The organism is Duganella sp. GW821-FHT07F09 (assembly GCF_059418705.1).
This window is the reverse complement of the sequence record NZ_JBWKQJ010000018.1, coordinates 1-57,671: the sequence shown is the minus strand read 5'-3', so window position 1 is coordinate 57,671 and position 57,671 is coordinate 1. Positions and strand designations below refer to the sequence as shown.

At 65.6% G+C, this 57,671-nt stretch carries 50 protein-coding genes (1 of these 50 running past the window's edge); 22 read left to right on the top strand and 28 right to left on the bottom strand.

Annotated features, from left to right (window positions below; translation table 11 throughout):
• The 8 genes from AC07P1_RS31235 to phaC form a co-directional block, all read right to left on the bottom strand.
• Positions 1 to 986, bottom strand: the 5' portion of a protein-coding gene (locus AC07P1_RS31235; protein ID WP_494699491.1) for a TonB-dependent receptor. 1,432 nt of this gene lie to the left of the window's left edge; 986 of the gene's 2,418 nt are visible here — the first part of the coding sequence; its start codon is at positions 984 to 986; its stop codon lies beyond the left edge, outside the window.
• A 160-nt stretch (positions 987 to 1,146) separates the two neighbouring features.
• Positions 1,147 to 2,232: an ABC transporter ATP-binding protein gene (locus AC07P1_RS31230; protein WP_494699490.1), complete on the bottom strand. Its 1,086-nt coding sequence runs from the start codon at positions 2,230 to 2,232 to the stop codon at positions 1,147 to 1,149.
• Positions 2,233 to 2,247: 15 nt separating this feature from the next.
• Positions 2,248 to 3,219, bottom strand: coding sequence for a carbohydrate ABC transporter permease (locus AC07P1_RS31225; protein WP_494699489.1), 972 nt, complete (start codon positions 3,217 to 3,219; stop codon positions 2,248 to 2,250).
• Positions 3,219 to 4,115, bottom strand: coding sequence for a carbohydrate ABC transporter permease (locus tag AC07P1_RS31220; protein ID WP_494699488.1), 897 nt, complete (start codon positions 4,113 to 4,115; stop codon positions 3,219 to 3,221). Before AC07P1_RS31220 ends, AC07P1_RS31225 begins: the two co-directional genes overlap by 1 nt.
• Positions 4,116 to 4,118: 3 nt before the next feature.
• Positions 4,119 to 5,390: an ABC transporter substrate-binding protein gene (locus AC07P1_RS31215; protein ID WP_494699487.1), complete on the bottom strand. Its 1,272-nt coding sequence runs from the start codon at positions 5,388 to 5,390 to the stop codon at positions 4,119 to 4,121.
• Positions 5,391 to 5,438: 48 nt separating this feature from the next.
• Positions 5,439 to 6,821 carry a GH1 family beta-glucosidase gene (locus AC07P1_RS31210; protein ID WP_494699486.1) on the bottom strand — a complete coding sequence of 461 codons (1,383 nt, stop codon included), beginning with the start codon at positions 6,819 to 6,821 and terminating at the stop codon, positions 5,439 to 5,441.
• 326 nt (positions 6,822 to 7,147) lie between these two features.
• Positions 7,148 to 7,711, bottom strand: coding sequence for a polyhydroxyalkanoate synthesis repressor PhaR (gene phaR, locus AC07P1_RS31205; RefSeq protein ID WP_315221813.1), 564 nt, complete (start codon positions 7,709 to 7,711; stop codon positions 7,148 to 7,150).
• 199 nt (positions 7,712 to 7,910) lie between these two features.
• Entirely contained in the window at positions 7,911 to 9,647 is a 1,737-nt protein-coding gene (gene phaC / locus AC07P1_RS31200; protein WP_494699485.1) for a class I poly(R)-hydroxyalkanoic acid synthase, read from the bottom strand.
• A gap of 61 nt (positions 9,648 to 9,708) precedes the next feature.
• Here phaC and AC07P1_RS31195 point away from each other — a divergent pair, with 61 nt between their 5' ends.
• Positions 9,709 to 9,948 carry a hypothetical protein gene (locus AC07P1_RS31195; RefSeq protein WP_494699484.1) on the top strand — a complete coding sequence of 80 codons (240 nt, stop codon included), beginning with the start codon at positions 9,709 to 9,711 and terminating at the stop codon, positions 9,946 to 9,948.
• A 17-nt stretch (positions 9,949 to 9,965) separates the two neighbouring features.
• Here the strand turns inward: AC07P1_RS31195 and pgeF are convergent, their stop codons facing one another.
• A complete protein-coding gene (gene pgeF / locus AC07P1_RS31190) occupies positions 9,966 to 10,730 on the bottom strand; it encodes a peptidoglycan editing factor PgeF (protein WP_494699483.1) in 765 nt (254 codons plus the stop codon).
• Positions 10,731 to 10,753: 23 nt separating this feature from the next.
• On the bottom strand, positions 10,754 to 11,788 hold the full coding sequence (locus tag AC07P1_RS31185) for an RluA family pseudouridine synthase (RefSeq protein ID WP_494699482.1): 1,035 nt from the start codon (positions 11,786 to 11,788) through the stop codon (positions 10,754 to 10,756).
• A gap of 89 nt (positions 11,789 to 11,877) precedes the next feature.
• Here AC07P1_RS31185 and AC07P1_RS31180 point away from each other — a divergent pair, with 89 nt between their 5' ends.
• Complete coding sequence (locus AC07P1_RS31180; protein WP_315221803.1) at positions 11,878 to 12,678, top strand: outer membrane protein assembly factor BamD; 801 nt, start codon at positions 11,878 to 11,880, stop codon at positions 12,676 to 12,678.
• A 165-nt stretch (positions 12,679 to 12,843) separates the two neighbouring features.
• Here AC07P1_RS31180 and yaaA read toward each other — a convergent pair whose 3' ends face one another.
• Entirely contained in the window at positions 12,844 to 13,614 is a 771-nt protein-coding gene (gene yaaA / locus AC07P1_RS31175) for a peroxide stress protein YaaA (RefSeq protein ID WP_494699481.1), read from the bottom strand.
• 56 nt (positions 13,615 to 13,670) lie between these two features.
• On the opposite strand from yaaA, the gene AC07P1_RS31170 reads away from it, so the two are divergent.
• The 3 genes from AC07P1_RS31170 (at position 13,671) to AC07P1_RS31160 (ending at position 16,391) form a co-directional block, all read left to right on the top strand.
• The gene (locus tag AC07P1_RS31170) at positions 13,671 to 14,120 is read left to right on the top strand and encodes a putative toxin-antitoxin system toxin component, PIN family (protein WP_494699513.1); all 450 of its coding nucleotides are present in this window, start codon (positions 13,671 to 13,673) and stop codon (positions 14,118 to 14,120) included.
• A 68-nt stretch (positions 14,121 to 14,188) separates the two neighbouring features.
• Positions 14,189 to 15,391: a pyridoxal phosphate-dependent aminotransferase gene (locus AC07P1_RS31165; protein WP_494699480.1), complete on the top strand. Its 1,203-nt coding sequence runs from the start codon at positions 14,189 to 14,191 to the stop codon at positions 15,389 to 15,391.
• Between the two features lie 16 nt (positions 15,392 to 15,407).
• Entirely contained in the window at positions 15,408 to 16,391 is a 984-nt protein-coding gene (locus AC07P1_RS31160; protein WP_494699479.1) for an HD-GYP domain-containing protein, read from the top strand.
• 60 nt (positions 16,392 to 16,451) lie between these two features.
• Here the strand turns inward: AC07P1_RS31160 and AC07P1_RS31155 are convergent, their stop codons facing one another.
• The 17 genes from AC07P1_RS31155 to AC07P1_RS31075 all read right to left on the bottom strand — a co-directional run bounded on the left by AC07P1_RS31155 (position 16,452) and on the right by AC07P1_RS31075 (position 35,647).
• Positions 16,452 to 19,235, bottom strand: a complete 2,784-nt coding sequence (locus tag AC07P1_RS31155; RefSeq protein WP_494699478.1) for a beta strand repeat-containing protein — start codon at positions 19,233 to 19,235, stop codon at positions 16,452 to 16,454.
• A 126-nt stretch (positions 19,236 to 19,361) separates the two neighbouring features.
• Positions 19,362 to 22,130 (bottom strand): PEP-CTERM sorting domain-containing protein, encoded by a 2,769-nt coding sequence (locus AC07P1_RS31150; RefSeq protein ID WP_494699477.1) that lies wholly within the window; start codon positions 22,128 to 22,130, stop codon positions 19,362 to 19,364.
• Between the two features lie 97 nt (positions 22,131 to 22,227).
• The gene (locus tag AC07P1_RS31145; RefSeq protein WP_494699476.1) at positions 22,228 to 23,352 is read right to left on the bottom strand and encodes a tetratricopeptide repeat protein; all 1,125 of its coding nucleotides are present in this window, start codon (positions 23,350 to 23,352) and stop codon (positions 22,228 to 22,230) included.
• Complete coding sequence (locus AC07P1_RS31140) at positions 23,349 to 24,251, bottom strand: ExeA family protein (protein ID WP_494699475.1); 903 nt, start codon at positions 24,249 to 24,251, stop codon at positions 23,349 to 23,351. The genes AC07P1_RS31145 and AC07P1_RS31140 overlap by 4 nt, the downstream gene beginning before the upstream one ends.
• A gap of 2 nt (positions 24,252 to 24,253) precedes the next feature.
• Positions 24,254 to 26,044 (bottom strand): pilus (MSHA type) biogenesis protein MshL, encoded by a 1,791-nt coding sequence (gene mshL / locus AC07P1_RS31135; protein WP_494699474.1) that lies wholly within the window; start codon positions 26,042 to 26,044, stop codon positions 24,254 to 24,256.
• A gap of 10 nt (positions 26,045 to 26,054) precedes the next feature.
• Positions 26,055 to 26,432, bottom strand: coding sequence for an MSHA biogenesis protein MshK (locus AC07P1_RS31130; protein ID WP_494699473.1), 378 nt, complete (start codon positions 26,430 to 26,432; stop codon positions 26,055 to 26,057).
• Positions 26,429 to 27,181 carry a hypothetical protein gene (locus AC07P1_RS31125; protein WP_494699472.1) on the bottom strand — a complete coding sequence of 251 codons (753 nt, stop codon included), beginning with the start codon at positions 27,179 to 27,181 and terminating at the stop codon, positions 26,429 to 26,431. Before AC07P1_RS31125 ends, AC07P1_RS31130 begins: the two co-directional genes overlap by 4 nt.
• Positions 27,178 to 27,864 (bottom strand): MSHA biogenesis protein MshI, encoded by a 687-nt coding sequence (locus AC07P1_RS31120; RefSeq protein ID WP_494699471.1) that lies wholly within the window; start codon positions 27,862 to 27,864, stop codon positions 27,178 to 27,180. Before AC07P1_RS31120 ends, AC07P1_RS31125 begins: the two co-directional genes overlap by 4 nt.
• Positions 27,861 to 28,766, bottom strand: a complete 906-nt coding sequence (gene pilM, locus AC07P1_RS31115; protein WP_494699470.1) for a type IV pilus biogenesis protein PilM — start codon at positions 28,764 to 28,766, stop codon at positions 27,861 to 27,863. The genes AC07P1_RS31120 and pilM overlap by 4 nt, the downstream gene beginning before the upstream one ends.
• A gap of 175 nt (positions 28,767 to 28,941) precedes the next feature.
• Positions 28,942 to 29,412: a pilus assembly PilX family protein gene (locus AC07P1_RS31110; RefSeq protein ID WP_494699469.1), complete on the bottom strand. Its 471-nt coding sequence runs from the start codon at positions 29,410 to 29,412 to the stop codon at positions 28,942 to 28,944.
• On the bottom strand, positions 29,409 to 30,374 hold the full coding sequence (locus AC07P1_RS31105) for a prepilin-type N-terminal cleavage/methylation domain-containing protein (RefSeq protein WP_494699468.1): 966 nt from the start codon (positions 30,372 to 30,374) through the stop codon (positions 29,409 to 29,411). The genes AC07P1_RS31110 and AC07P1_RS31105 overlap by 4 nt, the downstream gene beginning before the upstream one ends.
• 5 nt (positions 30,375 to 30,379) lie before the next feature.
• Positions 30,380 to 31,009: a type IV pilus modification PilV family protein gene (locus AC07P1_RS31100; protein WP_494699467.1), complete on the bottom strand. Its 630-nt coding sequence runs from the start codon at positions 31,007 to 31,009 to the stop codon at positions 30,380 to 30,382.
• Positions 30,999 to 31,463, bottom strand: coding sequence for an MSHA biogenesis protein MshC (locus tag AC07P1_RS31095; RefSeq protein ID WP_494699466.1), 465 nt, complete (start codon positions 31,461 to 31,463; stop codon positions 30,999 to 31,001). The genes AC07P1_RS31100 and AC07P1_RS31095 overlap by 11 nt, the downstream gene beginning before the upstream one ends.
• A 124-nt stretch (positions 31,464 to 31,587) precedes the next feature.
• Complete coding sequence (locus AC07P1_RS31090) at positions 31,588 to 32,118, bottom strand: type II secretion system protein (protein ID WP_494699465.1); 531 nt, start codon at positions 32,116 to 32,118, stop codon at positions 31,588 to 31,590.
• Between the two features lie 52 nt (positions 32,119 to 32,170).
• Positions 32,171 to 32,668: a type II secretion system protein gene (locus AC07P1_RS31085; protein ID WP_494699464.1), complete on the bottom strand. Its 498-nt coding sequence runs from the start codon at positions 32,666 to 32,668 to the stop codon at positions 32,171 to 32,173.
• 41 nt (positions 32,669 to 32,709) lie between these two features.
• Positions 32,710 to 33,939, bottom strand: coding sequence for a type II secretion system F family protein (locus AC07P1_RS31080; RefSeq protein WP_494699463.1), 1,230 nt, complete (start codon positions 33,937 to 33,939; stop codon positions 32,710 to 32,712).
• A 1-nt stretch (position 33,940) separates the two neighbouring features.
• The gene (locus AC07P1_RS31075; RefSeq protein ID WP_494699462.1) at positions 33,941 to 35,647 is read right to left on the bottom strand and encodes a GspE/PulE family protein; all 1,707 of its coding nucleotides are present in this window, start codon (positions 35,645 to 35,647) and stop codon (positions 33,941 to 33,943) included.
• A gap of 378 nt (positions 35,648 to 36,025) precedes the next feature.
• Between AC07P1_RS31075 and AC07P1_RS31070 the strand changes: the two genes are divergently transcribed.
• From AC07P1_RS31070 to AC07P1_RS30990, 17 genes are all read left to right on the top strand, one after another.
• Positions 36,026 to 36,742 (top strand): ABC transporter ATP-binding protein, encoded by a 717-nt coding sequence (locus tag AC07P1_RS31070; RefSeq protein ID WP_494699461.1) that lies wholly within the window; start codon positions 36,026 to 36,028, stop codon positions 36,740 to 36,742.
• 5 nt (positions 36,743 to 36,747) lie between these two features.
• Positions 36,748 to 37,686, top strand: coding sequence for an ExeA family protein (locus AC07P1_RS31065; RefSeq protein ID WP_494699460.1), 939 nt, complete (start codon positions 36,748 to 36,750; stop codon positions 37,684 to 37,686).
• Positions 37,687 to 37,748: 62 nt separating this feature from the next.
• Positions 37,749 to 39,638: a pilus (MSHA type) biogenesis protein MshL gene (mshL, locus tag AC07P1_RS31060; RefSeq protein WP_494699459.1), complete on the top strand. Its 1,890-nt coding sequence runs from the start codon at positions 37,749 to 37,751 to the stop codon at positions 39,636 to 39,638.
• Positions 39,635 to 41,293: a tetratricopeptide repeat protein gene (locus AC07P1_RS31055; protein WP_494699458.1), complete on the top strand. Its 1,659-nt coding sequence runs from the start codon at positions 39,635 to 39,637 to the stop codon at positions 41,291 to 41,293. The genes mshL (AC07P1_RS31060) and AC07P1_RS31055 overlap by 4 nt, the downstream gene beginning before the upstream one ends.
• Before the next feature lie 21 nt (positions 41,294 to 41,314).
• Entirely contained in the window at positions 41,315 to 43,033 is a 1,719-nt protein-coding gene (locus tag AC07P1_RS31050; RefSeq protein ID WP_494699457.1) for a GspE/PulE family protein, read from the top strand.
• The gene (locus AC07P1_RS31045; protein ID WP_494699456.1) at positions 43,033 to 44,235 is read left to right on the top strand and encodes a type II secretion system F family protein; all 1,203 of its coding nucleotides are present in this window, start codon (positions 43,033 to 43,035) and stop codon (positions 44,233 to 44,235) included. The genes AC07P1_RS31050 and AC07P1_RS31045 overlap by 1 nt, the downstream gene beginning before the upstream one ends.
• 7 nt (positions 44,236 to 44,242) lie before the next feature.
• Positions 44,243 to 45,838 (top strand): hypothetical protein, encoded by a 1,596-nt coding sequence (locus tag AC07P1_RS31040; protein ID WP_494699455.1) that lies wholly within the window; start codon positions 44,243 to 44,245, stop codon positions 45,836 to 45,838.
• Positions 45,835 to 46,527 (top strand): hypothetical protein, encoded by a 693-nt coding sequence (locus AC07P1_RS31035; protein ID WP_494699454.1) that lies wholly within the window; start codon positions 45,835 to 45,837, stop codon positions 46,525 to 46,527. The genes AC07P1_RS31040 and AC07P1_RS31035 overlap by 4 nt, the downstream gene beginning before the upstream one ends.
• 53 nt (positions 46,528 to 46,580) lie before the next feature.
• Positions 46,581 to 47,069: a hypothetical protein gene (locus AC07P1_RS31030; protein WP_494699453.1), complete on the top strand. Its 489-nt coding sequence runs from the start codon at positions 46,581 to 46,583 to the stop codon at positions 47,067 to 47,069.
• Complete coding sequence (locus tag AC07P1_RS31025; protein ID WP_494699452.1) at positions 47,059 to 47,808, top strand: hypothetical protein; 750 nt, start codon at positions 47,059 to 47,061, stop codon at positions 47,806 to 47,808. Before AC07P1_RS31030 ends, AC07P1_RS31025 begins: the two co-directional genes overlap by 11 nt.
• A gap of 46 nt (positions 47,809 to 47,854) precedes the next feature.
• Positions 47,855 to 48,559 (top strand): type II secretion system protein, encoded by a 705-nt coding sequence (locus AC07P1_RS31020; protein WP_494699451.1) that lies wholly within the window; start codon positions 47,855 to 47,857, stop codon positions 48,557 to 48,559.
• 34 nt (positions 48,560 to 48,593) lie between these two features.
• Positions 48,594 to 49,361 carry an ABC transporter permease gene (locus AC07P1_RS31015; RefSeq protein ID WP_494699450.1) on the top strand — a complete coding sequence of 256 codons (768 nt, stop codon included), beginning with the start codon at positions 48,594 to 48,596 and terminating at the stop codon, positions 49,359 to 49,361.
• Positions 49,362 to 49,363: 2 nt separating this feature from the next.
• Entirely contained in the window at positions 49,364 to 50,104 is a 741-nt protein-coding gene (locus AC07P1_RS31010) for a hypothetical protein (RefSeq protein ID WP_494699449.1), read from the top strand.
• A gap of 67 nt (positions 50,105 to 50,171) precedes the next feature.
• On the top strand, positions 50,172 to 50,744 hold the full coding sequence (locus AC07P1_RS31005) for a prepilin-type N-terminal cleavage/methylation domain-containing protein (protein WP_494699448.1): 573 nt from the start codon (positions 50,172 to 50,174) through the stop codon (positions 50,742 to 50,744).
• A 245-nt stretch (positions 50,745 to 50,989) separates the two neighbouring features.
• Positions 50,990 to 55,540: a PAS domain-containing protein gene (locus AC07P1_RS31000; RefSeq protein ID WP_494699447.1), complete on the top strand. Its 4,551-nt coding sequence runs from the start codon at positions 50,990 to 50,992 to the stop codon at positions 55,538 to 55,540.
• Positions 55,537 to 56,454 (top strand): diguanylate cyclase domain-containing protein, encoded by a 918-nt coding sequence (locus tag AC07P1_RS30995; protein ID WP_494699446.1) that lies wholly within the window; start codon positions 55,537 to 55,539, stop codon positions 56,452 to 56,454. Before AC07P1_RS31000 ends, AC07P1_RS30995 begins: the two co-directional genes overlap by 4 nt.
• A 90-nt stretch (positions 56,455 to 56,544) precedes the next feature.
• On the top strand, positions 56,545 to 57,558 hold the full coding sequence (locus AC07P1_RS30990; RefSeq protein ID WP_494699445.1) for an OmpA family protein: 1,014 nt from the start codon (positions 56,545 to 56,547) through the stop codon (positions 57,556 to 57,558).
• Positions 57,559 to 57,671: the final 113 nt, after the last annotated feature.

Below are 57,671 nucleotides of genomic sequence, written 5' to 3'. Positions count from 1 at the left end.
GCGTCGGCGTCGCTGGCGTTGGTGCGCTTCAAACGGCTCCAGGAACCCAGGTACTGCGTCTCGATGCCGTCGAACGGCCGCCATTGCACCTTGGCCTTGCCGGTGATGATGGATTGATCAAGCGCGCCGGGGGTGTCGATCAGCGCCGAGCGCAGGTCCTGTCCGGGTGCCGGCTCGGCCGCAAGATAGATGTTGCCGGCGCCGGTGTCGCTGTAATAATCGGCGATGAAGGTGGCCTTCAGGTCCGGCGTGAAGCGCCACAGCAGCGAGGCGCGCGCGCCCTTCTGGTCGCCGGCGCCGTATTTGCGCGTGCCCGGCGCCACGTTGGAGCCCTTGCGGAAATCGACGTAGCCGTCGCGCCGGTCCTGGATGGCGGCGATGCGCAGCGCGATATCGTCGCTCAGCGGAATGTTGATCATGCCCTGGGTCTGGATGCGGTGATAGTCGCCCACCGTGATGCCGGCCGAGCCGAACATCTTGTTCGGGTTGGGCGCGCCGGAGATCAGGTTGACGGCGCCGGCGGTCGAATTGCGGCCATTGAGCGTGCCCTGCGGACCACGCGCCACCTCGACGTGGCTCAAGTCGTACATCAGCGCCGTCGCGCCCTGCGGACGCGCGACGTAAATGCCGTCGACGTAGAACGCCACCGCCGGGTCGCCCAGCTCCGTGTGGTTGGCCGAGCCGACGCCGCGCATGTACACGTGGACGCCGCCGGAGTCGCTGTGCGGCTCGACGACGAGGCTGGGCACCATCGCCGTCATCGACGCCAGGTCCTTGACCTGATTGTTGGCCAGCGTGTCCTGGGTGTAGGCGGTGATGGCCAACGGCGTGTCCTGCACCAGGGTGTCGCGGCGGGTCGCCGTGACAATGATTTTTTCGATGTCGCCGCCGTTGGCCGCAGCCACCTGCTGCGCCATCGCCGCGCCGCCCGTCAGCGCCAGTTGCGCTATTTGCGCGATGCTCAGCGCCAGTATCGTTTTCTTCATTTTGTCTTCCTCACTTCTTCCATCGGTTGAGTGGTCGTGCATCGCTCTGACGGCGAATACGCACGAGTGGAACCGGTTCCACCGCAGGACGCAGGGATGCGGCGGGCCTGCCGTGGCGGCCCTGATAACTACATCGCTGTGCTACGCGGCGATTGCCGTCTTAGAGCCGCTGCTCGCTGGCTCCGTCAAACAGGGAAAGTCGTTTGGTACGGATCGAGAAGTCGACGTCCTTGTCGCCATCGATTTGCTGTTGGTCCTGCACGATGCCGGCCACCTGGGTGCCGTGGAAGTCCAGCCACAACACGCGGTGCGCGCCCATGGCTTCCACCAGCGACACGGTGGCGCTGACAACTGTCCCGGCGCCGTCGCCGTTGCCGACATCGATGTCCTCCGGCCGCACGCCCAGCACGCAGTCGCGCGTGCCGACCGGCGGCTGGCTGAACGGATAGTCCGTCACATCGACGGCCAGGTGCTCGTTGCGGAACAAGGTGCGGCCGCCATGCTGTTCCAGCCGGCCCCGGAACAGGTTCATGCCGGGCGAACCGAGGAAGGTGGCGACGAACAGATTGGCCGGCTCGTTGTAGATGTTGGCGGGCGTGTCGAACTGCTGCACCACCCCGCCCTTCATCACGGCCATGCGCTGCGCCAGGGTCATCGCCTCGACCTGGTCGTGGGTGACGTAGATCATCGTCGCGCCCAGCTGCTTGTGCAGCTGTTTGAGTTCGCGCCGCAGCTCCGTGCGCAGCTTGGCGTCCAGATTGGACAAGGGCTCGTCGAACAGCATCACGTCGGCCTCGCGCACGATGGCGCGGCCGATGGCCACGCGCTGCCGCTGGCCGCCGGACAGGTTGGCCGGCTTGCGCTTGAGCAGAGGCCCGAGCTGCAGCATGTCGGAAGCGCGCGACACCCGCCGCGCGATCTCCGCCTTGGGCGTGCCGCTGATGCGCAGGCCGAACGACATGTTGTTCTCGACGTTCATGGTGGGATACAGCGCGTACGACTGGAACACCAGCGCGATGCCGCGATCCTTGGGATCGGCCCAGGTCATGTCCTTGCCACCGATTTCGATCTGGCCGGAGGTGGTGTCGATCAGGCCGGCAATGCTGTGCAACAGCGTCGATTTGCCGCAACCGGAAGGCCCGAGCAGCACCACGAACTCGCCGGCCTTGACGTCGAGATTGAGCGATTCAATGACCTTGGTGCCGCCCAGCTCAATTTGCAGATTGCGTATCGCTACATTAGACATATGTTCCCTTGGTTCTTAGCCCTTGACCGCGCCGGAGGCGATACCGCGCACAAACCAGCGGCCCGAAATAAAGTACAGCGCCAGCGGCACGACCGAAGTCAGTATGGTCGCCGCCATGTTGACGTTGTACAGCCGCTCGCCGGTGGTGGTGTTGATGATGTTATTGAGTTGGACCGTCATCGGCAGATGCTCGGAACCGGCGAACACCAGTCCAAGCAGGAAGTCGTTCCAGATGCCGGTGACCTGCATGATGACGGCCACCACGATCACCGGCGTCGACATCGGCAGCATCAGTTGCAGGAAGATGCGCCAGAAGCCGCCGCCGTCGATGCGCGCCGCCTTGAACAACTCCATCGGCAGCGCCGCGTAGTAATTACGGAACAGCAGCGTCATGACCGGCATGCCGAAGATCGTGTGGATCAAGACGATACCGGGCAAGGAGCTGAACAGATCGACCGCCGCCAGCACCCGCACCAGGGGATACACCATCACCTGCACCGGGATGAAGGCGCCCATCATCAGGATCGCGAACAGCACGCCGGCGCCGCGCGGCCGCCAGAACGACAGCGCATAGCCGTTGACGGCGCCGATCGCGATCGACAGGATGGTGCTCGGCACCACGATGGCGACCGAGTTCCAGAAGCCGCTGCGTATGCCCTCGCATTCCAGACCGGTGCAGGCGGACTGCCAGGCCTGCACCCACGGCTCCAGCGTGAGGTTGGCCGGCAGCGCGAACAGCGTGCCGAGTCGTATCTCCTCCATCGGCTTGACCGACGTCACCAGCATCACATATAGGGGCAGCAGGAAGAACAGCGCCGCCACGATCAAAAACGCGTAGACGCCGGCGCGCGCCGGGGTCCATGCCAGCTTCCTGCGCCTGGCCGCCACGGACGCGGGCGCCGTGGTGACGCCGCTGTCGTTGGCGGCGGCGCGGGACGCCTCGGCGACCGCGACGACGGCCTTCTCCTGTTTCGCGACGTATCCCATCACATCCCCTTGTCGGCGCGGCGGCTGCGCAGGTAATACAGCGGCGCGACAATGGCCAGCACCGTGGCCAACAGCACGATCGATGCGGCGGAAGCCAGGCCGATATTGGCGCGGCCGAACAGATAATCCATGATGAACTTGGCCGGCACCTCGCTGGCCGTGCCGGGACCGCCCTGCGTCATGGCGACAACCGAGTCGAACACCTTGACCACCATCACGAACAGCAGCACGAAAGCGGTCGACACCGATGGCCCGAGCATCGGCAGCACGATGCTCACGTACACGCGCCAGCGCGGAATGCCGTCGATGCGGGCGGCCTTCCACAATTCCTCGTCGATGCCGCGCAGCCCGGACAGCATCAGCGCCATCACCAGCCCGGAGGCTTGCCATACGGTGGCGATGACGATGGTGTAGATAGCCATGTCCTGGTCGACGATCCAGTCGAACTTCGCCTCCGTGAAGCCCAGCTTGCGCAGCACCTCCTGGATGCCCAGTTCGGGATTGAGTATCCACTGCCAGATCAGGCCCGTGGCCACGAACGACATTGCGTACGGATACAGGAAAATGGTGCGCAGCGCGCCCTCGGCCATCACCTTCTGGTCGATGAACACCGCCAGCAGGAAGCCGATGATCAGGCAGGCGGCGATGAACAGCACGCCGTAGACGGCGACGTTTTGCAGCGACAGCAGCCAGCGCTCGTTGTTAAACAGGCGGATGTACTGCGAGGCGCCGACGAAATCGCTGTTGGGGAAGGTGCGCGAGCTGCTGACCGACACACGGGCCGTCCACAGCATCGTGCCCAGATACGCCAGCAGCACCGTCAACGCCATCGGAACCAGCGCGATGTAGGCGGCGACCGAGACGCTTTGGCGTTTCTTCACGTGGGCAGCAGTCATGGCCTATTCGTCCTTCAACGCGCGGGCGAAGGCTTTTTGCGCATCGTCGGCCGACTGGTTCTTGTTCCAGTAATTGGTCAACACGTCCTGCAGCGCGCCGGTGGTGTCCGGCGTGGCCAGCATTTCGGAATTGGGCAGCTGGCGGCTCTTGTCGCGGATGATCGCCAGGCCCTGGCGCGCGCAGATGTCGAGCGACGATTCGTCGACGTCGCCACGGATCGGAATCGCGCCCTTGCGCGAGCTGAAGGCCACCTGCGCCGCCGGCGACGTGACCACGGTGGCCAGCAGCTTTTGCGCCTTGATGGTGGCGGCGTTGTTCGTCTTGGGGAAGACGAAGGCGTCGCCGGCGACGATGTAAGGCGCCTTGGGGCCGAAGCCCGGGAAGCAGCCGAAGTCCTTGCCCGCGACCTGCTTGGCCGACGAGAACTCACCCTTGGCCCAGTCTCCCATGATCTGCACGCCGGCCTTGCCGCTGACGACCATGGCGGTGGCGTCATTCCAGTTGCGGCCCGGGGAGCCGGCATCGACGAAGGCCTTGAGCTTCTTGAAATCGACCAGCACCTGCTTGAAGGCCGGCGACATGACGGCCTTCTGGTCGCGGTTGCGGTACACCTTCAGATACAGGTCGGCGCCGCCGACCATCGCGAAGATGGCGTCGAAGGTGATCTTCTCCTGCCACACCTGGCCGCCGAAGGCCAGCGGCACCAGGCCGGCGGCCTTCAGCTTGGCCAGTTGCGCGAGGAATTCGTCGTAGGTTTGCGGCTCGGCGGTGATACCGGCCTTTTTATAGGCGGCCTTGGAGTAGAAGAACCAGGCCGGCATATGGATGTCCACCGGCGCGGCGTAAAAATGGCCGTCGATCTTGATCGCGGCGAGGATGGACGCCGGCATGATCTGGTCCCACTTGCCGGCGATGGCCACGTCGTCGACGTTGCTCAGCAAGCCCTGCTCGACGAAATCGCGGAATTGCTTGGACGTGTTGAACTGCGCGGCCGTCGGCGCGTTGCCGCCGACGATGCGGTTGATGGTGGTGGCGCGCGCCTGCTCGGCCCCGGCGACCGCCTGGTCGATCCACTGGCCGCCGGCCTTGTTATAGGCGTCGGCGAACTGCTGGACGGCCTGCGATTCGCCGCCGGAGGTCCACCAGTGGATCACGGTGGCCTTGAGCGGCGCACCGGCCGCTGCAGCCGCCGGTGCGGATGCGCCCTGCGCGAACGCGCCGCATCCGGCCAGGGCAAGCGCGGTGGCGCCGGCCATTTTTATCGCCTTCTTCATTCTGTCTCCTGTGGGCGTCATGCGCCCATTTTCTTGGATGGCTGGGAGCTACGCGGTTGTCGCCGCCCTTCGGGCAAGGAATTGCGCCACCAGTTTCGCGCTGCGCTTCAGCGTGCGTTGCTGCGTGGCGTAATCCACGTGGATGATACCGAATCGGCGCTCATAACCGAAGGCCCATTCAAAATTGTCCATCAACGACCAGATAAAGTAACCACGGATATCGACACCAGCCTTCACCGCCTGGTCGACCGCCGCCAAGTGGCGGTTCAGGAACGAGATGCGGCCGCGGTCATCGACTTCGCCGTCCACCACTTTATCGTCCGAGGCCATGCCGTTCTCGGTGATGTAAATCGGTGGCAGGTTCGGATAGTCGCGGTGGAAGCCCTCCAGCAGGTGGCGCAGGCCATCCGGATGCACTTCCCAACCCATCTGCGTGCGTTCCACGCCCTCCAGGTCCACTTCCGTGTAACCGTGCTTGCCGTCGCTGACGACATTGGTGCGGAAGTAGTAATTAATGCCCAGGAAATCGAGCGGCGTACCGATGATGTCCATGTCGCCGCTCAGGGTCATCGGCTCGGCGCCCGGCCACAGCTCCCACAGCGCCGACGGATAGAATTTTTTCAGCAGCGGATCGAGTATCCAGTTGTTGTGCTGAAGTTCGAACAGCCAGGCCGCGCGCCGGTCGGCGGCGCTGTCGCCGGTGGTCGTGCCGCGACCGACGTTGGCGACGATGCCCACCTGCGCGCCCGGATCGTTGGCCCGCAGGTGCGCCACCGCCAGCCCGTGGCCGAGCAGCAGATGGTGCATCGCCTGCGTGGCGAACACCACGTCGGTCTTGCCGGGAGCGTGGTGGCCGGTGCCGTAGCCGTGCATCGCCGAGCACCATGGCTCGTTGAGCGTGGCCCAGGCGTCCACCAGCCCGGCCAGCTCGCGGCTGATCATGTCGGCGTATTCGGCGAAGCGGTAGGCGGTGTCGCGGTCGACCCAGCCGCCCTTGTCCTCCAGGTGCTGCGGCAGATCCCAGTGGTACAGGGTGACCCAGGTTTTCAGGCCTTTGGCGCGCAGCGCCGTCAGCAGGTCGCGGTAGAAGGCGATGCCTTTCTGGTTGGGCTGGCCGTCCTGCGTCATCACGCGCGGCCAGGAGATCGAGAGGCGGTAGGCGTCCACGTTCAGGCCGGCGAGCAGCTCGACGTCCGATTGCCAGCGATGATAGTGGTCGCAGGCGACATCGCCGGTGTCGCCTGCCAGCGTCTTGCCTGGTGTGGCGGAGAAGGTGTCCCAGATCGAGGGGATGCGGCCGTCTTCGGCGATGGCGCCTTCGATCTGGTAGGCGGCGGTGGCGGCGCCCAGCAGGAATTCGGGGCGCCACAGGACCGAGTCGGCCGGTGGGGAAAAACTCTCTTCCAGTGCGACGGATGCTTCCAATACCACGGCGACTCCCTTTGTTTTGATTATGAGTGGAAGCGCTTCCACAAGATGTTGTCGATAGTACTACCGATGAAATTCGGGTGTCAACGGGAATCTGGGATTTTTGTAGCTTTGCTACAGAAGGGAGTGCTGGAGGTGTTGGCGGAGCTTGGCGGATTACGCTGCGCTAATCCGCCCTACGTGTTTCCGAAGTGGACCATGAAACCACGGCCACATTAGCTTGCCCCACGTGGAGACACGTAGGGCGGATTAGGCGGAACGCCGTAATCGGCCGTGATCCGCCGATGAGGCTACGTATTCCCACCGCCCAGCGGGAATACGTAAGGCAATTACTTCTTGTCCGTCGGCGGAACGCCTGGAACGAACGGGAAAGTCCCAAAGATGGTCTTGCTCTGGTTTTGCATCTGCTCCTGCATCTGCACGAACAAGCTCTTGCTCTGGTCGATGTAGTTGTTCATCATGCCCTGCATCATCGGGCCCTGGACGTTCATGAACTGGGTCCACATCTCCGGGCTGAAAGGCTTGCCTTCCAGGCCGCCGACCGTGGTGCCGGTGAATTTGCGCTGGATGTCGGTGAACGCCTGGACGTTTTTCTCCAGGTAGGAACCCATCATGCCCTGCATCGCGTGGCCGTAGAAGCGGATGATCTGCGCCAGCACGTCGCTCGAGAACATCGGCGCGCCACTCGCCTCTTCCTCCAGAATGATCTGCAGCAGGATGCTGCGGCTCAAATCCTCGTTGCTCTTGGCGTCGACGACCGTGAATTCCTCGTTGTCCAGCACCAGCTGCTTGACATCCGTCAGCGTGATGTAGGAACTGGTCTGCGTGTCATACAGACGGCGATTCGGGTATTTCTTGATCAGGCGTTCAGCATTTTTTTTCGCACTACTCATCACAAGTCCGTTTATTGCGCCGCAGCGCGTCCTCTAACAATTCGAAAAAAAAGCGAACGTGAGGTCCGCTTTCCGACTAACCTACAACCCTATTATAGAGGGGAAAAAGCATATCCTGCACTAACTGGCATAACTTTTGGCTTTTATTGCAACGCAACTAATTTTATAAGCCGGAAAGCAAGCCTTCCCCCTCCAATACCTATCCCTTGACCTTGACGTAGCGCCCCGGCGCCGGCTCGATGGCCTTGTAATCCGCGTTGCCCGGCTTGGCCTTGGGCTTGACGTCCTTGCCGCCGTGCTCGGCGAGGAAGCCGGCCCACTCCGGCCACCAGCTGCCAGGCGTCTCGGTCGCGCCGGCCATCCACGCCTCCGGATCGAGCGGTTTGGCGACGGCGCGGCCGACCGGCTTGTCGTTGATCCAGTAGCTGCGCTTGTTCTTGGCCGGCGAATTGATCACGCCGGCGATGTGGCCCGAGGCGCCCAGCACGAAACGGTTGGCCTTGGGCTTGCCCGGGTTGAGCAGGTTCATCGACCCGAACGCCGACGTCCACGGCACGATGTGGTCCTCGCGCGAACCGTAGACGAACACGGGCGCGTCGATGGCGGACAGGTCGACCGTGGCGCCCCCCACCGTCAGCTTGCCGGGCTCGCGCAGCCGGTTCTCCAGGTACATATTGCGCAGGTAATAGCAGAACATCGGCCCCGGCAAATTGGTGCTGTCGGAGTTCCAGTACAGCAGGTCGAACGGCGGCGGCTCGTTGCCCTTCAGATAATTCGACTGCACATAATTCCACACCAGATCGTTTGGACGCAGGCTGGAGAAGGTACTGGCCAGGTCGCGGCCCAGCATCAAGCCGCCCTCCTTGATTTGCTGCTCGCGCATCGACACCTGGGTCTCGTCGATAAAGACGTCGAGCACGCCGGTGTCGCTGAAGTCCAGCAGCGACGTCAGCAGCGTCAGGCTGGCGGCCGGATTGTCGCCGCGCGCGGCCAGCACCGACAGCGCCGTCGACACCAGCGTGCCGCCGATGCAGAAACCGAACATGTTCAGCTTGTCTTGCCCGCTGACCTCGCGCGTCACGCGGATCGCCTCGATCACGCCCTTTTCGATGTAATCGTCCCAGGTGGTGCCTTCGATCGACTTGTCGGCGTTGACCCAGGAAATCATGAACACGGTGTTGCCCTGCTCGACCGCGTATCGCACCAGCGAGTTCTCCGGCTGCAGGTCGAGGATGTAGAACTTGTTGATGCACGGCGGCACCATCAGCAGCGGCCGCTGGTGCACGGTGGCCGTGGTCGGTGTGTACTGGATCAGCTGGAACAGCGGGTTCTCGTAGATCACCGTGCCGGGCGTCATCGCCAGGTTGCGGCCGACCTCGAACGCGGTTTCGTCGGACAGCGAAATATGGCCCTTGTTCATATCGGCCAGCATGTTGGCCAGGCCCTTGGTCAGGCTCTCGCCCTTGGTCTCGATCAGTTTCTCTTGCGCTTCCGGATTGGTGGCGAGGAAGTTGGCCGGCGACATGGCGTCGACGATCTGCTGCACGGCGAAGCGGATCTTTTGTTTCTGATGGCGGTTGGTCTCGACGGTGTCGACCATCGCGGTCAGGAACTTGGCGTTGAGCAGGTATGATGCCGCATTAAACGACGACATCGGATTGCCCTGCCAGGCAGGCGAGCTAAAACGGCGGTCTTGCAGCGCCGGGGTCTTGCCGGCCAAAAAGTCCTGCCACAACACGCCGAAGTCTTCCAGATATTGGTTCTTCAACTGTTCCATGGCCTGCGGTTGCACGGTGGCGCCGGCGTCCTGCATGATGGCGGCCAGCGGATTGGCGTCCGGGGCGGGAAGCTTGCTGAACCAGGATTGCCACTGGGCCGGGTCGCTCATCTGCGACATCCAGGCGTTGGCAATGGCTTGAGGATCGGGCACATTCATGTTTGATTCCCTAAAAATAGTTTAAATATCTTTACCTGGACTGCTCTATGCTGAACTCTTTATGCTGATCGTTGCGATTGCTTGGATTTACGTCGTGGGACTGATGGCGCTTACCGAGCCCACCGTCGTTGCGGGAATTGTAACGTTTTTGTTCTATTGCGTGCTGCCGCTGGGCACATTGATGTATATCGCCGGCACCGGCAAGCGCAAAGCGCGCCGCCGCGCCGAGGAGCAAGCGGCCAGGGACGCGCGCGCGGCCGACGAGGCCGGGGCCTCCCCGAGCGCCAGGGGCGAAGACTAAGTCCGCGCCGCGTCGCTTCATTTGAGCCAGATCAAAGAGGCTTGGCGGCCGGTCACGCCGTCGCGCCGATACGAGTAAAACCGCCCCGAATTGGAGACGGTGCAATACTCGCCGCCATGCACCTGCGCCACGCCGGCCCGGTGCAGCAGGTAACGCGCCAGCGCGTAGAGGTCGGCAAGATACTTGCCCGGTTTGTTGTCCACCGGGGAGAAGGCCGCCGTCACGTGGCGCACGCCGGAATCGTCCAGCGCGCCGTTGAGGAAGGCCTGCATCACGTCCGGCCCGACCTCGAACTGGTAGGGACCGATGGCCGGCCCCAGCCACGCCATCAAGTCGCCGGCGCCGGCCGCGCGCATCGACTCGACCGTGTTCTCCAGAACGCCGGAGGCCAGGCCGCGCCAGCCGCCGTGGGCGGCGCCGACGGTCTTGCCCTCGGTGTCGCACAGCAGCACCGGCAGGCAGTCGGCCGTCATGATGGCGCACACCTTGCCGCGCACGTTGCTGACGCTGGCGTCGGCCTCGGGCACCTGCTGCTGCGGCAAGCCCGCCAGGTCGACCACGGCGGTGCCGTGCACCTGCGACAACCAGGCCGGATCGGACGGCAACATCGCGCGCAGGATCTCGCGGTTGTGGGCCACGTTGTGCGGCTGGTCGCCCACGTGGGTGCCCAGGTTCAGGCCGCCCTGCCCCATGCCGTCGCCGTAAGGCGCGGGGCTGACGCCACCGCGCCGGGTGGTCGACAGGGTGCCGACATTGGCGGGCAGGCCCGGCCATTTCGGCATTAGCCATTGCTGATGGATAGCGTTCAAACTTGTTCCGGTTCCTCGATGCCGGCCTTGGCGATCAGCTCGGCAAAATCATCGGCAAGCGGCACCAGCCACTCGCACTGCTCGCCCGTGGCCGGGTGAACCAGTCCCAGGCGGCGGGCCTGCAAGGCCTGACGCGGGAAGACACTGGCCAGATGCTGCTTGCCATACATCACATCGCCAACCAGCGAAAAGCCGATCGACATCATGTGCACGCGAATCTGGTGCGTGCGGCCCGTCTCCAGGCGGCACTGCATCAAGCTGACGGGGCGACGGTCCAGATCGCCGCTGGCCAGCAACTCGTAGTGCGTGATGGCCGGCTTGGCGGAAAAGTTGTTCGAGACCGCCATCTTGATGCGGTCTTTCGGATGGCGCCCCATCGATGCGTCAATAGTACCGCTAACGCGCGGCGTGCCCCACACCAAAGCGAAATACTCGCGCTTGACGGTGCGCGCGGCCAGCTGGCGCACCAGATCGGTCTGCGCCGGCAGCGTCTTGCCGACCACCATCAGGCCGCTGGTGTCCTTGTCGAGCCGGTGGACGATGCCGGCGCGCGGCACGCCCGACAGCTGCGGGCAGTGGTGCAGCAGGCCGTTGAGCAGGGTGCCGGACCAGTTGCCGGCGCCCGGATGGACCACCAGCCCGGCCGGTTTATTGATGACGATCAGGTGCTCATCTTCATAAACGATGTTAAGTTCCATCGCTTCCGGCTTAAAAGCCTCGTCTTCCGGCGCCGGTTGGGGCAGAATGACGATCTTCTCATCGCCGTAGACCGTGTCCTTGGTGCTTTTGGCCACTTTGCCGTCGACCGTGACGAAGCCGTCGTCGATCCACATTTGCAGGCGGCCGCGCGAAAACTGCGGCACCAGCTTGGAAATGACTTTGTCCAGGCGCTGGCCGCACGCTTCCGGGGTCAGTTCCAGTTCGATCGGAGCCAGGCCGTCATCGTCGTCGCCGTAGTCGCCATCCTGGACTTCGAGCTCTGCGGGCAGGTCGGCGTCGGATTCGTCGTGGGTGGAGGAGGATTCGGCCAAATTCGGCTTTGGAGTTAATATCACGGCATTCCCATCGGCTATAATCAGCCTATTGTAAAACTTTGGTTAAACAGCTTCTTGCAAAACATATGCAAAAAAAATTATCGGTAGTCGCAGCAACGTTGGTTCTGCTTAGTTTGTCCGCTTGCGGCATTTTCTCGGAGAAAGCCGACGAGACGAAAGGTTGGACAGCTTCGAAATTATACTCGGAGGCGACTGAAGAACTCGAAGGTGCCCACTACGAGCGCGCGATTCAGCTGTACGAGCGCCTGGAATCGAGCTATCCGTTCGGTACCTACGCCCAGCAGGCGCAGATGCAGATCGCCTACGCCTACTACAAGGCGCAGGACCAGGCGCAGGCGCTGGCGGCGGTGGAGCGCTTCATCAAGCTGCACCCGAACCACAACAACGTCGACTACATGTACTACCTGCGCGGGCTGATCAACTTCAACGACCAGATCGGCTTCCTGAACTTCATCTACGCCCAGGACACGACCGAGCGCGACCCGAAGGCCACGCGCGAAGCCTATGCGGCGTTCAAGCAGCTCGTGGATAAGTTCCCGAACAGCAAGTATACCCCGGACGCGCTGGACCGGATGCGCTATCTGACCAATGCGATGGCGTCGTACGAGGTGCACGTGGCGCGCTACTACTACCGTCGCGGCGCCTACCTGGCCGCGGCCAACCGCGCCATGGGCATCATGAGCGACTACCGCGACTCGCCGGCCATCGAAGAGGCGCTGTTCATCATGATCCGCAGCTACGACAAGCTGGGCATGACGGAATTGCGCGACGACACGATGCGCGTGTTCAAGCTGAACTACCCGACCAGCAAGTTCCTCGACGAAGGCAAAAAAGCCGAACGTCACTGGTGGAAACTCTGGAACTAAAAGCGAATTTCTTCCGATACACGTAGGGCGGATTAGGCGGAACGCCGTAATTGGCCATGGATGAGCCGCAAGCGGCGCGTACATGGCCGATTACGCTACGCTAATCCGCCCTACGTGTTTTAGATTTGCCCACGTTTGGCGTTCGCCGCATGCATTTACGTAGTTTTACGCGGCGACCTTGCGGCGGAAAATCCAGGTGCCGTCGGTCGAATCCTTCTTGTCGAACGCATAACCGTCGACATCGAATTTCTTCAGCTTCTGCGGATCGGTGATGCCCTTGACGGCGGCGTAGCGCGCCATCAGTCCCCGCGCCCGTTTGGCGTAAAAGGAAATGATTTTATACTTGCCGTTTTTCCAGTCCTCGAACTGCGGCGTGATCACCGGCATGTCGAGCAGCTTGGGCTTGACCGACTTGAAATATTCCTCGGACGCCAGGTTGACCAGGGTCTCGGCGCCCTGCTCCCCGGCCGTCTTGTTGAGCGCCTTGGTGATGGTGTCGCCCCAGAAGTCGTACAGGTTCTTGCCGCGCGGGTTGCTCAGGCGCGTGCCCATCTCGAGCCGGTGCGGATGGATCAGGTCGAGCGGACGCAGCATGCCGTACAGCCCGGACAGGATGCGGATGCGCGATTGCGCGTAGTCCAGTTGTTTGGGCGTGAGGGTGCGCGCCTCGAGTCCGCCGTAGACGTCGCCGTTGAAGGCCATGACGGCCTGGCGGCCCTCGGCGGTGTCGTGGGTCCACGATGCGTAACGGGCAACGTTGAGCGCCGACAGGTTGTCGGACAGATCCATCAGCTCGCCGATCTGCACCGGCGAAAATTCGCGCAGACGGGCTATCAGTTGCGCCGAGTGGTCGAGGAAAGCGGGTTGGGAGTGCAGCTTGGTGGTCGGGGGCGTCTCCAGGTCGAGACTTTTGGCGGGCGAAAGCACTATCAGCATAAGATTTCAACGAAGTCCAAAAAATTTCAAATAAGCACATGAATACGACTACCGACATGATACCTGTTCCAACGAATTCCGCACCGGCGCGCATCGTCATCGACACCAATGTCTGCCTCGACCTGTTCGTGTTCCACGATCCGCGCTGGGCCGGGCTGCTGGCCGCGCTTGAAAGCGGCGCCGTCGAGGCCGTCACCCGCGCCGATTGCCGCGACGAATACAACATCGTGCTGCACTATTCGCACCTGCCGCTCGACGAGGCCAGCCGCCCGCTGGCGGCGGCGCGCTTCGACGCGCTGATCAAGGTGGTCGCGCCGGCCGAGTCCGGCATTCGCCTGCCCGTCTGCACCGACAAGGACGATCAAAAGTTCCTGGAGGTGGCGCGCGACGCCGGCGCCGAGGTGCTCATCACCAAGGACAAGGCGCTGCTCAAACTGGCGCGCCGGCTGGCCAAGGCCGGCATGTTCAAGGTCGTGGTGCCGGAGGCGTGGCGGCTCGAACGATAGATTTTTTACGCAACACCAAAGCGCGCCCGCTGAGCTAGAATAGGCCATCCGTTCACTCTACAGCCGCCATGAATAGCCGCAACGATCTCCATAACGATCCGCATCATGATCTGCCTTCGACGCCGTTGCTGACCAGCCGCCTGCCGGCCGTCGGCACCACCGTTTTCACGCGCATGTCGACCCTGGCCGCGCAGTCCGGCGCCGTCAACCTGGGCCAGGGCTTCCCCGATTTTTCGTGCGAGCGCAGCCTGCTGCAAGCCGTCAACGACGCCATGCTGGCCGACTTCAACCAGTATCCGATGATGAGCGGTGCGCCGGTGTTGCGCAACGCCATCGTCGCCAAGATAGCGGCCCTGTACGGCCACGAGTACGACACCAACACCGACATCACCGTCACCGCCGGCGCCACGCAGGCGCTGACCACGGCCATCCTGTGCTGCGTGCATCCGGGCGACGAGGTGATCGTCATCGAGCCGGTGTACGACAGCTACGTGCCGGCCATCAACCTTGCCGGCGGCGTAGCCGTCGGTGTGCAGATGGAAATGGGCGCGGCCGGCTACACGGTGCCGTGGGCCAAGGTGGCCGCCGCCGTCAGCGGCAAGACGAGGCTGATCGTCATCAACACCCCGCACAACCCGACCGGCAGCGTGCTGCGCGGCGCCGACATGCACGCGCTGGCCGACATCGTGCGCGGCACCAACATCCTGATCCTGTCGGACGAAGTGTACGAACACATGGTCTACGACGGCCAGCGCCACGAATCCGTGTGCCGCCACCCCGAGCTGGCCGCGCGCGCCTTCGTCGTCTCCAGCTTCGGCAAGACCTACCACGTCACCGGCTGGAAGCTGGGCTACGTGGCGGCGCCGCCGGGGCTGACGGCCGAATTCCGCAAGGTGCACCAGTACAACGTTTTCAGCGTCAACACGCCGATGCAGCATGGCGTGGCCAGCTATATGACCGATCCGGCGCCGTACCTGACGCTGCCCGCGTTCTACCAGCGCAAGCGCGACCTGTTCCGCGACGGCCTGGCCGGTACCCGCTTCGAATTGCTGCCGGCCGACGGCACCTATTTCCAGTGCGTGCGCTACGACAAAATCTCGACCCAGACCGAGGCGGAATTCGCCGAATGGCTGACCACCGAGATCAAGGTCGCGGCGATACCGGTTTCGGCGTTCTACCAGCAAGGCAAGGAGTCCGGCATCGTGCGCTTCTGCTTCGCCAAAAAAGATGAGACCCTGGCGCTCGCGTTGGAGCGGCTGGGCAAAGTATAAATCGGGGACAACCATCATGGCCGATACCAAACACCTGGACCCGCCGGGCATCGCCACCCTGGCGCAGACGCCGGCGCCGCCGTCGGTGCTGCACCAGCTCAACGTGTCGAACCGGCGGCTGGAACGGCTGCTGCAAAACCTGCGCAACGAACACGATGCGGAAAGCGAGCTGCGCGACATCGCCCGCGAGGTGGTGCGCGCGGTCGATCTCAATCCAGACATCGCGCTCGCCTGCATCTTTCTGTGCCAGATCGCCGGCAGCTACGCGGTGCGCCACTGCATCGAGACGGCGGTGGTCATCGTCGTCATGTCGCGCAGCCTCGGCAAGACCGACGCCGACACCCAGACCGTCACCGCCGCCGCGCTGACGATGAACGTCGGCATGCTGCGCCACCACGAGAGTTTCCAGAACAAGCACAGCCTGAGCACGGAAGAGATGGCCATCGTGCGCCGCCACCCGGAGGACAGCGTCGACCTGCTCAAGTGCGCCGGCATCGAGGACGAGGAATGGATTTCGTGCGTGCTGCTGCACCACGAAAACGATGAGGGCAGCGGCTACCCGGCCGGCATCGCCAGTCCGCAGGTGACGTTCAACGCCAAGCTGCTCAGTCTGGCCGACCGCTACTGCGCGCAGGTGTCCGCGCGCAACTACCGGCGTTCGGTGCTGCCCGACCAGGCGCTGCGCAATCTGATGGACGACAAGGGTTCGCCGGTCGATCCGGCGCTGGCGCAGCACTTCCAGCGCGAACTGGGCGACTTCCCGCCCGGCTGCCTGGTGCGCCTGGCCACCGGCGAGATCGGCGTCGTCAGCCACCGGCTGGCCGGCGGCGACGAGTTGCACGTGCACTGCCTGCGCGACGCGGCCGGCGCGGCGCTGCCGCCGGCCGAGCAACGCCGCGCCGCCGGCGACCGCCACGCCATCGCCGAGGCGCTCAGCGAGGACCAGGCCGCGATCCGCTTCAGCATGAAGCAGATCTGGGGTCCGCAGGCCAGCCTGTAAGGGCCGGTCTGAATTGCTGAACTGTAGCGCTGAACTTCAGCGCTACACCGATGCGCTAAATTACGCGCGCGCGGCGGCCGACTTGCGGCGGCGCGCCACGATCACCAGCCCGCTCAGGCCGATCATCATCATCATCCACGTCGACTCTTCCGGCACGGCCGAGACGCCGGCGCCACCCGTCGGGTTGCCGACGCCGATCAGGCCGCCAACACCGCCACCCAGCACGTAGTTAAACGCGTAGCCATACGCCGCGCCAGCCAGCGACGAGCGCACCACGATGTCCTGCGCGCCGGCGCCGAACAAGCCCAGATCAAGCACCTTGCCGGTGAAGAACAGGTTGGCGTCGCTCAGCGACGTGAACGACTGGCTGAACAGCAAGTTGCCATGGCTGCTGATCGACAGATCGAGCGAGTCGAAACCGGTGCCGCCCGCGCCCAGGAAGGCGATCAGCAAATGCTGGTCGACCGCCGACACGAACTGGAACTCGCTGATGTTGGTGCCGACCGGCGCGGACGGCTGCTCGGGATCGATGCCGCCCGAGGCACCGTGCATGCCGGTGCCATACAGGTCGGTCAGCGCGGCGGCGGCGGTCGCGCTCAGACCGAGGGCAGCCGCGCCGCCGGCCGGGGCCGCGCCGGCATAAGCGTACAGCTGGTTGTCGCCGGCCGTGCCATTGCCAGTCTTCAATGCGAAGCTGGCGGCGTCGAAGCGGTTCGAGGCCGTCGCCGCACCCTGTGCGAAGTTGCCGGCGGTGGTGGCGACGAAGCCAACCCGGGTGCCCTTGGCGCCGATGGCGTTCGCGGTGGCGACCGCTTCCATCTGCTCGCCGCTGGCGCGGGCGCTGGCGTTGCTCACGCCGCCCAGCAACGACGTGTCCGCCGTGGCGCGTGCCGAGGACAGGCGCTGGCTGAGGACGTAGTTGTTACCGCTGAGGGCCCGGGCCGCGACGGTGACGGTGCCGCTGCCGGAGGCGCCATACGCGTTCGCGGTGGCCTTGCCATAGCCGTTCTGGCTGCCGACTGCCGGCGCAAACGTGCTGCTCGCGAGCGCGTTCAAGGTGACCGAATGGGCGCCGCTGGTGACGCCGCGGGCGATGGCCTCGGAGCTGCCGCTTTCGGTGTAGATGTACTCGAACACGCCGCCCTGGGCCTGCGCGGTGCCGGTGATGTCGCCGCCGGTATTGATCAGCAGGTTGGCTTGCGCGTTCTGGCTGCCGCCGCTGCCGGACGCGTAGGCGCCGGCCGTCACGGCGGCGCGGCCGCCGGTCGTGCCCGCGTTGACAACCGTGCTCGCCCTGGCGTTGCCCTCGTGGCCGCGCGGCGACGAAGGATCGCCCAGGCCGGCGATCGCCCGGGACTCGACATTGACCGCGCGCGCGCCGGTGGTGGTCACGTTTACGTTGCTGTTGGCGTTGCCGCCCCGGGCGTAGCTGCCGCCGCTGGCGCCGGCGCCGACCAGTTCGATCGTGGCGGTGGCGTCGCCGTCCTGATACTCCCAGCTGTGGCGCAAGCCGCCCGCCTGGCCGCCCACCGCGCGCGCGGTGCCCGTCGCCAGGCCGCCGGCGTTGATCGTCAACAGGCTGGTGGCGCTGGCGGCCGTCAGCCCGCCGTATTGGCCGCCCTGGGCCTCGGCCGTTCCCGAGACCGCCGCCTTGCCGGTCAGGCTGGCGATGGCGGTGGCGCTGCCGGCGTCGCCGGCCACGCCGCCAAAGCTACCGCCGGTTGTATCGCCGCCGATGGCCGTCACGCTGCCGTCGACATTGGTGCCCGCGCGGGTCGACGTCAGATACAGTTCGGCCCGGCCGTTGCCGGCGGCCGGACTCGCGACGCCGGTGAACCCGCCGGCGTTGCCGCCCCTGGCGCTGACGGTGCCCTTCAGCGCGCTGGCCTGGCTGTCGCTGAGCCGCAGCACCGATCCGGCGTTGCCGCCGACGTTGTTGGTTGGCGGGACCGGCAGGTCCGGCGGACCGCCGCCGCCGGTGTTCGCCTCGCCGCCGTTGCCGCCTATCGCGTGCTGCAACAAGGACAGCGCGCCACGGGTCGCGCCCGCGACCATGTTTTCCAGATAAACGGCCGCCCCGGCGCCGGCCGGTCCGTAGAAGTTGTTGGCGCCGCCGCCATTGCCGCCGGTCGCCTGCGCCAGCACCGACACATTGCCCGTGACAGAGGCAGCCGACGCGCGGGCCGTGGCTTTGCCGCCGTCGCCGCCGCGGCCGCCGAATGCCACATTCGTGGCGCCGCCATTGCCGCCGGTCGCGTAGGCCTTGGCCGATACCGCGCCGGCCGCCGAAACGGCGTTGGCGACGCTGGAGGCGTTGCCGCCGGCGCCGCCGTTGCTCAGGGTCGGATCCATGCCGAAGGAGAACTGGTCGCCCTCCCCGACGAGGCCGCCGTTGCCGCCGAAGACGTTGGCCTCGGCGGTGGCGCCGCCGGTCAACGATGCCGCGTTGACGCGGCCGGTCGCCGCCGCCCCCGCCCCGCCGTTGCCGCCGATACCGCTGGGCCCATACTGGCAATAGCCGAAATCGCGGCAATCCGGGCTGTCCGGATCGAGCACCGCGCCCGGCAGGCCGTTGCCACCGTTGCCGCCGTTACCGCCGGTCAAAGTCAAGCGGTTAAAGGCGCCGGCCGTCAGCGACGTGTCGGTCAGGTCGGGCGCGGCGCCACCCTTGCCGCCGTTGGGCGACGTCGTGGTGCCGGGCGTGCCGGCCACGCCGTTGGCGCCGGTGACCGTGCGGTCGAGCGCATACGCCTGGCTGACCACCAGCGACAACAGCAACGGCGCGATGCCGGCGATGTAGCGCGACGGTTTGCCCGGGGATGTCCGTGACTTCGATGTATTCATTAAGCTGACCCCAAATAGTGTTTTAAGAAATACGAGCGGACGTGGCCGACGTCGTATAGGCATTGTTAAGAATGCCATCTTATCTTATTTTAATTGTAAAATTTGTAACGTGCCGACTTTATCTTGTTACAGGCGCCGGCGGCCATGCGCGGACGGCGCGGCGCGGCGGCGGGCGACCAGCACCAGCGTGCCCAGGCCGAGCGCCAGCATCAGCCAGCTCGACGGTTCCGGCACCGGCGACACGCCGACGCCGGAACCGACCACGTAGTTGAAAGCGAACGTGCCCGGCTGGAAGTACGAGTAGGTCGACGACACCCGCACGTCCTGCGCGCCGGCGCCGAACAAGCCGAGGTCGAGCACGTGGTCGTTGAAGAACAGCATGGCGTCGTCGGCCGAGGTGAACAGCCGCGAGAACAGGCCGACGCCGTTGTTGGTGATCGACAGCTCCAGCGTGTCGAAGCCGTCGGCGAACGAGGCCGACACGAAACCGAGCAGCAGGTGCTGGCCGGCGACGCCGTCGAAGCCGAACTGGCCGCTGGCCGTCAGCAGCGCCGGCGCAGGCATCCACCAGTCCGTCACCAGCGCGGCCGTGTCGGAGCTGAACGCCAGCATGCCGACCCCGGCCACCGAAGTCATGGCCGCCGTCACCACCGGCCCGAGTCCGGCGATGTCGCCGGCCGCGTCCGGGCCGGCGCTGACGTTCGACACCACCACCTGCCCGGCGCCGCCGTGGCCGGCCAGCCGGAACCCGGCCGCGTCGTAATAGTTGGCGCCGGACGCGTTGCTCGTCACGCTGAACTGGGTGCTGGCCGGCCAGTCGCCGACCAACGGACCGGCCGCGCCGCTGACCCGCACCGCGCCGCCGGCGCCGACGCCGACGGCCGTCGCCAGCGCCTGGGCGTCGCCACCCCAGGCGCTGGCGTGGGCGCTGCCGCGGCCGCCGCGCACGAGGTTGACCGCCGTGGCCGACGCGCCCGCCGCGCCGTAGCCGTTCCATTGATAGACGCGGGTGCCGCCGCTGGCGCGCGCCTCGGCCGAGACGTTGACCGCGCCGCCGCCGGACTGGCCGAAGGCGGTGGCGCTGGCGGCGCCGCTGATGACGGGGACGTTCTCGATGAAGCCGGTCTGTCCAGCGCGCGCGATGGCGCCGATCGACACCGCATGGTTGCCGGTGGTGACGCCGCGCGCGCTGCTGGTGACGCCCCCGGCCGACGGCGGCGAACCGTACCAGCCCGACAGCGCGTCGCCCGAGCGCGCCTGGCTGACGCCGTCGATGTCGCCCGAGGCGGTGACGTCGAGCGTGGCGGTGGCCGGCGTGCTGTTGGTCGAATCGTAGCTCGACGCGTCGACCCGCGCCCTGACGCTGGCACTGCCGGCCGCCGACGGGCCGATCCCGGATACCACCACCACGCCGGCGTCGCTGTAGCCGCGCGCACTGGCGCTCACATCGACGCCCAAGGCGCCGCTGGTGCGCGCGGTCAGGCGGCTCGTCGCGCTGGTGCCCTCGGCCGTGGCGGCGCCCTGCGCACCGGCGCCGACCAGCACGACAACGGCGTCGGCCTGGCCGATTCGCGGCTGGTAATAATTAGAATCCGCGCCCGTCTGGCCACCGGCGGCGACGGCGCTGCCGCGCGCCATGCCCTGCGCCGAGATCGTCAACGCGGCATGCGCGTCGCCGCCGTTGCCGCCGAAGGTGGACGGACCGCCGTTGCCGCCGTAGGCCGCCACGCTGCCGCGCACGTCGGCCAGTCCGGTCAGCACGGCGACCGCGTCGGCCATGCCGCCCTCGCCGCCGCCGACGTAGACGCTGCCGGTGCCGCCGAACGCCTCGACCGTGCCGTCGACGATGGCGCCGGCGGCGGTCGATGTCAGGTCCAGCAAGGCCGAGCCGGCGCCACCGGCATAGCTGAAGTTCAGCGCCAGGCTGGCGTCGCCGCCGACCGCCGACACCTGCGCGTTCACGCTGGCGGCCGTGGCGTCGCTCAAGGTCAGCGCCGAGCGGGCGTTGGCGCTGCGCACGCCATCAGGTGGCACCGGGTTATACGGATCGGCCACGCCACTGGCGCCGGCGCGGCCGGCGACGGCGCGCTGAACCAGAGTCAGCTCACCGCCCGTGTTCCCCGCTACGGCGTCGATCTGTTCCACGTCTGCCGCGAGACCGCCGCCGCTACCGAGGAAAGCCGTCGGCTGCCCCCCGTCGCCGCCACGGGCTTCGGCCCGGACGCGCACTTTGCCCGTGTCCGATCGCCCGTAGGCGGTGGCGCTGGCGCCGCCGCCGGCGCCCGACACGCCCTGCGGGCCGGCGAAGCTGCCACCGGCGCCGCCAACGGCGAGTGCCGTGACGTCGACCGAGGCGGCGCCGCCCACGCTCGCCGAGGCCGAACTGCTGGCGCCACCACCGTTGCCACCGACGCCGGAAGCGCCGTAGATCGGGTTGAACGGTCCGAAGATCTCGCCGTTGTCGAGCATTTCGGCCAGCCCGCCGGGCGCGCCGCCAATCCCGCCCCGGCCGCCATAGACCAGCGCCGCCACCACCGTGTCGAGCGCCGCCGGGGTGCTGGTGGCGATGGCGCCGCTGGCCGATCCGCCGAACCCGCCGGCGCCGCCGTTGCCGGCGAAGATAGTCTCGGAACGCGCGGCGCCGGCGCCGCCGTCGCCACCGGCGCCGCCGTACAGTGTCAACGTCAGCGCCGCCTGTGCTTGTCCGAGCGCGGCCGACAACGGGCCGCCGGCGCCGCCGCTACCGCCATGCTGCCCGGGCGCCGCGCCGATCAGGCCGGACGCGCCATCAACGCCGGTGTAGACGATATCGGCCGCGTAGGCCTGGCTGACGGCGAGCGCCAGCAACAGCGGGACCAGGTTTTTCTTCAGGTGCGATACCAGCGTATTGGTCATGGGGAGGTATCCGATAATTGATTGCAGGGAATTGCAATTATATTATCATGATTAGCATCTTTACAATGCTCTAAAAACTCCCGGTAAGCGACGGCAATTAGCGCGCCAGCTGTTCCAGCTTGCGGTCGATGAACGCCAGCAATTCCGGCGTCATGCCCGTCGCCGCGCGAGCCCGCGTATAGGCTTCGCGCGCCTCCGGCAGGTGCTGGTCGGCCTGCAGCGAAATGGCCAGTCCCATCCACCAGACGCCGTTGCCCGGCGCCAGTTGCAGCGCGTCGCGGTAGTAGCGGGCCGCCTCCTCGTGGCGCTGCTCGCGTTGCAGCACGCCAGCCAGGAAGGCCAGGTAGTCGGCGCTGTTGCCGGCGTATGGCAGGGTCGCCATCAGTGTATCCAGCGCCGGCCCGCCGCGTTCCAGTTGCAGCCGCGCCAGCACCATCGCCAGCCCCGGCTGGCGCGGATCGATGCCCAGGGACAGGCGCAACTGACGGATCGCCTCGTCGGTCCGCTTATTTTCCAGCAATAGGCTGACGTAGGTTTGGCGCGCCGCCTCGTTGCGCGGATCGATCTCCAGCGCGCGCTCGAGATCGGCCATCGCCACGCTCAGGCGGCCTTCTTGCAAGGCCACCAGCGCGCGCCGGTAGGCGCCGTCGGATTCGAGCTTGGGCGTCAGCTCGCGCCGGCTGACGCCTTCCGTTTGGGCCGGCTTGCGCTCCGGACGGTGCGCCTCGTTGTCGGCGACCGGGCGGCGGGGCCTGGACGCGATAGCGTCGTCGGCGGCCGCCACCGTGGCGGCCGCGCGAACAGGTACGGACTTGGCCGGACGGCCCTCGGGTTGCATCGGCTGAACAGGTTTCGTTATCGGTTCCGCGAGCGACTCGGTGACCGGGTGTGCGGTCGGCGCGGGCGTCGCCGCCGGTTCCGGCGCCGCCGGCTTGGCCGTCTCGACCACGGGCGCCGGGGCTACGGCGCCTGCGGGGCGCTGGTTGACCACCACCTTCGGCACCGGCGCCGGCGGCGCGCGATGGCTCTGCCAGTACTGCCAACCGTACCAGCCGCCGGCGGCCAACACGGCGGCCGCCGCCACGCCCGCGCCGGCCAGCAGCATCGGCCGGCGGTCGCGTTCCGGCGCCGGCACCGCCTTCAACTCCTGGGGATGGACCGCGCCGTCGCCGGCGCCGCCGCGCTTGTCCAGATCCTGCAGCATTTTATTAATCAGGCTCATTTGGTCAGCGCCCACGTCAAGCCGCACGCCGCGACCAGCACGCTGACGCCGGCGGCCAGCCACGGCCAGCGCACGCCGGCGCGCGCGCCGACCACGCCGTGGGTGTCGTGCGCCGCCAGGTTGACGTGGCGGCGCGTGACCTGCTGCCGGCCCTCGCCAAAGCACAGCATCAGCGACTTGTTGGCCATGATGTTGACCAGCCGCGGAATGCCGCCGCTGGCGCGGAACAGCTTGCCGATCGCGCCACGGCTGAACAGGCGCCCGCCCGTGTAGCCGGCCACGCGCAAACGGTGGGCCAGATAATATTCGATGTCGTCCCGGCTCAGCGGCCCGAGGTGGTAATGGAAGGTGATCCGCTGCGCCAGCTGGCGGATCGAATTGGCTTGCAAATGCTGGTTCAGCTCCGGCTGGCCGAACAGCACGATTTGCAGCAACTTGCGCTTTTCCGTCTCCAGATTGCTCAGCAGCCGCAACGCCTCCAGGCTCTCCACCGGGATCGCCTGCGCCTCGTCGAGCAACAGCATCACCTGCTTGCCGGCGTGCGCCAGCTCGATCAGGCGGTAGGTGATCGACTTGAGCATCTGGTGCTGGTCGACATCGCGCGCCAGCGTCACCTCCAGCTCGTCGGCCAGGGCCAGCATCAGGGTGCGCGGCTCCAGGTAGGGATTGGGAATATAGGCGGTGACGAATTCCGGCCCCACCGTGGCGATGAACTTACGGCACAGCAGCGTCTTGCCGGTGCCGACCTCGCCGGTGATCTTGATGAAGCCCTCGCCGCTCTTGGCGGCCACCAGCAAGGTGTTGAGCGCCTCCTGCGAGTGCGGGCTGGTGAAGAAATAGCTGGTGTCCGGCGTGATGCTGAACGGCGCCTCGCGCAGGCCGAAGTGTTTGCTATACATGATCAGTTGCGCTCCATGGCGCGGCGCGGATCGAGCTCCTTGATGCGGCGTCCGCTTTCGAGCAAGTCCTGGTTCCAGTCGGAGCTCGATTCGACGATGGTCGGCTTGATCAGCACCACCAGCTCGCGCTTCTGGATCACCTCGCCGCTGGCGCGGAACAGCGCGCCGACCACGGGAATGTCGCTCGCGCCCGGCACGCCGGAACGGTCCGAGGTCGTCGCCTGGCGCATCAGGCCGCCGATGGCGACCACCTGGCCGTTCTGGCCGCGCACCATGCTGTCCATCTCGGAGGTCGACGACGCCGCCAACGGCAGACTGAAGTTACCCAGGGTGCCCAGATTGACGCCCTTGTTGACGGTGGAGACCTGGCTGACCGACGGGTGCACGTGCAAGATGATGTTGCCGTGGTCGTCGATCTGCGGCGTCACGTCCAGCACCACGCCGGAGAAGAACGGCTGCAGGGTCAACGTCGGCGTGGTGATGCCGCTGCCGTTGCCGTTGGTCGTCGTGGTGGTGCTGATGCCGGTGACGAAGAACTCGTCGGTGCCGATCTTGAGCAGCGCCTTCTGGTTGTTCAAGGTCGCGATGCGCGGGCTCGACAGGACGTGCACGGTGCCCTGCCCTTCGAGGAAGGAAATCAGCGCCGCGAAATTGCTGGTTTGGAACGCCAGTCCGAACAAGGACCCGACCGCGTCCGACACCGCGCCGATCGACGACCCCGGCACGGCCACCGCGCCGGCGGCGCCGTTGCTCGACAGCGAGCCCGACGCGCTCACGCCCAGCGGCGTCAACGACGTGCCCGGCTGCACCAGCCCGGCCGAGATGCGGCTATTGGTGCTGAGCTTGCCGAAAGCGGCCCAGTTGATGCCGCTCTGGAAGTTGCTGTTCAACTCCACCTCGAGGATCTTCGCCTCCAGGATCACCTGGCGGTCGACCGACAACTGGGTCGCGCGCAGATACTGGTCGACATTGCGCAGCTCGTCGGGCATGGCGCGGATCACGATCACGCCCGACTGCGGGCTGATGGTCACGCTGCGGCCGTCCTTGCCGGTTTCGATGATCGCCTCCAGCGCCGTCTTGAGCTCCAGCCAGAAGTCGCTGCCGGACGTGGTTTGCACGTTGGCCGCGTCGCGCTGGCTCTGGTTGCCGCCGGAATTGTTGCCGTTGTTACCGTTGTTGCCCGAATTGTCGTTGTTATTGTTGTTCGAGTTATTGTTATTGCCGGAATTGTTCTGCGAGCCGCTGTTGCTGGTGCCGGCGTTGGCCACCGACGTCGACGACACGCGCAGGCTCGACACGCCCTTGCGGATCGCCGTCAGATAATTGACCTTGAACATCTTGGTCTGCATCGTCAGCGGACGGATGTAGATGCGCGTGCCTTCGATCTTGTAGTCGTAGCCGTACAGCTCGCGCACCGCGTCGAGCGCCTCGACCAGCGTCACATCCTTCAGGTTGGCGGTGATGGTGCCGGTCACCTCCGGATTGATCAGCATGTTGTAGCGCGTGCCGGCCACGATGGAGTTGAAGAACTGCTGCACCGGCACGTTGTTGAACGACACGTTGAAGCGCTCCTCCAGCACCGCGCGCGCCTTCGGCAACTGCTCGGCCAGCTGCGACGCGGGTGGCAGCAAGGCGCTCGCCACGGCGTCGGCCTGCGCGGCGGCCGGCGGCTTGGCCTTCAGCGCCGTATCGACCTCGGCGTTGATCTTGTTGTAGGTATCGCGCTTGGGCGGCGTCGAGCAGCCGTTCAGCAGCAGCGTCGTCAGGATGGCGATGGTCAGTATTTTTTGCATATGCATTCGTTTAACGTTGATGAACGGGCGTTTTGCCGCCCGTTCCGGTATCGGTGAACAAGGTCAGCACCTGTTTCTCCCGTCCGTGTTGCAACACCACTTGGTTCTTGCCGATTTTCACCAGCACGGCGCCATTGATCTTGTCGCCTTTGCGCAGGGTCTGGCCGTCGATCACCGCCACCTCGCGTCCGCGCGTGCCGATCAGGATCGATTGCAAGCGCGGGCCGGCGCCGACCACCGGCGCATCGGCGGCGCCCGGCGCCAGCAGGCGCGATTCCGGCGGCGGCTGGGTCGGATCGACCAGGGTCTGAGCCCGCAACGGCGGCGCGGCCAGCATCAGCGCCGACAGCGCGCCGGCCAACCAGACGCGTCGTACTGCGGCGCTCATAGCTTCATCCATTTCTGATCCAGGCTCAGCGTGTACAAGGTCAAGGTCAGGCGCGAGTTCGGATACTGCTGCGCGTCGAGGCTGGCCTTGCCCCAGAACAGTTGCACCGGCAACGCCTCCAGCGCGGCCATGTAGCTGACCATGTCCAGATAACTGCCCTGCAAGACGAGTTCCACGCCGTGTCGATACAGCAGCTCACGCGGCTTGTGCACTACCGCCGGCTGCTGGCCCGGCTGATTGACCGGCGCCGGCTGGGCCGCCGATACGGCCGGCGTGACGCCCGCCGCCGGCGCGGCAGCGGCGAAGGTCTCGCTCATGCCCGTCACCGGTAAGGTCTTCATCGCCATCAAGCGCAATTTGCCATGGCCGCGGAGCAGGTTTTCCAGCAACGGAGCGATCTTCTCCGGCGCCACCAATCCTTTTTGCACCGCCAGCAAGCCCGCGCTGATGCGGTCGATCTCGGCACGGGCCGCCAGCAACCTGGCGCGCTCCCCGGCGTCCGGATCGAGGTTGAAGCCTTGCGCCTTGGCCGTGATCTCCGCGTCGATGCCGGCGATCTGGTTCTGCTGCTGTTTGATCTGCGCCAGCAGCAGCTTTTGCTTCGCCAGCATCGGCTCGACCGCCATTGTGTAAATCAGGAACAGGATCGCCGCCGTCACCGCCACGAACACCATCGCCCGCTCGCGTAGGGTCATCGCGTCCAGCTTGGTGCTCAGCTTGAGCCATTGCTGTTGAAGTTGCTGCTTCATTGTTCGGCCTTCACAGCGGTCGACTGCAAACTGAACTGCACGAACGGCGCGGCGGCCTGCGCCGGCGCGGCTGCCGCGACCGTGGTCGCTGGCGCCTCACCGGTTGGCGGCGCGACGGCCGGCATCACCTGCGCGTCCGGGCGCGAAATATCGAGGCTGGCGAAAGTCTTGCCATGCATGGCGCGCTCCGACTTCAAACGCGCGATGTAAGCCGGAATCAGGGTCGGCTGCATGGCGCGGCCTTGCACGCCGATATCCTTGCCAGCGCCGACGATGGACACGCCCGTCAGCCACAGGCCGTTGACGTTCTGCCGCGAAAACGCGCGGAAATATTCGGCGTAGCCGGCCGAATTGCCCAGCGTCCCGTCGCGCAGCACCGACTCCACCTGGTGCAGGGCGGCCAATTCCGCCTCCGCCTGCGCCACGTCCGCCGCCATGGTGGGGCTTTTCTGGCGCGGCGCGAACTGTTTGTTGGCCTCCACCAAGCGGCGCTCACGGTCGGCCAGCAGGATCTTGCCAGACTCGGCGGAGCGCTCCAGGTCGGCCACGCGCTGGCCGGCGTACCACGTCAGCAGCAGCGCACCGGCGACGATGACGCCCAGCGCCTCGGCCATCGGCAAGGCCGTGAACACCTTCTTTTGCTTGAGGAAGATGGGGTTGAAGAGATTGATCTGCTGGCTCACAGCACCACCTCCTCGTGCCGCAGGGCGGCGCCCAGGGTCAGGAAGAAACGCTGCTGCTGCTCGACGTCCAGCAGCGCCGGCGCCTTGCTCAGATCGAACACATCCTCCAGCCCCATCGCCTCCACCGGCATGTACAGGTTGGCCGCCAAATACTCGTGCAAGCCCTGCGCGCCGGTCGGCGCCAGCAGCAGCTTGATCACGTTGACGTAGTTGAACTGGCGGTCGAAGTGATCGAGCGAGCGCTGCAGCTCCAGGGTGATCTTGTCGAAGCAGGTCTGCTGCTTGTCGGTGTCCGGTTCCAGCAACTGCGGCAAGGTCACGTCGATCCGGCGCGACAGGTACAGCTCACCCTTGAAGGTGATCGTCAGCAGGCCGCCGTCGCCGTCGAACGACAGCATCGCCAGGCCCCTGCCCTCGGTTTCCAGCAGCGCCGAGATGTTCCGCTGCGCCATTTCCGGGATATCGATCACGTTCAGTTCGATCTCCGCCTCGGCGAACAAGCCCTGGCGCGCCTGGATCAGCGCGTTGCGCGCGGCAATGGCGAACATCGAATGGGCGCGCGACGGCGCGTTCGGGTCGACCGGGATATCGAGCACATCGATGGTGGCATCGTCGACGTGGAAGTCGAGCATATCCTTCAAGCGCCAGCGCACCGCCGTTTTCAATTCGTCCTGCGGGACATTGGGCGCGTCGACGGTCAGCATCTGGTATTCGCCACCGCTCAGCATGGTGCCGAACACGAAATTGGCGGCCTTCAAATCCTTGCTCACTTTTTCCAGCGATTCGGCCGACAGGCTGGCGTTGGACGGATAGAACGACGACAGCTCGACCACCGCCTTGGCGTCGCGCACGCGCTGCACGCGGCCAGCGCAGATGCCGTCGCGGTGGAACGAGACAGTCAACCAGCCATCCTTTTTTTTGCTTCTTTTGAAAAATCCCATACCAGCGACCTAAATGGTTACCAGCACACGAGGTTTACGCGCTAGTTGATTGATTATATTCAAGTTACACCGTTTATTTGCTACAAATTAATAGTAATGCCATAAAAATACACACATTGTCACGTGGCTTGTTTCTTTATAGCTGCGCCTCAATGACCCGCTGCACGTAATCGGGGCCTGGCGTGAGGTTGGGGCAGCCGGTGGCACCAGGTTGATTACACGCTGTCGCGGTAAATCTGATGCCCCCTGCTGTAAGGTCGGAGGCGGGCACATAACCATATCCGGCCTCTGGTCCGGTGCAGGTAACCGTTACAGTGAAGGCGGACAAGGTCGGGGCCGTCAGGCCGAAGGTATAGCTGTTTCCTGGGCAACCCAACGCGTTCCCGGCCATCGCGCCGGCCGGCCTCTGGCTGAAGAACAACGCCCACTCGATGCCTGCCCTCGCCGCCTGATAAGCGCGCGCGCCTTGCTCATCCTGCGTGGCGCCGGCTTGCTGCGAGGTCGTCAGCGACACCACGGCCACTGCCAAGCCCGACAACACCACCAGCAGGAAGATGGCCGTCACCAGAGCGACGCCACCCGCGTTGCGTATCGTCCTTGGCTTCATGGCGTATTGTCCACGTGGATTTGATGGGTCAGCGTAACCGTTTCGATCGCCCTGCCGCCATCGAGCGCGGAGCGTCCGAGCGATAGGTTCAGGCCAATCAGCGCACTCTGCTGGCTACCTGCGGTGCCGATGGTGAAGTCACAATCGACGACGTTGTTGGCCAGCAAAACCCCAGCGGACGCTGCGGGAAATGTCGGAGCGACAGAGAAATCGACCACGGAGCGCGTCAACGTGCCCTTGCCGTCGGCCGAACCCTGGCAGCGAAAAATCACCGGCCTCGTCACCACCTGGAAACGCTGGTCGGGCGACGTATTCGGCAACCGATTGTCGGCGGCGGGCGCTTTCGTCCACTGGGCAAAAGGATTGGTGGTGTTTCCCCGCGCCGCGCCGACCGCATAACTTTCATAGGTGATCGTCCGCGCGAACGCGTTGGTGCCTGTGATCAACGCCAGATTGCTGCGGTCGTAAGCGTCGGCGTCTGTAAAACCGGGGCCCAGATTGTAGATGACCATGAAGTTATCCAGGCTGGTGCTCCCGGTGGGCGATATCGTGACGGTCGGCATCGAGCCGATCACGTTGAACGGCTGCGCGGTTGGCGCCGTGAAGCTCAAAGCCGTACCTTTCGCCGGATCGGGGTTGTCGTCCACCGCCAGATACTTGCCGCCGCTTGTCGTAGGAATAAACTCCAGCCACCACACATTGCCCGGGCTGCCCGTGAGGCGCACGCTATTGGGCAGCGCCCTGCGCAGTTCACGCGACATGCGGCGCAGGGCCAGGTCGGCTGCGTCGCTCAACTCGGCGCGCGCGGCGGAATCGGTGTAGTTTTGCACCGGTCGGCGGATGAACAGTACCATGGTGCCGGCCAGGATGCCGGTGACGACCATGACCACCACCGCCTCCACCAGAGTGAAGCCTCGGTGGCGGGCCGCCACTAGCCGTATATGTCGAAGGCGAGTCTTCATAACACCTAAATATTCGGCGCGTACCGCGTGCGGTATCCGTCCAGTTGGATAAAGTCGTTGTCGCCGGGACCATATCTGGTGATGATGGTGATTCGCAGCGCCAGCAGGTCGGCGGGCGCGGATACGATCGCACGCCCGGGTGGCCCCAGCGCGTTTGCGGCATCGAGCACGTTGAGCGTTACGGTTGTGGTAATTCCACTCAGCGAACCGTTGCCCATCGTTTTAAAGTTACGGTCCTGCCCCAATGCGCGGCCATTCACATCCACGTCCACACCATTGACGGCAAAGGTGGGCTGCTGCGTATTCAACGCCGTCGCGTACTCGGCGACATTGGTATAAGGGCGTACCGCCCCCGTAGCTCTTGTTCCGACTGCGGCCGGGATGGCGCAGGCAGCGCGCGATGTCGCAGTTCCAACGGCGGGATCGTCGGAGCTACAAAAGGTAAAGGGCGCCAATTGCACCTCTTCCATAAACGCTTCGGCGATCAGCATCGCCTGCTTGCGGCGCAGCGGGTCGGCGCTGGACTTGGTGCCAATGTTCAGAACGCCGATAATGCCGGCGGCGGCAACGCCCATGATCACCATGAACAGCACAAGTTCGATGATGGTGAGGCCACGCTGGCGTTTAATGGACATAGCCGGTCTCGGATTCCACGGTGAACCGGTAAACGCTGGCACCGCTGGTGAAAGTCAGCGCCAATGGTGCACCGAAGCTCGGACGGCCCATACGGTCGAAGGAAAACGTGTACCCGGGCGCGACACCGGTTACGGCCACGCTGGCAGGCGTGCCCTCGCACATCCAGGTGGCAACGTAGTTGTTGCCAAGCGTGCATGCAGCGCGGGTTGCGGAACTGCCGGTGTTCGAGCCGCCCGGCGCGAAAGCCAAGTCGGCCGCAGTGTTGCAATTGGCGGTATTGAAACAGACAGCAAACCTAGCCGGGGACGCCTGAACGAAAACCGCCCGGTTCTGGGCAATGGCGAGCTTTTGAGCAGAGCGGATCACGGACTTAATTTGGTCGGAATAAGCGCGGCCGGCGAACGAATCGCCATCGAAAAACCGCGAAGCGCCTATGGCCCCCAGGATGCCCATGACGACTATCACAGTCACCAGCTCAACTATCGTGAAGCCAGCTTCGATTGGGCGTCCAGGAGCGCCAGTAAGGCGCCGCTGATCGTGATGGCGAGTCAAAGCGACACCGGCCCGAGCACTCTACTTACTGACAGTCGCCGGAGGTAGGGGCGTTGGTGAGGGACGGTGCAATGTTAGCGCCACTAGACTCGGTGTACTTTACATAGCACTTCAACCCGGTTGCGGTTCCGGCTATCCCCTTGGGTTGTATTACAACTTCGCCCGTCCCCACCGCAGGGTTGTTGGGGCCACCGGCGGTGCCGGCAGGAAGAATCGCGTAGTCCGAATCGCTCAGACCAGCAGCGACGGCGATACCTGTTGCAGCTGGATACCCGTTAGCCATAACCACGTCAGCACCCTCCACCTTCATCTTGCCACCGACGACTAACGCCGGATTGACCAAGAACTGGCCATGAGCCAGCGCCGCTCCAGAAGACATCGCTCCACGCGCGGCCGAGACGGAGGCGGCACGGGCATCACCACCCAAGTTCGTGAACCGTGGCAACGCCGTTGCCGCCAGAATGCCGAGGATCACAATCACGACGATCAGTTCGATCAGCGTGAAGCCCGATTGGGCTGCTGGTTTACGGAATGCGCTCATCGCTGCCTTGTTCATTTTCACTTCTCCAAGTCGTCCATTAAGTTGAAGAAAGACAGCGCGGATTGCGTCAGTCTTTCACTTGCTCAAAGGCCACACCGAGGGGTTCTGGTGCGCCTGACGGCTTGGCGGGGCTATGGGGCAAGCGAAGTAATTTTACCTTGAATCTCAAACGTTTCGTTTGGGCATCTAAAAAAGATTTTCGGATATTTAACAAATAAATCACGGATTTATCAGTTCGATCAAAGCACCAATTGCCCTCGCCGATGTCCGCGTCTGTAGGGGAAAAGTACTCGCCGGCGTAATTAGGCGGCTTATCTTTCAACCAATCAAACGGATTTTGTTCGGCTAAAATCGTTAAATTAATCGTTCCGTCCGGCAATTTCCCACTTGCAACCTTAATTCCTAAGGCGGTCCGCACATTCGCCACTGTCATCTGCATCGCGGTCTCGGCGGCTTCGCGCTGATAATGCTGAATCCGGTGCAGCAAAACCGTGGTCAAGATGCCCACAACCACGACGACCAAGGCAAATTCCAGCAAACTGGCGCCCCGTTGTTTCTGCGTCACAAATGTTGTCAAAAAATTCAACAAACGCCCCGTTCTCGGCATCACTTATGCAAGGCGGCTTTGCCCAGATCCCAAATCGGCAGGAAGATGCCCAGCGCCAGCACCAAAACCATCATGCCGAGGAAGACAATCAGGATCGGTTCGATCTGAGCCGACAGCGTCTTGAGCTCGTAGTCGACCTCGCGTTCGTACATCTGCGCGATCTCGTCCATCAAATCGTCGATCGAACCGCTCTCCTCGCCCACCGCGATCATTTGCAGCACCACCGGCGTAAACACGCCGGCCGCCGCCGCCGTCCGCAAAATGCTGTCCCCGCGCTCGACGCCATCGCGCATCTGCTCGACACGGGCGCACAGGTAGGCGTTGTCCACCGTCTGCGACACCACCGTCAACCCTTGCACGATCGGCACGCCGCTGCGGTTGGCCAAGGCGAAGCTGCGGGCAAAGCGGGCCATCGTGGCCTTGAGAATGATCTTGCCGGCGACAGGAATCTTCAGTTTGAACTTATCCCATTGATACAAGCCCCGCTGCGTGCCGATCCAGGCGCGGAAGCCCCATATGCCGGCGACGGCCGCCACCGCCATCATCGGCCAGTAGCGCACGGTAAAGTTAGAGGTGCCGATCAAAATCCGCGTCATCAACGGCAGCTCGGCATGCAGCGACTTGAACACGCCGACAAAAGCCGGTATCACAAAAATGTTGACCACAACCATCGCCGCCACCATCGCCATCAACACGAAGCTCGGATAGCGGGTAGCCGTCTTGACGCGCTCGCGCATGTCGCGGTCGAACTCCAGGTGGTCGAACAGGCGCAGGAACACCTCCTCCAGCCGCCCGGTCATCTCGCCCACCCGCACCATCGACAGGTAAAACGGCGAAAACACATCCGGATGGCGGCGCATGGCGGCCGACAACTCGCGCCCCGAGTCGAGCGACTCGCGCAAATCCTTGATGACCTTGCCGAACGACTTGCTGACCGCCGATTCCTGCAAGCCCGCCAGCCCGCGCATGATCGGCACGCCGGACTTGAGCAGGGTATATAACTGGCGGCTGAACAATTGCACGTCCATCGACGTGACCTTCTTCTCAAGCAACCGCGCCAGCCAGCTCTCGCCATTGGCGGCGACGGCTTTTTGCGTGACGGTGATCTCGATCGGCGTCACGCCGGTATTGAACAGTTGATCGGCGATGGCGCCGCTGTCCGGTCCCTCCAGCACGCCTTGCATCAGTTCGCCGCGCGCGTTGCGGGCTTTATAGGCGAAGAACGGCACGTCAATCCTCGGTCTGGTTACTGATGCGCATCGCTTCCGACACCGTCGTGCGGCCCTGCACGACCAGCTGCACCGCGTGCCGGCGCAAGGTTTCGCCGGCCATCTGTGTCGCCGCCACCTTCAGGAAGTGGGCCGGATCGGGATCGTTGGCGGCGTCCACCACCGCCCGCGTCATCTCCAGCAGCTCGTAGACGCCGGTACGGCCGCGATAGCCCATGCCGTTGCAATGCGAGCAGCCCTTGCCGTGGAAATAGCGCGCCTTGTCCACCTTGTCGTTGAGTTCCATGCTCAGCCACTCGCGCTCGGTGGGCGTCGGCTCGTACGGCGTGGTGCAGCTTTCGCAGATCATGCGTACCAGCCGCTGGGCCAGCACCGCCTGCAAGGAACTGCCGACCATGTAACGCGGCACGCCCATGTCCATCAGCCGCAGCGGCGTGCTCATCGCGTCGTTGGTGTGCAAAGTCGACAACACCAAGTGACCGGTCATGGCGGCGCGCAGGCCGATTTGCGCGGTTTCCTGGTCGCGCATCTCGCCGACGAGCACGATGTCCGGGTCTTGCCGCAGCGCCGAGCGCAACACACGCGCGAAGTTCAGGTCGATCTTGTCGTTGACCTGCACCTGGTTGATGCCGGCCAGCCGATATTCGACCGGGTCCTCGACGGTGATCAGTTTCTTCTCGACGGAATTGAGTTCCGACAGCGCGCAGTACAAGGTGGTAGTCTTGCCGCTACCGGTCGGGCCGGTCACCAGCACCAGGCCGTTCGGACGCTGGATGATGGCGCGGAACTTTTCCACCAGCGCGCGCGGCATGCCGATGGCGTCGAGCCGCAGCTGGGCGCCGCCTTGGCTCAGCAGACGCATGACGACCGACTCGCCGTACTGGGTCGGCATGGTGGAGATACGCACGTCGATGCGCTGGTTGCGCACGCGCACGGCGAAGCGGCCATCCTGCGGCAGGCGCTTTTCCGAGATGTCCAGGTCGGACATCAGCTTCAGGCGCAGCGCCAGCGACGGGGCGATCTTGATATCGGTTTCGGTCTGCAGGTGCAGCACGCCGTCGATGCGGAAGCGGATCTGCAGCCGCCCTTCCTGCGGTTCGATGTGGATGTCGGAGGCGCGTACCTGGGCCGCGTCGTCGAACACCGACTGCAGCAGCTTGACGATGGGCGCCTCTTCCAGGTTGGGATTAGCAGCCGCCAGCGCGCCGAAGTCGACCGAGACGTCGCCGATATCCTGCTCCAGCTCGCGCGCCAGGTCCGAGATATCCTCGGTGCGGCGATAGATGCGGTCGATGACGGCCAGCACCTCGGTTTCGTTGACGACGGCCAGCTCGATGTTTTGTTTGACGATGCGGGCGATCTCGTCATAAGCGAACAGGTCGGTCGGGTCGGACATGCCGACCAGCAGCACGCCGCGCCGGTCCTCCAGCACCAGCGCGCGGAAGCGGCGCGCCTGCGTCTCCGGCAGCATGCGGACGATCTCGGGATTGACGTTGAAGAACTTCAGGTTCAGGTACGGGATGTTGAGCTGGCGCGCCAGCGCGCCGGCGATCTGCTCCTCGGTGACGTAGCCATTCTCGATGAACACGCGACCGAGCTTGCGCCCGCTGCGCTTTTGCTCGGCCAGCGCCAGCCCCAGTTGTTCTTCCGACAGCAGCTTTTGCTGTACGAGAATTTCCCCCAGCCTGACTTTCTCGGGCCTTGCCATGCTTGCTCCCTAATCTCAACGAATAAAACCAAAATGAGTGCTGTGGCGGCTCATGGCGGATTACGGCGTGCCGCCTAATCCGCCCTACGTGTCTCCGTGGCCCTCGAACGAACCGGGCACAACGGAGGCACGTAGGCAAAATCCGCCCCGGCCACCGTCGCATCAACAACCTCGGAGACACGTAGGGCGGATTAGCGCAGCGTAATCCGCCAAGCTCCGCCAACAGCCCCATCTAATGCCACACGACAACTTGCGGCCATTCTAGTGCAGATTACCCCACTTCCCCAATGCCAAGCTCGCCTATCTGCACAGGATGTCGCTTTCTTCGCACGAATGCGCTACAGTTGTGGTTCGTTTCCCGTGGCCACTATCCCTTTCATGACCGTACCCGCCCTGCGCTTGCAACACGTCGTTCAAGGCTACGGCCAAACCAGCGTGCTGCGGGGCGTGAATCTCGAACTGCATGCGGGTGAATGCTTCGGCCTGGTGGGCGTCAACGGCGCCGGCAAGACTAGCCTGATCAAATGCGTGCTCGATTTTTGCGCCCTCGACGGCGGCGCCATCGACATCTTCGGCCAACCGCACCACCGCCCGGCCAGCCGCCAGCCGCTCGGCTTTCTGCCGGAACGCTTCACGCCGCCGTACTACTTGACCGGCGCCGATTTCATCCGCTATCTGCTGACGCTGCAAGGCCTGCGCTACGACGCCTCCGAGGTCGGCGCGATGATGACGGCGCTCGACCTCGACCCGGACGCGCTCAAGCGCACCGTGCGCGGCTATTCCAAAGGCATGACGCAAAAGCTGGGACTGGCCGCCTGCCTGCTCGCGCGCAAACCCCTATATATACTGGACGAGCCGATGAGCGGCCTCGACCCGAAGGCCCGCGCGCTGTTGAAAGAACAACTGCGCAGCCTGCACCGCGCCGGCAGCACCCTGTTCCTGACCTCGCACGCGCTGGCCGACGTCGATGAGTTGTGCGACCGCATGGCCATCCTGCACGGCGGCCAAATCCGCTTTGCCGGCACGCCGGCCGAATGCCGCGAACAATATGGCGCGGCCAACCTGGAACAAGCGTTCCTGGCCTGCATCGCGTGAGCAGCATGTACCAATCCCACTTCCAGTTGCGCGAATCGCCGTTCGGCATCACGCCGAATCCGGCCTTTTTCTACTCCGGCAATACTCGCGGCGAGATCCTCGAAGCCTTGCTGTATGCGGTCTGCCATGGCGAAGGCATCATCAAGGTGACCGGCGAAGTCGGCGCCGGCAAGACCATGTTGTGCCGCATGCTCGAGAGCCAGCTGCCGCCGCATATCGAGGTCATCTATCTGGTCAACCCGAACCTGAACCCGGTCGAAGTCCAGTTCGCGATCGCCGCCGAACTCGGCCTGCCGACGCGCGGCTTCCGCGTCGACGAGGTGCAGCGCGGCCTGCACGCGCACCTGATCGAGCGCCACGGCCAGGGCCAACAGGTCGTGCTGCTGGTCGAGGAGGCGCAGGCGATGCCGCTCGAAACCTTGGAAGCGATCCGCCTGCTGACCAATCTGGAAACGGCGCGCAGCAAACTGCTGCAGATCGTACTGTTCGGCCAGCCGGAACTGGACGAACATCTGGAACTGTCGAGCATGCGCCAGCTGCGCGAGCGCATCACCCACAGCTTCCACGTGCCGGCCATGGAACCCGCCCTGGTGGCCGAGTTCCTGGACTTCCGCCTGCGCGCGGCCGGCCACGACGGCCCGGCCGTGTTCAGCGCGGCCGCCGCCAAAATGATCGGCGACAGCTCCGAGGGCATCGTCCGCCGCATCAACATCCTGGCCGACAAGGCGCTGCTGGCCGCGTTCGCCGACGACGCCGACGTCGTCGACAAGCGCCACGTGCGGGCGGCGATCAGCGAATCGCCGTTCGGCAGGGGCCGCGCGGGCACATTGTTAAATCGGCGCCCGGGTCGCTACTTTAATCGCACTGTTGCAATCGGGTGTTTGCTGGGGCTTTTAATTGGAGCAATATGCTTGAGCGTCCTTGCGGTGGCACCGAATTTGTAAGATCATGCTAGCTATATTGCATATGCACAACATCCTGCGTTCCCCCTGGGCCGGAAGAAACAATGAATAGACTAGCCTTGACCATCGTCCCCGTGGCTTGCAGTGTGTTACTTGGCGCCTGCGCCACGCGCAGCCTGCCGACCTCGCCCGCCCACGTCAGCGAGGCGCCGCGTCCGGCCGGGTCGATCCCCGAGCCGGTGCGGCAAAGCGCGGTGCTGCCGCCGCCCAAGCCGACCGCCAAGGTCGAGACCTACAGTGTCACCGTGCACAAGGTGCCGGTGCAGTCGCTGCTGTTCGCGCTGGCGCGCGACGCCGGCCTGAACGTGGACGTCCATCCGAGCATCGAGGGCATGGTCACGCTCAACGCGCTGGACCAGACCCTGCCCCAGCTGCTGAGCCGCATCCAGCGCCAGGTCGATATGCGTTACGAAATAAACAATGGCACCTTGACGGTGCTGCCGGACACGCCGGAGTGGCGCAACTACAAGATCGACTACGTCAACATCTCGCGCAGCACCAGCAGCAGCGTCAGCATCGCGACGCAGATTTCGACCACCGGCGGTGGTGGCGCGAGCGCCTCCAACCCGGTCGGCGCGACCACGTCGGCCGGCGGTTCCGGTGCAAGCGGGAGCGGAAGCGGCAGCGGCAGCAACAGCGGCGGCAACCAGTCGAACAGCAACAGCGGCAGCAGCACCGGCAGCAACAACTCGACGACCGTGGTCAACAACCGCTCGGACAATAATTTCTGGTTCACGCTGGAAAAGAACATCCGCGACATGCTGCGCAACACCAATCTGAACGACAACCCGGTCGATCCGCTGGCCGGCGTGCAGCAAAACGCGCCGGGCGGCGCGCAGCCCGGCCAGGGCCAGCAGGCGCCGGCGGCGTTCGACACCGGCGCCTTCGGCCAGTCGCGCAACAATAACAACCGTCCCAACTCGGTCATCGTCAATGCCGAGGGCGGCCTGATCGCCGTGCGCGCCACCAGCCGCCAGCATGAGAAAATCCGCGAGTTCGTCGATATCGTGCTGGGCGCGGCCAAGCGCCAGGTGCTGATCGAGGCGACCGTGATCGAGGTGCGCCTCAATAATAATTACCAGCAGGGCATCAACTGGTCGACCTTGTCGCGCTCTGGGCGCCTGGGCATGACGCAAGGCCAGGTCGGCACCGTCAACCTGCCCAGCGGGGTCAATCCGGGCACCAGCCCCGGCATTTTCCTGCTGAAGTACAACAACCCGCTCAGCGGTTTGGGCAACATCGCCGCGACCATCGAGCTGCTGGAATCGTTCGGCAAGGTTAAAGTGCTATCGAGCCCGAAAATCAGCGTGATGAACAACCAGACCGCGCTGCTCAAGGTGGTCGACAACAACGTGTTCTTCTCGATCAAGGTCACGCCGGCCGTGCTAGGCATCAACGGCACGCCGACCTCGCCGGCCACCTACGAATCCAAGCTGGAGACGGTGCCGGTCGGCTTCGTCATGAGCGTGACGCCGCAAATCGCCGACAACGACGATGTCACCGTCAACGTGCGTCCGACCATCACCCGCATCGTCGGCACCGTGCTGGACCCGAATCCGGCCCTGGCCGATGCCAAGGTCCAGAGCTTCGTGCCGGTGATCCAGGCGCGCGAACTGGAATCGCTGATGAAAATCCCGAGCGGCCAGATCGCCGTCATGGGCGGCCTGATGCAGGATTCGGTCGACAACGCCAAGGACTCCGTGCCGCTGCTGGGCAGCGTGCCGGTGATCGGCGATCTGTTCTCCTACCGTAACGAGAAAAGCACCAAGACCGAACTGGTGATCTTCATGCGCCCGATCGTCGTCAAGGACGCCAGCGTCAACGGCGACTACAAGGATTACCGCTACCTGCTGCCGGGCGAAAAGCCGGACACCGAGCCTTACCCGGTCCCGCAAGCGCCCCCTGCCCCCACCACCAACGGGAACGGATCATGAGCTTACTGATGCAGGCGCTAAAGAAAGCCGAGCGCGCCAAACAAAGCTCGGCGGTCGAGGACGAATCGGACAAGCCGTCGGAGGAATTCGACGCGGTGCTGGCGCTCACGCCCGAACCGGCATCGCACGCCAGCGTGCCGCCCGCCAAACGCGAACTCAGCCTGGACCTGGAGCCGATGGCCGAATTCAGCCTGGAACCGCTGGCGCCTGAAGCGCCGGCCGCCAGCCTGACGCCGCGCCCCTCGCCCAGCCCGTTGCCACCGCCCAGCGACCATCTGGACGCCGGCCTGACGTTCGACCTGACGCCCGATCCGTCCGCGCCGGTGGCGCCGACACCGGCCGCCGCCCCGCCGCAGCGCGCGCAGCCGCAAGCACCGCTGTCCCCCACGGCATCGACCGCCAGCGCGGCCGCCGCCACAGCCGCCGCCGCGCAAAACCACGCCCAAAACACCTACGGCGCCAACGCCGGCGGCGCCGCGAAGCCCACGGCGGGCGGCAAAGCATCGGCTGCGGCCTCGGCCAAACCGCAATCCAACGACAAAGCCGCCGGCAAGCCGCGCGGCGCCGCGCGCGCCCGCGCGGCGGCCGCCGCGACGAACGAACCGGTCGGCATGGACCCGGAACGCCTTCGCCTGATCGGCCTGCTCTCGATACTGGCGCTGATCGTCGCCGGCTTCGGCTATTACTATTGGCAGGCGGTGGTCGCGCCGGGCGCCGGCTCGCGCCTGCCGCCGGTGCCGATGCCTCCTCCGGGCGCCACCGGCGCCACGCCGGTGCAGGTGATCGGCGCCGCGCCAGGCGCCTCGGCAGGCCAACCCGCCCCCGGCGCGCCAGGCGGCTTCGCCGATCCGATGGCGGCCGACCCCAGCGGCAGCGCCATGCTGGCCCCTTCCGTCAACCGGGGCAACCGCGACGACCTGGAACGCCGCCTGGCCCGCACCGAGCAGGAACTGGCCGCCGCCCAGCAGGCGATCCAAAGCCAGCTCGCCGGGTCAGCGCCGCGCGTGGAAAAACTGCCGCCCGTCGCCGCGCCCGACAACAACGCCGAGATCCGCGTCGCCCGCGCCGTGCAGCCGGCCAAGATCGCGCCGGCCGTCGAAACGGCCTATCAATCGTTCACCAGCGGCGACCTGCCCAACGCACAGAAGCAATACGAGTCCGCGCTGCGCCAGGAACCGACCAGCCGCGACGCGCTGCTGGGCCTGGCGATGGTGCATACCCGCCAGAACCAGGGCGCGCAAGCGGCGTCCTATTATCTGCGCATGCTCGAACTCGATCCGAACGACTCCACCGCCGTCGCCGGCCTGGTGAGCATGCGCTCGGGCGACGCCGCCCAGAACGAAGGCCGCCTCAAGGCGATCCTGGCCACCAATCCGGAGGCCGGTCCGGCGCTGTTCGCGCTCGGCAACCTGTATGCGCAGCAGAACCGCTGGTCCGACGCCCAGCAAACCTTCTTCCGCGCCTATAGCGCCTCGCCCGACAATCCGGACTACGCCTACAACCTGGCCATCGGCCTGGACCGGCTGAACCAGGGCCGGCTTGCGTTGACCTACTATCAGCGCGCGCTGGTGCTGTCGCAGGACAAGGCGGCCGCGTTCGACCGCAACGCGCTGCGCCTCCGCATGCACGAGCTGGGCGCGCCTGCGCCGCAATAAGAACATCACCAACCACTATCGATGGCAGAACAAGCAAAACTCCCGCTCGGCAAACTGCTGATCCAGAAAGGCGTCATCAGCGAAGACCAGCTGCGCATCGCGCTGATCGAGCAAAAACGCAGCAACGAGCCGTTGGGGAAACTGTTGATCACGCTGGGCTTCGTCACCGAGGCCACGGTGCGCATGGCGCTGTCGGAGAACCTGAACCAGCAAAGCGCCGACCTCACCAGCCTGGTGGTCGACGCCATCGCCCTCAAGCTGATCCCCAAGGAGGTGGCCAAGCGCTACCGCGTGTTCCCCATCGTCTACGAGCGCCAGACCGACAACCTGATCCTGGCCATGTCCGACACCAGCAACATCGTCGCGCTCGACCAGATCAGCGCGATGCTGGTCAAGGGCATCACCATCAGCCCGTTGCTGGTGAACGAGTCGGACATCCAGCGTGCCATCGACCAGTACTACGGCTTCGAGCTGTCGATCGACGGCATCCTGCACGAGATCGAAACAGGCGAGGTCAACTACGCCAGCCTGGGCACCACCTCCGACGAGTACAGCCAGCCGATGGTGCGGCTGATGGACGCCATCCTGGCCGACGCCGTGCAAAACAGCGCCTCCGACATCCACTTCGAGCCGGAGCAATCGTTCCTGCGCATCCGCTACCGCATCGACGGCATCCTGCGCCAGATCCGCAGCCTGCACAAATCGTACTGGCCGGCGATGGCCGTGCGCCTCAAAGTCATGTCGAACATGAACATCGCCGAGACGCGCGCGCCGCAGGACGGCCGCATCTCGATCAAGTTCTCCGGCCGGCAGATCGATTTCCGCGCCTCGGCGCAGCCGACCACGCACGGCGAGAACTTCGTGCTGCGCGTGCTCGACCGCCAGAAGGGCCTGGTGCCGCTCGACGGCCTGGGCCTGGGCGAGGCCGAACTGAGCCTGCTGAAACTGATGATCGCCCGCCCCGACGGCGTGATCCTGGTGACCGGCCCGACCGGCTCGGGCAAGACCACCACCCTGTATTCGATCCTGAACCACATCAACACCGAGAGCGTCAACATCATGACGCTGGAGGACCCGGTCGAATACCCGATGAACATGATCCGCCAGACCTCGGTCAACGAATCGGCCAAGATGGGCTTTGCCGAAGGCATCCGCTCGATGATGCGGCAGGACCCGGACATCATCCTGGTCGGCGAGATCCGCGACAAGGAAACCGCCGAGATGGCCTTCTCGGCCGCCATGACCGGCCACCAGGTGTATTCGACCCTGCACACCAACTCGGCGATCGGCTCGATCCCGCGCCTGCTCGACATCGGCGTCGTGCCCGACATCATGGCCGGCAACATCATCGGCATCATCGCCCAGCGGCTGGTGCGCAAGCTGTGCACGGCGTGCCGCGAGCCGCACATCGCCGACGACGTCGAGCGCCGCCTGCTGGGCCTGCCGGAGACGGCCGGCCCGCAAACCCTGCACCGCGCGGTCGGCTGCGACCATTGCGCGCACCAGGGCTACAAGGGCCGCATCGCCATCATCGAACTGCTGAAGATGACGCCTGCGCTGGACGAGATGGTCGCGCGCCGCGCGTCGTCGCGCGAACTGAAGACGGCGGCCGCCAACAGCGGCTTCCACAGCCTGATCGATGACGGCGTGCGCCGCGTGCTCGAAGGTGTGACCACATTGGAAGAAGTCGGACGTGTGGTCGACTTGACAGAGCGGCTGACCGAAAGGCTGGCCAGCTGATGCCCCAATACTTCTACCGCGCGATGGACGCCGGCGGCCAGATCTCGCCCGGCAACATGGACGCCGCCAACGAGCCGGACCTGGAGCTGCGCCTGCACCGCATGGGGCTGGACCTGATCGACTGCCGTGTCTCGCGCGCCAAGGTGGTGGCGTTGAAACGCGTGATCACCCGCCGCGACCTGATCAACTTCTGCTTCCACATGGAGCAGTTGACCGGCGCCGGCGTGCCCATCCTCGAAGGCTTGAACGACTTGCGCGAGAGCATCGACCATCCGCGCTTCCGCGAAATGATCACCGGCCTGATCGAGAACATCGAGGGCGGCCAGCAACTGTCGGCCGCGCTGGCCTCGTATCCCGAGGTGTTCGACCTGACCTTCACCAGCCTTATCACCGCCGGCGAGCAGAGCGGCAAGCTGGCCGAGGTCTTCAAGAACCTGTCGGAAAGCCTGAAATGGCAGGACGAACTGGCCTCGCAGACCAAGAAGATCATCATGTACCCGGCCGCCGTCGGCGTGTTCGTCACCGGCGTGACGTTCTTCCTGATGATCTACCTGGTGCCGCAGCTGACGTCCTTCGTTAAAAACATGGGCAACACCCTGCCGCTGCACACCAAGGCGCTGATTTTCGTCTCCAACATCTTCATCAACTACTGGTACATCCTGGTGGCGGTGCCGCTGATCGCGTTCTTCGTCGGCCGCGCCTGGCTGGCGCGCAGCGAGCAGGCGCGCTATGCCGCCGACGGTTTCAAGCTGCGCATCTGGATGATCGGCCCGGTGCTGCACAAGATCATCCTGGCCCGCTTCGCCACTTTCTTCGCGATGATGTACGGCTCGGGCATCACCATCCTCGAATGCATCCGCCTGTCCGAAGGCATTGTCGGCAACCGCGTCATCGCGGCCGGGCTGCGCCGCGCCGGGCAGTTGATCTCCGAGGGCCAGGGCATCACGGCGGCGTTCCAGAACACCGGCATCTTCCCGCCGCTGGTGATCCGCATGCTCAAGGTCGGCGAAACCACCGGCGCGCTCGACGGCGCGCTGCGCAACGTCAGCTACTTCTACAACCGCGAAGTCAAGGAGATGATCGAGAAGGTGCAAGCGATGATAGAGCCGGCCATGACCGTGATCCTCGGCGTGATGGTCGGCTGGATCATGCTGTCGGTGATGGGTCCGATTTACGACACGATCAGCAAGATCAGAACCTGAGGCTGCCGTGACGAGCAAACACCTACTCTATCTCAGCAGCGAACAACTGCACGCCTACCAGTGGCGCAACGGCCGCTTGACGGGCGGGGTCCGCTTCAACAACGACCGCGCCGGCGTCGACGATTTCATGGACTACATCGACCACGGCAACCACGCGCCGGTCTACCTGCTGGCCGACCTGATCGAGGAAGACTTCCAGCGCGTCCACGTGCCGCACGTGGGCGGCCGCGCCGGCGCCAAGCTGATGCAGCGGCGCCTGCTGCAGCAATACCGCGAGACGCCGTTCCGCCACCACGAGGTGCAGGGCCGCGAGGCGCTGGGCCGGCGCGACGACATCGTGCTGCTGTCGGCGCTGACCAACCCGTCGTCGGTGCAGCCGTGGGCCGAGGCGCTCGAGCAACTGAAAATACCGCTGGCCGGGCTGTACTCGACCACTTTGCTCAGCGAGGTTCTGGTGCGCAAGCTGGCCATGCGCGACGAGCACCTGCTGCTGGTGACGCAACAGTCGGCCGGCTGGCGCCAGAGCTACTTCCAGAACGGCCAGCTCAAATTCTCGCGCCTGACGCCGGCCATCGACCGCGACGGCGACGCCGTCAACATCGGCACCGAGACCGGCAAGACCCAGCAATTCCTGACCAGTGTGCGGCTGATGGCGCGCGGCAATGTGCTGGAGACGGCGGTGATCGCCCCCGCCGCCGCCATTCCCGCGCTGGAAGCGCAATGCGAGGAAGGCGCCGAGACGGCGTTCCGCTTCATCCCGCTGGAGGGCGTGACCGACCGGCTCGGCATCAAGACCGGCGACGGCGACGTCGCCGACCTGGCGGGACGGCTGACCGATCCGTTGATGCTGGCCTTCCTGGCGCGCACGCGTCCGCCCAGCCACTACACCTTGGGGCCGTTGCAACGCTACTTCAAGCTGTGGCGCGCGCGCGTCAACCTGTATCTGTTCAGCGGCGTGCTGGCGGCCGGCTGCGCGGTGCTGGCCGGTATCAACCTGTGGCAATTGGGCGATGCGCGTGACGATACCGCGCGGCTGGCCGCCGAGGCATCCTCGTACGACCAGCGCTACGGCGCCGTCATGGCCGCGATGCCGCCGCGCGTGACCACCACCGCCAACATGCGGGCGGCAGTCAATGTCGAGCGCATGCTGGTGACGCAGGGGCCGGGGCCGCAGCAATTGATGGGCATCGTCAGCGCCGCGCTCGAACAATCGCCGCAGATCCGGCTGTTGCAGCTGGACTGGAAGGTCAATCTGCCGGCCACGCAAATCAGCGGCCAGGCCGGCGTCCAGGGTGGCGCGGCCGATATGGGCGGCGCCGGCCAGGTGGCGCCGATGTCGTCGTTGCTGGCAGGCATCCCGGGGCGGCCGCCGCAGGCGCTGCTGCTGGAGGCGGAAATCATGACCGACCAGGACGACTACCGCAACGCCGTCAATACGATGAACCTGTTCGCGCAGCAACTTGCCAGCCATCCGCGCCTGATCGTCGAGGTCGACAAGCCGCCGCTCGACACCCGCTCCTCCGTCAAGCTCAACGGCAAGGCCGGCGTGCAGGCGGTCGAGACGCGCGCCAAATTCTCCCTGAACCTAGTGTGGCAGCCATGAGCACCAACCCCGTCACCGGCAAAAAGCCGCCGCGCGCCAAGGTCGTGCTGCCCTACTGGATCAACGAGTTCGATCTGATCCGCACGGCGGTGCTGACCGCCGTCGCCGCCGTGACCATCGGCATGACCTGCGTGGTCGTCACCGGCTGGCGCCAGCAGGACGCCGACGCCGAGCTGCAAAGGGTGCAGCGCGTGCGCGACGCCGCGTATTCGCGGTATGCGCACGTGGACAATGAAAAGCGCGATATCCGTAATTTCCAGCAGCGCTATATCGAGTTGCGCGAGCGCGGGCTGATCGGCGAGGAGAAGCGCCTGGAGTGGGTCGATGCGATCCGGCAGACGCAGGAGCAGCGCAAGTTGCTGCCGCTGAGCTATGAGATCGACCCGCAGCAGCCGGTAAGGCTGGAGTCGGCGCTGGATCTGGGCGAGTACCAGTTGCAGGGCAGCCGCATGCGCTTGCATATGGAGTTGCTGCACGAGATGGATTTGTTCGATTTCCTGGGGGATTTGCGCGAGCGGAGTTTCTTTGCGGTGCAGGATTGTTCGATCAAGCGGCTGGGGGTGGTGGCCGGGGCGGCTGGGGCTGCAGCGGGGCCGACCTTGGGTGCGGATTGTACGCTGAACTGGATTACCATGGCGCCGGCGCCGAAGGTGGCTCCGGTGACTGAGCGGAAGAAAGGCAAGGCATGAAGGCCTCGGAGATGTGTGTGTTTCCTCGGTATGCTACCGTCGCGGGACTCATTTTGTTGGCCGCTTGTCAGTTCGCTTATGCCGATCCGGGCATCGGGCGCTTGTTTAATACACCGGCGGAGCGCGCGGCGCTGGATGCCAATCGCGGCAAGGCGGTTGCCGCCACCGTTGGCGGGCCGCCGGGGGCGCTGCCCGACTACTCGCTGCCGCCTGGGGTTCCGGGCAATATGCCGCCGCCCGGAGCGCAGGCCATGCAGCCCGATATGATGCAACCCGGCGCGGCGCCAGGCATGGGCGCCGAGGCGCCACCACCACCGCCCGCGCCGGAACAACTCGAGATGAACGGCGTAGTCCGCAGCAGCAGCGGACGCAGCACGGTGTGGCTCAACAACGTGCCGCAGAGCGGTCCGCAGAACAAATTCAGCAACCGTAACAAAAAGGCGCTGACCGTCACCCTGCCCTCCGGCAGGAAAATCCTGCTGCGGCCGGGCCAGCGCTACGACCTGGCCGATGGCCGCGTCAAGGACATCAATGAACCGTGAACGCCTTCAACCATTCCGGCGACGGCGTCCGGCCTTGCCGCGACGCCAGCGCGGCGCCGCCCTGCTGCTGTTGCTGGTCGTGCTGGGCCTGGGAGCGTCGTCGTTGTTGATGAGCTTGTTCAGCCCGCCTTCCGGCGAGTTGCGTCCGCAGGCGCTCACGCGCGAGTCGCTGGCGCAGGCGCGCGAGGCGCTGCTGGGCTATGCCATCCTGCACCGGCGCCTGCCGCGCCCGGCGCTGTCGGCCACCGATGGCCGCGAAAATCCCCGGCCTTGCGCCAGCGACGCCGATTGCACCGGTTTTTTGCCGTGGATAACGCTCGGCCTGGTGCCGGGCGACGGCTGGAACAAGCTGCTGCGCTACAGCGTGTCGCGCGATTTTGCCAACGGCAATCTCGACGACACGGTGGAGGCCGACAAGACCGTGTTGGACCGCAACGACGACGGCACCGTGTTTTACCGCGCCGGCTCGGCCAATTGCCGCGTCGACGATCGCTGTGCGCCGGCTGTCATCTATTCCAGCGGCAAGCATCTGGGCGTGAGCGTCGACGGCATCGCGCAACTGAGCGGCGTGACGGACAACCTCGACGAGCAGGCCAACGAGCTCGCCGTGCGCGATTTCATGGCGCGCGCCGCCACCGGCGAGCCGCGCAGCATCGGCGGCAGCTTCAGCAACGTGGTCAGCTGGGTGCCGCTGCCGATGATACGCAACCGCGTGCGCGCCTCCGCGCCCAAGCGCTGATGCCGGGCCCACGCCAGTTTCAACCCATATGACTTCCTATCCTTACATGCCTTCACGCCAACGACAAGCCGGCTTCACCATCGTCGAAATCGCCATCGTCCTGCTGGTCGTCGGCCTGATGATCGGCGGCCTGGTGGCGCCGCTGTCGTCGCAACTGGAACAGCGCCGCGTCGGCGAGACGGTGCGCGCCATGGACGAGGCCAAGGAGGCGCTGATGGGCTACGCCCTGCGCAACGGCTATCTGCCCTGCCCGGCCATCTCGGCCGCCGACGGCCGCGAGGACCGCGCCGGCGCGGTCTGCAACAAGCGCTTCGGCTACCTGCCGTGGGCGACTCTGGGCGTGGGCCGGCTCGACGGTTGGGGCCGGGTGCTGGCCTACAGCGTCACGCCGGCGTTCGCCGACAGCACGGCCTTCTTCACGCTCACGACCAAGCGCGACATCACCATCGCCACGCGCGGCGCCGGCGGCGAGTTGGTGCCGTCCACCGAGGTCGAGGATATCCCGGCCGCCATCATGTCGTTCGGCCGCAACGGCTACGGCGGCACCAGCGACCAGAACACCCGCATCCTCGACGCCGGCAACAACAATATCGACGAAAAGACCAATCTGCAAAGCGGCGGCGTGGCGCTGATCAGCCGCCCGGCCAGCACCGACCCGCGCGGCGCCGGCGGCGAGTTCGACGATATCGTCATCTGGATCTCGCCCAACATCCTGTACAACCGCATGGTGGCGGCGCAGAAGCTGCCGTGACGCGCATCTTCACGCCTAATTTTGTGACCGCACCGTGACCCTGGCCACCCTCACCATCGCCCGCTACACCCTGCTCGAAGCGCTGCGCAACCGGCTGCTGTGGCTGCTGCTCGTGATGGCGCTGGGCGCGGTTGGCGTCAGCGGCTTCCTCAACGAACTGGCGCTGACCGAAAGCCGCCAGTTGCAGGCCGCGCTGCTGGGCGCGGTGCTGCGGCTGGCGGCGGTGTTTTTGATCGCCACCTTCGTCGTCACCAGCATGGTGCGCGAAGCCAACGACAAGGGCCTGGAACTGCTGATGGCGCTGCCGCTGCCGCGCGCCGTCTACCTGCTGGGCAAGCTGGCCGGCTTCGCCGCGCTGGCCGTGCTGCCGGCCGTGCTGTTCGGCGCGCTGGCGCTGTTTTTCGCGCCGCCGGCGCAGGCGGCGCTGTGGGCCCTGTCGCTGCTGTGCGAATGCTGGATCGTCGCCGCCTTCAGCCTGCTTTGCATGCTGACCCTGAGCCAGGTGCTGCCGGCGCTGGCCGCCGCCTTCGCCTTTTATGTGCTGGCGCGCGCCATCGGCACGCTGCAATTGCTCGGCCACGGCGCCGGCGCCGCGCAAAGCGCCGGCCAGCAGATGCTCAACACCGCCATCGACGGCTTGGCGCTGCTGCTGCCGCACCTGGACCGTTTTACCCGCAGCGACTGGCTGGTCTACCACGACGGCGGCGCCGCCGACCTGCTGGCCATCGCCGCGCAGACCGTCATTTACGTGGCGCTGATGGCGGCCGCCGGCTTGTTCGATCTATACCGCAAACGGATATGAGCATGCGCGCGCACGTCAAACCTGTCAGTGCGGTGCCGCGAGGGGTGCTCGCGCTGCTGGCGTTGACCCTGGTGCTGCAAATACTGTGGCAGGTCCTTGCCGCGCCGCCGCGCGCGCGGGCGCGGGATTTGCCGCCGGCGCCGTCGCTGGCGGCGCTGCGGCTGGCGGCGCTGGGCGAGCCGGTGGCGCTGTCCAAGCTGACCATGCTGTACGTGCAAGGCTTCGACGAGCAGGCCGGGCTGAGCATCGCCTGGCGCGATCTCGACTACGGCAAGGTCGCCTTGTGGCTGCAACGCGTGCTGGAGCTCGATCCGCGCGGCCAGTACCCGCTGCTGGCGGCCAGCGAAGTGTATGGCGCGGTCGCCGATCCGGCGCGCGCCCGCGTCATGCTTGAATTCGTTTATGCCCGCTTCGCCGAGGACCCGAACCGGCGCTGGCCGTGGCTGGCGCACGCGGCGCTGGTGGCCAGGCACCGGCTGTACGACCTGCCGCTGGCGCGCCGCTACGCGCAGGCGATCCGGCTGCGCGCGACCGGTCCGCAAGTGCCGGCGTGGGCGCGCGAAATGGAAGTGTTCATCCTGGAAGACATGAATGAGCTCGACAGCGCCCGCGCGCTGATCGGCGGCCTGTTGCGCGACGGTTTGATCACCGATCCGCACGAGCTGAAGTTTTTATCGGACCGGCTCGATCAACTGAATCGATCAAACGGTTCGAACCAGCGGGACAGCGGTCCCAAGCCATAAACCTTGCTGTAATATAGCATCACGTATAGCAACAACACATCGCTGCACTGAAGAAAGGAATCACCCCATGCGTACGCTCCCTGCCACCCGTCTGCGCCAACGCGGCTTTACCCTGGTTGAAATCGCCATCGTGCTCGTCATCATCGGCTTGCTGCTGGGCGGCGTACTGAAGGGACAGGGCCTGATCGACAGCGCCCGCGTCAAGAATATCATCCAGCAATCGACGTCGCTGACGGCCGCCGTCAACGCCTACCAGGACAAGTTCCGCGCGCTGCCGGGCGACGACGTGCAAGGCACCAGCCATGCGCCGGGCGCCACCGGCAACGGCAACGGCGACGGCCAGATCGCCGAATACCAGCTGGCGCCGCAGCACCTGGCGCTGTCGGGCTTCATCACCGGCTCGTTCAACGGCACCACCGACTTCATGACCAGCGCCCAGGGCGGCGCGGTGTACATCTACAACGACGTCGTCGGCGGACGCGGCGGCAACGGCGTGCGGCTCGACAATCTACCGGACTCGTTCGCCGAGCAGGTCGACAGCAAGCTCGATGACGGCAAGTTCAACACCGGCTCGGTGCGCGCGACCGCGCCGTACACCAACGACGGCAGCGTGATCCAGCGGACCGCGTTGTTCTTTTAAGCGGGCGGTGGCGGATTACGCGCTTCGCGCTAATCCGCCCTACGTGTCTCCACAGTTAATCACAGGTCAATGGCCGGAGAATCGAAATGACCACGGAGACACGTAGGGCGGATTAGCGCAGCGTAATCCGCCAAGCTCCGCCCGCGCTTCCCCCCAGTCCAGGACAAAACACTTTCTGAAACGGCCAGGCTCGGCTACTATCCTCCTGCCAGCCTGATATCAACCGGTTGCCGGGAGCCCTCCACGTGCCAGTGCCAGTGCCAGAAAAAACCAGTTCCCCCCTGCCTTCGATCCGCTCGCAGATCGCGCTGCTGGTGCTGGCGTGCGCGTTGCCGGCGGCGGTGGGCTTCGGCGCCGTGGTGCGGCAGTTCTACAGCCGCGAACGCGCCACCCTGATGGAGGACACCCGCCAGGCCGCGCGCATGGTGGCCGCCGCCATCGACCGCGACCTGATCCAGAGCGAGGGCGCGGCCATGGCGCTGGCGACCTCGCCCAGCATCCGCGAAGTCGACAAGGGCGCGTTGCGGGTCCAGGCCGGCGGCCTGCTGGGACCGCAATTTCCCGCATCGCAAATTTTATTGAGCGACGAGACCGGCGGCGTGGCCATGCACGTCGGCGCGCCGTTGCCAGAAACATTCAACCAGGTCAACAACAGCAAACGGTTGACGCCGCTGTTCCACAGCGCCCGCCCCCAACTGTCGATCATCTACGTCGCCGGCAGCGCGCTGCTGGCGGTCGACGTGCCCGTGTTCATCGACACCCATGTGGCCTACGCCATGACCGTGCTGCTCAAGCCCGACCGGCTGACGACCATCCTGAGCGACGAGAAGATCCAGCCGCACCAGTCGATGACCCTGTACGACGGCGACGGCACCATCGTGGCCCAGGCCGGCGGACCGCGCCAGGTGCTGGGCCAGCCGGCCGACGCCACCCTGCGCGCCAGGTTGCTGCAATCGTCCGACGCGCTGCTGGTGACCGAGGACACCGAGGGCACGCCGGTCTACCTCGGCTACAGCCGCTCGCCCGTCAGCGGCGCCACGGTCGCCATCGCCACACGGCAGGCCAAGGCGCTGGAGGAGCTGCTGCGCGCCGTCACCACCATCTCGCTGGCCATGGGCCTGGTGCTGCTGGCCGGTTTTTCGCTGGCGTGGTTCGTCGGCGGGCGCATCGCGCGCTCGGTGCGCGACCTGGTCGGCCCGGCCGAGGCGCTGGCCAGCGGCGCGCCGTTCACCGTGCCGCCGATGAGTTTTCGCGAGGCGCAGGCGGTGGGCGACGCCTTCCACGCGCTCGAGGGCGACCTGCGGGCCCACCGCCACGAACTGGAAAAGCTGGTCGACGAACGCACCGCGCAGTTGGAAAAATCGCGCGCCCAGCTCGAAACCCTGTACGCCACCGCGCCGGTGGGCCTGAGCTACGTCGACAGCGAATTGCGGGTGATCCGTATCAACGACTACATGGCCGCGCTGAACGGGCAAAAAGTGGTGGCCCACCTGGGCCGCCACGTCGGCGACATGATCGCCGACCCCGACGTGCGGCAAGGCGTGCTGGCCGACTACCGCGCCGTGCTCGACACGGGCCGGCCGCTGACCGGCATCGAGCGCTCCGGCCCAACGGCGGCCAATCCCAAACAGCTGTCGCACTGGGTGGTGAGCTATTACCCGCAGTTCGACCAGGACGGCAAGATCAGCGCCATCACCAACCTGCTGCTGGACGTGACCGACCAAAAGCGCGTGGCGGCCGAGCTGCTGCAGTCGCGCCAGCTGTTCAGCTCCGTGGTGGAGAACATGCCGGCGATGATTTTCCTCAAGCGCGCCGACGACCTGCGCTACGCGATGTTCAACCGCTACGGCGCGCTGTTGCTTGGCCACACCAGCGGCGAGTCGTTGATCGGCAAGAACGACTACGATTTCGTGCCGGCAGAGCAGGCCGACCTGTTCGCCGCCGGCGACCGCGGCGTGCTGGCCTCGCCCCCCGGCGAGATCACCGAGATCGCCGAGGAGCCCATCACCACCGCAGGCGGCCAGACCCGCTACCTGACCACGCGCAAGGTGGCGCTGCGCGACGAGCACGGCGTGGCCACCCACGTGCTGGGCATCTCGCTCGACATCACCGAACGCAAGCAGGCCAAGGAGGCGTTGCGCGCCACCATCGAGCGCCTGGCCCAGAGCGAGCAGTTCGTGCGCACCGTGACCGACAACCTGCCCGGCATGGTGGCCTACTGGGACGCCGGCCTGTGCTGCCGCTTCGCCAACCGCTACTTCCTCGAGTGGTACCAGATGAGCCCGGAGCAGATGATGGGCGCGCGCATGGCCGACGTGCTGGGCGAGCGGCAATACGCCGACAACGCGCCCTACGTGCAGGCCGCGCTCCAGGGCGAGCCGCAGGGCTTCGCCAGCGAGCTGACCTGGCCCTCCGGCCAACTGAGCCACACCTGGGTCAACTACATCCCCGACGTCGGCCAGTACGGCGAGGTGCGCGGCTTCTTCGTGCTGGTGTCGGACGTGACCGAACTGAAGGAGACCGAGCTGCACCTGCAGGAGCTGAACGTCGAGCTGGTGCTCGCGCGCGACCGCGCCGAGGCCGCCAGCCGCGCCAAGAGCGAGTTCCTGGCCAACATGAGCCACGAGATCCGCACGCCGATGAACGCCATCATCGGCCTGGCCCGGCTGCTGCAGGAGGCCGGGCTGGGGCCGCGCGAGCGCGGCTACCTGGACAAGATCCAGCTGGCCACGCAGTCGCTGCTGAGCCTGGTGAACGACGTGCTGGACTTCTCGCGGGTCGAGGCCGGCCAGCTCGAGCTCGAGCATGCGAGCTTCCAGCTCGAGCAGATACTCGACAGCATCAGTGTGCTCATCAGCGGCAGCGCCTCCGACAAGGGCGTCGAGCTGGTGTTCGACATCGACCCCGGCCTGCCCAACGAGCTGGCGGGCGACCCGATGCGGCTGCAGCAGGTGCTGCTCAACCTGCTGAGCAACGCCATCAAGTTCACCGCCGAGGGCGAGGTGGTGCTGTCGGTGCGGCGGGCCGCCACGGCGCGCCCGGACGAGCGCGCGCTGCTGATCGAGTTCCGCGTGCGCGACACCGGCGTCGGCATCCCGGCCGAACAACAGGCCCACATCTTCGACGCCTTCTCGCAGGCCGACAGCAGCACCAGCCGCAAGTTCGGCGGCGTCGGGCTGGGGCTGGCGATCTGCCGCCAACTGGCCGACATGATGGGCGGCGCGATCGAGGTGCGCAGCGAGCCCGGCCACGGCGCCGAGTTCCTGTTCGCCTGTCCGTTCGAATGCCTGGCCGCGCCGGCGGCGCCGGCCATCCCGCCGGCGGCGGCCGCGCTGTCGCTGCTGATCGTCGACGACAGCGCCAGCGTGCGCGCCGCGCTGCAAGAGGCCTGCGCCCACCTGGGCTGGAGCGCGGCCGCCGCCGCCGACGCCCCGGCGGCGCTGGCCATGCTGCACGAGAGCCATCGTGTGGAACGCCCCTACGGCCTGTTGTTGCTCGACCGCGATATGCCCGGCATGGACGGCCCGGCGCTGCTCGGGCACATCCACGCCAGCATGGCGCTGGCGTTGCCGCCGGTGCTGATGATGGTCACCGAGCACCTGGCGGCGGCCGAGGCGCAGCACGCCGGCAGCCTGGGGCTGGCGGGCATCCTGTCGAAGCCGGTCACCCCGGCGCGGCTGCTCGGGCGCGTCGCCGCGCTGCTGGGCGGCGACGCCGATGCCGGCAGCCCGCGGGACGGCGCGGAAGCGGCTTCGCCGCTGCACGGCCGGCTGGCCGGCATGCGCATCCTGCTGGTCGAGGACAACGAGATCAACCAGGAAGTGGCGCAATACATCCTGTTGCACGCCGGCGCCACCGTCGACGTGCGGGGCAACGGCCAGTTGGCGGTGGAGCTGTTGACGGCCGAACCCGGCCGCTACGACGTGGTGCTGATGGATGTGCAAATGCCGGTGCTCAACGGCTATGACGCCACGGCGGCGTTGCGCGCGGCCGGCCTGACCTTGCCGGTGGTGGCCATGACCGCCAACGTCATGGAGGACGACCGCCGCCGCGCCCAGGCCGCCGGCATGGACGCCCACGTCGCCAAGCCGATCGATGTCGAGGACCTGATCGCCGTGCTCACCGGCCTGGTGCCATCGACCGCGCCAGCCGGGGTGGAGGCGGCCGCCGTCACGGCGGACCCGGCGTCGGCCACGGCCACCCGCCCCGCCAGCGCCCTGACCGGCATCGATATCGAGGCCGCGCTGGCCCGCCTGGGCGGCGACCGCGAGAGGCTGACCGCGCTGCTGCGAAGGTTCGAGCAATCCCAGGGCGGCACGGTGGACGAGGTGCGCGCCCTGCTGGCCGGCGGCCAACCCCTGCAGGCGGCGCAGGCGCTGCACCGGCTGCGCGGCGTCGCCTCCAACCTGGGCGCCGCCGAGGTCTCCCGGCTGGCCGCGCTTGCCGAGGCCGCCCTGCACAAAGACGCCGAGGCCGGCGGCGGCGCGCTGGACACGGCGCTGGACCAGCTGGCGACGGCGCTCGGCGTGGTCACCGCCTCCGTGCGCGGCATGGCGGCGGACCCGGATATGCCTGAGGGCAACACCGATGCGTCCGATTTGCCGCAAAAGCTGGCGGAGCTGCAAAGTTTGCTTCAGAATAACAACCTGAAGGCATTGGAGCACTTTCGGGAGCTGCGGCCCGCCCTCGCAGCGACGGCGCAATCGGGCGCCTTGGCGGAAGCAGTTGAAACACTTGATTTCAGCACTGCGGCTAAACTGGTGGAGAATATGTTGCAGCGAAAGGAAAGTGCATGAGTTGGACCGACCTGGCCAGGAATGGGCGCATCCTCGTGGTGGACGACGCCATGGAGAACATCCAGATCCTGCACCATGCGCTGCGCGACGAACATGAAGTGCTGTTCGCGCTCGACGGCGAAAAGGCGCTCGAGATCGCGCTGGCCCAGCAACCCGACCTGATCCTGCTCGACGCCGTCATGCCCGGCATGGACGGCTACGCCGTCTGCGGCGCGCTGCGCGCCTCGCCCCGGCTGCAGGACATCCCCATCATCTTCGTCACCGCCCTCAGCCAGCCCGAGGACGAGACGCGCGCGCTGGAAGCGGGCGCGGTCGACTTCATCAGCAAACCGTTCAACGTGGCCGTGGTGCGCGCGCGCGTGCGCAGCCAGCTGACCATCAAGCGCCAGGCCGACGCCATGCGCGAGCTGAGCCTGACCGACGGCCTGACCGGCGTGGCCAACCGCCGCCACTTCAACGACACCATCGACGCCGAATGGCGCCGCTGCGCGCGCGCCGGCCTGCCGCTGTCGGTGATCATGATCGACATCGACCACTTCAAGCTCTACAACGACCACTACGGCCACCAGGCCGGCGACGCCTGCCTGCAGCAAATCAGCGCCGCGATGAAGAGTTGCGCCTCGCGGCCGCAGGACTTGCTGGCACGCTACGGCGGCGAGGAATTCATCCTGCTGCTACCGCAGGAAGGCGCCGAGGGCACGCGGGTGGTCGCCAGCCGCATCATCGACGAGGTGCGCAAGCTCAATCTGGCGCACGCGGCCTCGCCGACGGCGCCCTACGTGTCGATCAGCATGGGCCTGGCGACGGCGGTGCCGCCGCTCGACAGCCAGGACGCCAGCGCCGTGGTGCGCGCCGCCGACGCCCGGCTGTACGTCGCCAAGCAGAACGGGCGCAACCGCTACTTCGCCGACTGAGCAGGCGTGCCGCACGGTAGGATCGATGTGTTGATCTTATTGCAATTCACCCCTAGAATCGGGATCATTCATTCTTGACAAGGGCCCCACGTGCGCACGCCTCGACTTCTCGCCTTCACGCTTTTCACCGGCATCGCCGCCCTCGCGCCGTTCGCCCACGGCCAGATGCCGGCGCAGGACACGGTCAAGGGCGCCAAGGACCACCCTTTGCTGTCGCGCTTTGAAGGATCCAAGCTGGTCGGTTACGGCGTCAAGGAATTCGACGAAATGCTGCTCCCCGCCGGCAAGCGCATCGCCAACAAGGACGGCAAGGCCGCGTTCGAAAGCGCGTTGCAGCTCGAAGGCAAATACACCCGCATCGCCTACAACTACCCGAAAGAGCGCTCGTCGCTGGAAGTGATGCGCAACTATCAGGCCGCGCTCGACAAAGCCGGCCTGAAAGTGCTGTTCACCTGCGCCAAAGAGGCGTGCGGCGGAGACTTCGGCCAGTACTTCCTGGACAACCGGTTGGGCGACAACTTCATCAAAGGCGGCGAAGCGAACTGGTCGCCGTTCAACAACGGCCGCAACGACAGCCGCTACCTGGTCGCCAAGGGCACGCGGCCCGACGGCGCGCCGGTGCATGTCGGCGTGTACGTGGTCTCGCCGGTGCAGGACAAAAACGGCGGCGTGTATCTGGAGATCGTCGAAGCCAAGGCCATGGAGGGCGGCAAGGTCTCGGCCAGCCTGAACGCGGCCGACATGGCCAAGGGCATCGCCGCCGAAGGCAAGGTGGCGGTGTACGGCGTGTATTTCGACACCGACAAGGCCGACGTCAAGCCGGACTCGAAAGCGGCGCTGGCCGAGATGGCCAAGTTGCTGCAGCAGGACCCCAAGCTGAAGGTGTACGTCGTCGGCCACACCGACAACCAGGGCGTGCTGGCGCACAACGTCGAACTATCGCAAAAACGCGCCGAATCGGTGGTCAAAGCCCTGGCGGCGGACTACAAGATCGACGCCAAGCGCCTCAGCGCCAAAGGCGTCGCCTCGTACTCGCCGGTGGCCTCGAACGACGCCGACGCCGGCCGCGAAAAGAACCGCCGCGTCGAGCTAGTGAAACAATAGGCCAACCAAAACAACGGCTGCGCGCAAACGTCCACAGGTAATCCCCCCATTTTTAGAGCGCGCTAAAAGTAGAGGTTAAGCGGCCAGGGCAAGCTTCTGTTTTGGTGTGATGC

What these genes read in the sequence shown, in the direction of transcription:
- AC07P1_RS31005 (WP_494699448.1), top strand. Translation starts at nt 50,172, where the DNA reads ATGCGTACGCTCCCTGCCACCCGTCTGCGCCAACGCGGCTTTACCCTG.
- mshL (WP_494699474.1), bottom strand. Translation starts at nt 26,044, where the DNA reads ATGCAAAAAATACTGACCATCGCCATCCTGACGACGCTGCTGCTGAAC.
- yaaA (WP_494699481.1), bottom strand. Translation starts at nt 13,614, where the DNA reads ATGCTGATAGTGCTTTCGCCCGCCAAAAGTCTCGACCTGGAGACGCCC.
- phaR (WP_315221813.1), bottom strand. Translation starts at nt 7,711, where the DNA reads ATGAGTAGTGCGAAAAAAAATGCTGAACGCCTGATCAAGAAATACCCG.
- mshL (WP_494699459.1), top strand. Translation starts at nt 37,749, where the DNA reads ATGAATAGACTAGCCTTGACCATCGTCCCCGTGGCTTGCAGTGTGTTA.
- AC07P1_RS31150 (WP_494699477.1), bottom strand. Translation starts at nt 22,130, where the DNA reads ATGACCAATACGCTGGTATCGCACCTGAAGAAAAACCTGGTCCCGCTG.
- AC07P1_RS31100 (WP_494699467.1), bottom strand. Translation starts at nt 31,009, where the DNA reads ATGTCCATTAAACGCCAGCGTGGCCTCACCATCATCGAACTTGTGCTG.
- AC07P1_RS31065 (WP_494699460.1), top strand. Translation starts at nt 36,748, where the DNA reads ATGTACCAATCCCACTTCCAGTTGCGCGAATCGCCGTTCGGCATCACG.
- AC07P1_RS31055 (WP_494699458.1), top strand. Translation starts at nt 39,635, where the DNA reads ATGAGCTTACTGATGCAGGCGCTAAAGAAAGCCGAGCGCGCCAAACAA.
- AC07P1_RS31130 (WP_494699473.1), bottom strand. Translation starts at nt 26,432, where the DNA reads ATGAGCGCCGCAGTACGACGCGTCTGGTTGGCCGGCGCGCTGTCGGCG.
- phaC (WP_494699485.1), bottom strand. Translation starts at nt 9,647, where the DNA reads ATGAATGTGCCCGATCCTCAAGCCATTGCCAACGCCTGGATGTCGCAG.
- pgeF (WP_494699483.1), bottom strand. Translation starts at nt 10,730, where the DNA reads ATGCCGAAATGGCCGGGCCTGCCCGCCAATGTCGGCACCCTGTCGACC.
- AC07P1_RS31025 (WP_494699452.1), top strand. Translation starts at nt 47,059, where the DNA reads ATGAACCGTGAACGCCTTCAACCATTCCGGCGACGGCGTCCGGCCTTG.
- AC07P1_RS31105 (WP_494699468.1), bottom strand. Translation starts at nt 30,374, where the DNA reads ATGAAGACTCGCCTTCGACATATACGGCTAGTGGCGGCCCGCCACCGA.
- AC07P1_RS31050 (WP_494699457.1), top strand. Translation starts at nt 41,315, where the DNA reads ATGGCAGAACAAGCAAAACTCCCGCTCGGCAAACTGCTGATCCAGAAA.
- AC07P1_RS31075 (WP_494699462.1), bottom strand. Translation starts at nt 35,647, where the DNA reads ATGGCAAGGCCCGAGAAAGTCAGGCTGGGGGAAATTCTCGTACAGCAA.
- AC07P1_RS31180 (WP_315221803.1), top strand. Translation starts at nt 11,878, where the DNA reads ATGCAAAAAAAATTATCGGTAGTCGCAGCAACGTTGGTTCTGCTTAGT.
- AC07P1_RS30995 (WP_494699446.1), top strand. Translation starts at nt 55,537, where the DNA reads ATGAGTTGGACCGACCTGGCCAGGAATGGGCGCATCCTCGTGGTGGAC.
- AC07P1_RS31020 (WP_494699451.1), top strand. Translation starts at nt 47,855, where the DNA reads ATGCCTTCACGCCAACGACAAGCCGGCTTCACCATCGTCGAAATCGCC.
- AC07P1_RS31145 (WP_494699476.1), bottom strand. Translation starts at nt 23,352, where the DNA reads ATGAGCCTGATTAATAAAATGCTGCAGGATCTGGACAAGCGCGGCGGC.
- AC07P1_RS31225 (WP_494699489.1), bottom strand. Translation starts at nt 3,219, where the DNA reads ATGGGATACGTCGCGAAACAGGAGAAGGCCGTCGTCGCGGTCGCCGAG.
- AC07P1_RS31070 (WP_494699461.1), top strand. Translation starts at nt 36,026, where the DNA reads ATGACCGTACCCGCCCTGCGCTTGCAACACGTCGTTCAAGGCTACGGC.
- AC07P1_RS31165 (WP_494699480.1), top strand. Translation starts at nt 14,189, where the DNA reads ATGAATAGCCGCAACGATCTCCATAACGATCCGCATCATGATCTGCCT.
- AC07P1_RS31230 (WP_494699490.1), bottom strand. Translation starts at nt 2,232, where the DNA reads ATGTCTAATGTAGCGATACGCAATCTGCAAATTGAGCTGGGCGGCACC.
- AC07P1_RS31215 (WP_494699487.1), bottom strand. Translation starts at nt 5,390, where the DNA reads ATGAAGAAGGCGATAAAAATGGCCGGCGCCACCGCGCTTGCCCTGGCC.
- AC07P1_RS31220 (WP_494699488.1), bottom strand. Translation starts at nt 4,115, where the DNA reads ATGACTGCTGCCCACGTGAAGAAACGCCAAAGCGTCTCGGTCGCCGCC.
- AC07P1_RS31195 (WP_494699484.1), top strand. Translation starts at nt 9,709, where the DNA reads ATGCTGATCGTTGCGATTGCTTGGATTTACGTCGTGGGACTGATGGCG.
- AC07P1_RS31160 (WP_494699479.1), top strand. Translation starts at nt 15,408, where the DNA reads ATGGCCGATACCAAACACCTGGACCCGCCGGGCATCGCCACCCTGGCG.
- AC07P1_RS31045 (WP_494699456.1), top strand. Translation starts at nt 43,033, where the DNA reads ATGCCCCAATACTTCTACCGCGCGATGGACGCCGGCGGCCAGATCTCG.
- AC07P1_RS31010 (WP_494699449.1), top strand. Translation starts at nt 49,364, where the DNA reads ATGCGCGCGCACGTCAAACCTGTCAGTGCGGTGCCGCGAGGGGTGCTC.
- AC07P1_RS31140 (WP_494699475.1), bottom strand. Translation starts at nt 24,251, where the DNA reads ATGTATAGCAAACACTTCGGCCTGCGCGAGGCGCCGTTCAGCATCACG.
- AC07P1_RS31155 (WP_494699478.1), bottom strand. Translation starts at nt 19,235, where the DNA reads ATGAATACATCGAAGTCACGGACATCCCCGGGCAAACCGTCGCGCTAC.
- AC07P1_RS31095 (WP_494699466.1), bottom strand. Translation starts at nt 31,463, where the DNA reads ATGGGCATCCTGGGGGCCATAGGCGCTTCGCGGTTTTTCGATGGCGAT.
- AC07P1_RS31125 (WP_494699472.1), bottom strand. Translation starts at nt 27,181, where the DNA reads ATGAAGCAGCAACTTCAACAGCAATGGCTCAAGCTGAGCACCAAGCTG.
- AC07P1_RS31090 (WP_494699465.1), bottom strand. Translation starts at nt 32,118, where the DNA reads ATGAACAAGGCAGCGATGAGCGCATTCCGTAAACCAGCAGCCCAATCG.
- AC07P1_RS31170 (WP_494699513.1), top strand. Translation starts at nt 13,671, where the DNA reads ATGATACCTGTTCCAACGAATTCCGCACCGGCGCGCATCGTCATCGAC.
- AC07P1_RS31110 (WP_494699469.1), bottom strand. Translation starts at nt 29,412, where the DNA reads ATGAAGCCAAGGACGATACGCAACGCGGGTGGCGTCGCTCTGGTGACG.
- AC07P1_RS31035 (WP_494699454.1), top strand. Translation starts at nt 45,835, where the DNA reads ATGAGCACCAACCCCGTCACCGGCAAAAAGCCGCCGCGCGCCAAGGTC.